This window comes from Streptomyces sp. NPDC102514 (assembly GCF_055584525.1).
Window position 1 is genome coordinate 1 of record NZ_JBVJLW010000022.1, and the last position, 57,671, is coordinate 57,671.

Genomic DNA, 57,671 nt, shown 5'->3' on the forward strand with positions numbered 1-57,671 from the left:
TTCGACTCGGCCAACGGCGGAGCGCTGCTGTGGCAACACCTCTTCTGGTTCTTCGGCCATCCAGAGGTGTACATCATCGCGCTGCCGTTCTTCGGCATCATCTCCGAGGTCATCCCGGTCTTCTCCCGCAAGCCGATGTTCGGCTACATGGGCCTGATCGGCGCGACCATCGCCATCGCGGGCCTGTCCGTGACGGTGTGGGCGCACCACATGTACGTCACCGGCGGTGTGCTGCTGCCGTTCTTCTCCTTCATGACGTTCCTCATCGCCGTACCGACCGGCGTGAAGTTCTTCAACTGGATCGGCACCATGTGGAAGGGGTCACTGAGTTTCGAGACCCCGATGCTGTGGGCCACCGGCTTCCTGATCACCTTCACCTTCGGTGGTCTGACCGGTGTCATCCTGGCGTCGCCGCCGATGGACTTCCACGTCTCGGACTCGTACTTCGTGGTGGCGCACTTCCACTACGTGGTGTTCGGCACGGTCGTGTTCGCGATGTTCTCCGGCTTCCACTTCTGGTGGCCGAAGTTCACCGGCAAGATGCTCGACGAACGCCTCGGCAAGATCACCTTCTGGACGCTGTTCATCGGCTTCCACGGGACGTTCCTCGTCCAGCACTGGCTGGGCACGAACGGAATGCAGCGCCGGATTCCCGACTATCTGGCCGTGGAAGGACTCACGTTCCTCAACACGGTCTCCACTGTCTTCTCCTTCGTCCTCGGGCTGTCACTGCTGCCGTTCTTCTACAACGTCTGGAAGACGGCGAAGTACGGCGAGAAGGTGGAGGTCGACGACCCGTGGGGGTACGGCCGCTCGCTGGAGTGGGCCACGTCCTGCCCGCCGCCGCGGCACAACTTCGTCGTGCTGCCGCGTATTCGTTCCGAGTCGCCGTCCTTCGATCTCCACCATCCCGGGATCGAGGGGGCTCTTCGGTGACCGCGATGGATGACCGGGCGGTCGATGCGGGGGCGCTGATCGCCGAGGTGGAGGGGCATCTGCTGGTCGAGGCGACGCTTGGTGACGGGCGGCTTGTGGCTGCGCGTTTCGCCCGGCAGTTCGGGTGGCTCACCGATGGGCAACGGGTGGAGGTGGAGGAGCGGTTCGTCGAGGAGTACGTGGGGCTTGCGCGGGCTTCCTGGAGGCGGACGGCTTTGCGTGGGGTGGAATTGCGGGGTGAGTACGAGGAGGTGTACGGCGGGTTGCGGCGGCGGCTGCTCCTGACGTTCGCGCTCGGAACGGCAGGCCTCGCCGCCGCTGCCGGCCTGCTCGTCCTCTCACTTGCGCGGTGACGGGGGCGCGCCCGTGCGCATCGTCGCCTGCGGGCGCGTAGTGGCTGGCCGCGCAGTTCCCCGCGCCCCTAAAAGACAAAGGACTGCGCCGTTCCCCGCGCCCCCAAAAACCAAAAGACTGCGCCGTTCCCCGCGCCCCTGAATGCGCAACCGGCGCCAACCAGGCGCCCCTTTGGGGGCGCGGGGAACTGCGCGAACGGCCCCCACCGGAGCCGCACGCGAAAACACACGCCCCATTCAGGGGCGCGGGGAACTGCGCGGCCAGCCCCCACCGGGGCCGCACCCGAAAACGCACCCGGACCCTCGGTCAAGCCACCGTGATGTGGACCGTCATCTCGTCGGCTCCGGGCGTGCCCGCCGTCTCGACCGTGACCCCCGTCCACTTGCCGTCGGGCAGATTGAGCGGCGGCTCCGTTTTTTCGCCGACCGTGTTCCTGTCCCCGAACGGGTAGAGGTCGTCGCTGTCGCCCCGGTTGCCCCGTCCGAACATCCGGGAGAGGTCGCCGCGGCCGTCGGCCTGGAGGAGTTCGATGGCGAGGTTCTGCTCGTCGTTGACGTTGTCGATCGACTCGTCGACGACGTACACGGCGATCCCCTCGTCGGGCAGGAACGCGTCCTGCCCTCGGCGGCGCCGGTACTCGACGAGGATGTACTGGCTGTCGGACATCGTCTCGGGGTTCTGGACGAACACCGCGCTCCCGTCCTCCGCGGCGGGCCGCATCCTGATGTCGCGGGTGGTCTTGTTGACCACCTGGGGTTCGATCCAGCCGTGGAACATCCGCAGCATGGCCGTCGGGAACACCGGGGTCAGTCCGCCGTTGCCCCAGGAACCGCCCGACATGAGGCAGTAGTTGCCGAGGCCGGCCGACCGGGTCAGCTGCTGCTGTCCGGTGTCGTAGTAGTCGGCCCAGCGTGCCGCGAGGTGGCCCCATTCATGGGCGCAGACTCCGATGGCGCAGTCCTCGGGCACGGTCAGGAACGTACGGACCGACAGGCCGGGCGCGACCTCGACCCCTTCGGGGATCGTCCACTTGAGGCTCCACAGGTCGCCGCGCTGGGTCGTCTGCTCGGCGCCGCGTCCGGCGTGGATGATGAACAGGGCGGTGACGGCACCTTCGTTGAGCGCGTCGAAGGAGCTGAAGTCGACCCCCGCTTCACGGGCCGCCAGTACGGCGTCACGCGCCAGCCCCTGTGTGTTGCGGGGAAAGTTGGCGTTCATGCCGGAGTTGCCGTCGGCGTAGAACGACAGGGGTTGCGGCATCCGGAACCAGCCGTGCACCGCGCCCTGGATGTCGATGCCGGTACTGGGCGAGGTGTCGAAGCCGCTGACCTGGCGGTAGAAGGAGCGCATGCTGCCGCTCGGGAACTCGTCGAGGCCGAACAGCATGCTGTCGTAGTGGCCGGGGCCGTGGTCGACCTCGTGCGGCTGGTCGGGGAAGTCGACGAGCAGCACGAGCGTCCGGACGGTGCCGCGGAGTTGGGCCGCCGGGCGGGTGATCAGCTGCTTGTCGGTGCTGGGGCCCGGGTCGATCGACCCGTCGTCGAGGCCGACGAGGTTCTCGCCCCGCCGGCCCGCACGCCATATGGCGTAGTACTCCTCGAAGGTCGTGTTCCTGGGCAGGCGGCGTTCTTTGGTCAGTTCGAGATAGCGGGCGTACAGCTGGGCCAGTGCTTGCGGCGACAGCGGTACGGGGCAGGCGGCGGCGCAGTCGTGGGCTGGCCGTACAGGGCTGAGCGTGTGACGCATCAGGCACCCCCTTCAGGGGACGAACCCCTCTTTGCCGGATACGGAGGATCCAGAGAAAACCGGCCCTGATGAGGCCTTAAGCCCTCTCATATCCGGGGGTGCCCCAGCTGTCAACGTCGCCCCGCCGTAGGGCCGTTGGGTCCCGTGAAGCGGAACTCCGCCGTCCTGGCCCCGGGGAAGAACACCCCTCCCCGGCCGGCCGTCAGCCCACCGTCGTCGCCGCCCAGTTCGCCAGCTCGGTCCGCGCGGCGTTGAGCAGTGTCGCGGACGGGGCCGTCGCGCCGTTGGTGACCAGGGCGTAGTGCAGGACGCCCGTGTCCGCGGCGGTCAGCAGGAGGCGGCGGCTGCCCGTGCCGCCCGCTTCGCGTGCTGCCGCGATCGGTGTGGTCCTGGTGTAGGCGGGCGGCGAGGCCGTCACTCCGAGGTCGGAGACGACCGTCGTGGAGGCGGTCGGGAAGGACGCGGGAAGGTGCAGTTCGGTGGGCTCGGCGCTGCCGTCCGAACGCCACACCTGGAGCGCGTACTGGCCGGAGCCGACCAGTTCGGCCACGCGCGGCAGGGAGCTGGGGACCGGGTTCCAGGTGAGGGTGGTGGAGCCGTCGCGCGAACGGTCCTCGTAGGTGAAGGCGACCGTCCTCCCCGCCGTCGCGCTCGGGTAGACGCGGTCGAGGAGCCGGGCGTCCTGGCGCAGCACGGCCGTCCCGGAGTCGTCGAGGCGTACGGCGGAGAGGTCTTCGTCGTTCCAGGCGTCACCGGTGGTGAGCACCTTGTCGGCGTTGCCGTTCATCAGCTCGTGGTGACGGCCGTTGTAGATGTCCCACTGCCACTGCGAGCCGGACAGGACGGGACCCGACTGGGTGGGGCTGGTCCACCAACTCCCGCCCTTCACACGGGAGTCGAGGGCCTGGTACATGGCCTTGAGGACGGTCGGCGCCTTGTCGGAGACGGTGCCGGAGAGGGGGTGGCCGAACTCGCTGACGACCGCGGCGGTGCCGGTGGCGGCGGCCCGGTCGCGCACGGTGCCGAAGTCGGTGGCGTACTGCCCGTTCTCCGCCTTGCCCCACATGAAGACGCCCGAGATCGCCTTCTGGTCGTAGAAGTGGGTGTTGAAGACATAGCGCGGGCCGAGCGTGCCCGAGTCGAGGAGGCCGCCCTCCTGCTTCTGGAAGTCGATGTTGGCGTTCCAGAAGAGGTTCGGTTCCACGAAGGCGGGTTTGTCCTGCCAGCCCGCCGCGTCCATCCGCGCCCGGAACTTCACGTAGAAGGGCCAGAGCACGTCCTTCTCCCACGCCCGGCTCGTCTGACCCGGGTCGTAGATGCCCGCGTGCGGCTCGTTGTACGGGTCGAAGCCGACGACACCGGCGAACTGGGCGTCGGTCAGGTGCTGTTCGACGTAGGCCATGGTGGTCTGCGCGGTGGTGAGGAAGGCGTCCTGGAGGCCGAAGGCGTTGTGCCAGAAGTCGTACGACGCCTCGGTGACGGCGGCGTTCGAGGTGATGTTCTGGCCCCAGAAGGGGCAGATGCCGCAGTACTCGTCCGGGTAGTCACCGGCGTCGACGGCCCACTTGGGGGCGCCGTCGCCCGTGTACCAGCTGTCGGGGTCGAAGAGGTGGCGTGAGTAGAGGTCCTGGTGGAAGTCGGGGTAGATCCGGATCCCGGCGTCCAGGAAGGCGCGCATCTGGTCGGTGGCGGCGGCCAGGTAGGCGGTGTTCACCTGGCCGCGCACCGGTTCGGCGTACGCCCAGGAGAGCAGGAAGCGCACGGAGTTGCCGCCGCCGAGGGCGCGCAGCGCGGTCGCGGACTTCTTGGCGTCGGCGACCGAGGCGAACGGCAGGCCGTTGTTCTCCGCCAGCTTCGTCTCGCCGGAGACGTTGTAGCCGCGCAGCACGACCTCGCGGCCGAGCCCGTCGGTGAAGCGGCCGTTCTGGACCGTGAGGGTCGCGGCGGCGGCCGGGTCGAACCACAGGTCGTCGGGGAGGGCGGCGGCGGACTGGGCTCCGGCGGTCGACAGGAGACCGGTCAGGAGAACGAGGACGCCGAGCAGATGCACACGCAACTTCGACATGTACACAACAGTCCCGTGTGCATCTTCAGCCCGTCAAGTCTCCTGACCTGAGAGTAAGTCACCTTTTTTGAAAGGTAGTTGTGGTATTCGGCCGTCGCCGGACCCGCTCTCCCGGTCCTCGAACGCCGGACGCTCCGAAGCCGCCCCAGGACGGATCAACGTTCAACAAAGGCCTGCCCAGGCCCTCGCTCCTCCCGGGGCGCGGTTCTAGAGTGACGCCCATCACGTCCGGTGGCTGAATTCCCACGCACCCTCGCACGGTTCCCTGGGAGGGCACATGACCCGAATCTCGGTGACGGTGGACGGCACGAAGTACGAGGACGAGGTCGAACCCCGTCTTCTGCTGGTCCACTACCTGCGTGACCGGCTGGGCCTGACCGGCACCCCCGTCGGCTGCGACACCTCCAACTGCGGGGCCTGCACGGTCGACCTGGACGGTGCGACCGCGAAGAGCTGCTCGGTGCTCGCCGTCCAGGCCGACGGGAGCGAAGTGACCACCGTCCAGGGGCTGGCGGTGAACGGGGAGTGGCATCCCCTCCAGAAGGCGTTCCACGAGCGGCACGCCCTGCAGTGCGGCTACTGCACCCCCGGCATGATCATGGCCGCGCGCGACCTCCTCAGGGAGAACCCGGCGCCGAGCGCCGACGACGTACGCCATGCCCTGGAGGGCAACCTCTGCCGTTGCACCGGCTACCAGAACATCGTGCGCGCGGTCCTCGACGCCGCCGGGGCCACCGAGCCCGCGGCCCAGGAGGTGGCCCCATGAGCGAGCGGACCGGCGAGCGCGAGGTCGGGCGGTCCCGCCCCCGCAAGGAGGACGCGCGGCTCGTCACCGGACAGACCAACTGGACCGACAACATCGGCGTCACCGGCCTGCTGCACCTGGCGATCCTGCGCAGCCCGATGGCACACGCCCGCATCGAGCGCATCGATGCCTCCCCCGCCCTCGAACGGCCCGGTGTCGTCGCCGCGTTCACCGGCCGCGACCTCGCCGAGGGCCTGGCCTCGCTGCCGTGCGCATGGCCGGTGACCGAGGACATCGTCCTGCCCGACCATCCGGCCGTGGCGGTGGACGAGGTCAGGTACGCGGGCGACCCGGTGGCGGTCGTCGTGGCCCGCGACCGGTACACGGCCGCCGACGCGCTCGAAGCGATCGAGGTCGACTACGAACCCCTGCCCCCGGTACTCGATTTGGAGGCCGCGCTCGCGGACGACGCCTCGCTGGTCCACGCGGACAAGGGGACCAACCGCTGCTACGTCTGGCCGCTGGCCACGGGTGAGAGCTACGAGGCGGTCAGGGAGCGCGCCGACGTCGTCCTGCACCGCCGCTACCACCAGCAGCGCCTCATCCCCAACGCCATGGAGCCGCGGTCGGTCGTCGTCACCCCGCTCGCCGCGTCCGGCGAGTACACCGTCCACTCGGCGACCCAGATCCCGCACGTCCTGCGCGTGATGCTCGCCATGGTCACCGGCATCCCCGAACACAAACTGCGCGTGGTCGCCCCCGACGTCGGCGGCGGCTTCGGCTCGAAACTGCAGGTGTACGGGGAAGAGGTCATCGCCCTCGACCTCGCCCGGCGTCTGGGCCGGCCGGTGAAGTGGACGGAGTCCCGCTCCGAGGGCTACCTCGCCACCCACCACGGGCGCGGCCAGATCCAGGACATCGAGGTCGCCGCGACCGGTGAGGGCAGACTGCTCGGCCTGAAGGTCGATCTGCTCGCCGACATGGGCGCCTATCTGATGCTCGTCACGCCGGGCATCCCGATCCTCGGCGCCTTCATGTATCCGGCGATCTACAAGATGGACGCGTACGCGTTCACGTGCACGGGTGTGTTCACGACCCGGACGCCCACGGACGCGTACCGGGGTGCCGGGCGCCCGGAGGCCACGTACGCCATCGAGCGGATCATGGACGAGCTGGCCGTCGAAGTGGGTCTGGATCCGGTGGAGTTGCGGCGCCGGAACTGGATCGGGCACGAGGAGTTCCCGTACACGTCGATCGCGGGGCTGACCTACGACAGCGGCAACTACGAGGCCGCCACCGACAAGGCGCTCGCGCTCTTCGGGTACGACGAGCTGCGGGCCGAACAGGCCAAGCGCAACGAGAGCGGTGACCCGGTGCGGCTGGGCATCGGTGTGTCCACGTACACCGAGATGTGCGGGCTCGCGCCGAGCCGGGTGCTGCGGGATCTGCGGTACGGGGCCGGTGGCTGGGAGGCGGCGAGCATCAGGATGCTGCCCACCGGCAAGGTCGAGGTGGTCACCGGGACCAGTCCGCACGGGCAGGGGCACGAGACCTGCTGGAGCCAGATCGCCGCCGACGCGCTGGGGGTGCCCTTCGAGGACGTGGAGGTCCTGCACGGCGACACCAGGTCGGCGCCGCAGGGCATGGACACGTACGGCTCGCGGTCGCTGGTCGTCGGCGGCGCGGCCGTGCACCACGCGGCGGAGAAGGTGGTCGAGAAGGCGCGGAAGGTGGCCGCGCATCTCCTGGAGGCCGACGAGCGCGACCTCGACTTCGCGGACGGCGTGTTCTCGGTGAAGGGGTCGCCCGAGGAGCGCAGGACGATCCAGGAGGTCGCCTTCGAGACGTTCTCCTCGCACGACCTGCCCGACGGCATGGAGCCGACCATCAACGCCGAGCACCTGCTCGACCCGGAGAACTTCTCCTACCCGCACGGCACCCACCTGTGCGCGGTCGAGGTCGACACGGAGACCGGCCGGACCTCGATCCGTTCGTACGTCTGCGTGGACGACGTCGGCAAGGTGGTCAACCCGGTGATCGTCGAGGGCCAGGTGCACGGCGGCCTCGCCCAGGGCATCGCGCAGGCGCTCTACGAGGAGGCCGTGTACGACGACGAGGGCAACCTCGTGTCGGGCACCATGGCCGACTATCCGGTGCCCGCCGCACCGGACCTGCCCGAGTTCACGACCGACCGCACGGAGACGCCCGCCACCTCGAACCCCCTGGGCGTCAAGGGAGTCGGGGAAGCCGGGACGATCGCCTCCACCCCGGCCGTCGTCAACGCGATCGTGGACGCGCTGCGGCCCCTGGGCGTCCACGACGTGCGGATGCCCTGCTCACCGGGGCGCGTCTGGGAGGCCCTGCGGTCCGCGCAGGCGGACCGGTCCGGCTGGGAAGGGGCTGAGCGGTCATGATTCCTCCGGCATTCGAGTACGTACGGCCCACGAGCGTCGACGACGCCGTCCGTACGCTCGCCGGGACCGGCGAGGACGCGAAGGTCCTCGCCGGCGGACAGAGCCTGCTGCCGCTGCTGAGGATGCGGCTCGCCTTTCCCGAACTGCTCGTCGACGTGGGCCGGATCCCCGGGCTGCGCGGGGTCCGCGAGGAGGGCGACGTGCTGGTCGTCGGCGCGCTGACCAGCCACCACGACGTCATCGCCGACCCGCTGGTACGCCGTCACGCGGGCCTCCTGGCCGCGGCGGCGGCCACGGTCGCCGACCCGGCCATCCGCCATCGCGGCACGCTCGGCGGCTCGCTCGCCCACGCCGATCCGGGCGGCGACCTGCCCGCGGTGGCGCTCGCGCTGGACGCGGAACTCATCGCGGCGGGTCCGGGCGGCCGACGGGCGATCCCCGCCCGGGAGTTCTTCGTCGACTTCCTCCAGACCGCCCTGCGGCCGGACGAGTTGCTGGTGGAGATACGGGTCCCGAAGACCGGCGAGTACGACGGCTGGGGCTTCCGCTACGAGAAGTTCAGCCGGGTGGCGCAGGCCTGGGCCATGGTCGGGGTGGCGGCGCTCGTGCGACGCGAGGACGGGCACATCGCGGAGGCCCGGATCGGCCTCACCAACATGGGGTCCACTCCCCTGCGGGCCTCCGCCGCCGAGGAGGCCCTGGCGGGCGTGGGGCCTGACGGGGTGGCACGGGCCGCGCAGGCGGCGGCCGAGGGGACACGGCCGGCCTCCGACCCGGCGGCCTCCGCCGAGTACCGGGCGCAGCTGGCGCGGGTGCTCACACGGCGCTCGGTGCTGGCCGCCGCGGGAATGGGGTGAGGCCGATCGCACGCGAGGAGCGGGAGGGCGGGGCGGGCGGCGGGGCCGGCGGCCGGTCCGGGTGGCCGGCCGGGCCCGACGACGTGCGGGTCCGGCTCGAACAGAGCGGGTATCTCGTCGACGACGGGCTGGCGGTCGCCTGTTTCCTCGCGCTCAGACTGAGGCGGCCGATCTTCTGCGAGGGCGACGCGGGCGTGGGCAAGACCGCGCTCGCGTCGGCCCTCGCCACCGCCCTGGACGCCCCGCTGATCCGCCTCCAGTGCTACGAGGGCATCGACGCCTCCCAGGCGCTGTACGACTGGGACTTCCCGCGCCAGCTGCTGCATCTGCGGGCGGCGGAGGCGGCCGGGCTCACCGACGCGGACCGGCTGGAGGACGAACTGTACGGGCGGCGGTTCCTGATCGCCCGGCCGCTGCTGCGGGCCCTGGAGACCCGGTCGTGCGTGCTGCTCGTCGACGAGATCGACCGCGCCGACGACGAGTTCGAGGCCTTCCTGCTGGAGCTGCTGTCCGAGTACACGGTGACGATCCCCGAACTCGGCACCCTGCGCGCGAAGTCACCGCCGGTCGTGGTGCTCACCTCCAACCGGACCCGCGAGGTGCACGACGCGCTGAAGCGGCGCTGCCTCTACCACTGGTTCGACCACCCGGGCTTCGCGCGCGAACTCGCCATCGTGCGGCGGCGGGTGCCGGCCGCCTCGGCGCGGCTCGCCGAGCAGGTGACCGCCCTCGTGCAGGCCCTGCGGGCACAGGAGCTGGTCAAGCCGCCGGGGGTCGCGGAGACCATCGACTGGGCGGAGGCGATGGCCGCGCTGGGCGCCACGGAGGCCGACGCGGAGCTGGCGGTGGCCACCCTGGGGTCGGTGCTGAAGTACCGGGAGGACCTGGAGCGGGCCCGGGGGCTCGACCTGACGGCGCTGCTCGCGGTGCGCGGGGCGTGAGCCGGGACATGGCGGGGGACATGAGCCGGGGCGTGAACGCGCGGGAGGCTGTCGACGGGCCCGCCGTGCTGGTGGGCTTCGCCCGTGCCCTGCGGGCCGCCGGGGTCGACGCGGGACCCGATCGCGTACAGGCGCTCATCGGCGCGCTCGATGTGCTGCGGCCGGGGACGCGGTCCGACGTGTACTGGTCGGGGCGGCTCACCCTGTGCGGGAGCCGGGACGATCTGGAGCGGTACGACCGGGTGTTCGCGGCCTGTTTCGGGGGCGCGGGGGCCAAGCGCAGGGCGGTGCGGGCCGCTCCCGCGACGCGGCTCAGGGTGGCCGTGCAGGATGCCGGGCCCGCTCCCCGTACCGGCGGGGAGGGCGAGCGGGACGGCGTACCGGCGGCGGTGCTCGCCAGTTCGGCCGAGGTGCTGCGGCACCGGGACTTCGCGGGGCTCACCGAGGCGGAGCGGGGTCAACTGCGGCGCCTGCTGGCCGCGTTCGCGCTGCGCGGGGAGCCCCGGCGTACCGCGCGGCTGCGGCCTGCCCGGCGCGGATCATTCGATCCCCGGCGGACCGTGCGGGAGATGCTGCGGCGGGGCGGTGAGCCCGCGCCGCCGCTGCGCAGGGCGCGGGCCGGGCGACCGCGGCGGGTGGTGCTGCTGGTGGACGTGAGCGGTTCGATGGCGGCGTACGCGGACGCGCTGCTGCGGTTCGCGCATGCCGCCGCGCACGGCGGCCGGGTGCGCACGGAGGTGTTCACGGTCGGTACGCGGCTCACACGGGTGACCCGTGAGCTGGCGCACCGCGACCCCGACACCGCGCTGGCCGCGGTCGCGGCGGCCGTACCCGACTGGCGCGGCGGCACCCGGCTCGGCGAGCTGCTGCGGGACTTCCTCGACCGGTGGGGGCAGCGCGGCATGGCACGCGGCGCGGTCGTCGTCGTGCTGTCGGACGGCTGGGAGCGTGGCGATCCGGAACCGCTCGCCGCCCAGATGCGACGCTTGCACCGGCTCGCGCACCGGGTGATCTGGGCCAATCCGCGCAAGGCCCGTCCCGGATACGCGCCCGTGGCCGCCGGAATGGCGGCGGCGCTGCCGAGCGTGGACGCGTTCGTCGAGGGCCACAGTCTGGCCGCGCTGGAACGTCTGGCCGCGGTGGTGAGAGGAGCGGACGATGCGTGAGATCCTCCCGGCGCTCGGCCGGTGGTACGCGGAGGGCTCCGCCTTCGGGCTCGCCACCGTCGTCGCCGTCAGCCGCAGCGCGCCCCGGGACCCCGGCGCCTCCATGGCCGTCGGGCCCGGCGACGAGGTGGTGGGCAGTGTGTCGGGCGGCTGCGTCGAGGGCGCGGTGTACGAGCTGGCGCAGGAGGTCGTCGGGTCGGGTGAGGCCCGCCTGGAGACCTTCGGGTACAGCGACGAGGACGCCTTCGCCGTCGGGCTGACCTGCGGCGGGGAGATCACCCTCCTCGTACGGCCCGTGACGGCCGCACTCGATCCGTCCTTCGGGGCGGTCGCGGAGTCGGTGGCCGCGGCCCGCCCGGTGACCGTGGCGACGGTCATCGACGGCCCCGCACGGCGCGGGGCGACCCTCGCCGTCTGGGCGGACGAGGTGTCCGGAACCCTCGGCACGACCGGCCTGGACGTGGCCGTGACCGCCGACGCGCGGGGCGAACTGGCCCTGGGCGCCACCGGCCGACGGCACTACGGACCGCACGGCGAGCGGCGCGAGGACGCGGTGACGGTCTTCCTGCACTCCTTCGCTCCCCCGCCGCGCATGCTGGTCTTCGGGGCGATCGACTACGCGGCGGCGGTCGCCCGGATCGGCGCGTTCCTCGGCTACCGGGTCACCGTGTGCGACGCGCGGCCCGTCTTCGCCACCCCGAAGCGCTTCCCGCAGGGTGTCGAGGTCGTCGTCGAGTGGCCGCACCGCTTCCTGCAGAAGACGGAGACCGACGAACGCACGGTGATCTGTGTCCTCACCCATGACCCCAAGTTCGACGTGCCGCTCCTGGAGGAGGCGCTGCGCCGCCCGGCCGCGTACATCGGGGCGATGGGCAGCCGGCGTACGCACGACGACCGGATGAAACGGCTGCGGGACGGCGGGCTGGACGAGGCCGAACTGGCCCGGCTGCGTTCGCCGGTGGGCCTCGACCTCGGGGCGCGTACGCCCGAGGAGGTGGCCGTGTCCGTCGCCGCGGAGATCGTCGCGCTGCGCTGGGGCGGCAGCGGCGCCCCGCTGGCCGCGACGAACGGGGAGATCCACCCGCGGCACCCCTGACGGCTAGGACCTGTCCGGTCGATCACGGCGAAGGAAAGCTGCGGTGCCTTGTGGGCGCCGGTGAGCGGGGTGTGGTGCGTGCAGCTGCAAGGCGGAGGAGGGCGTCGACGCGGAGCGTCGGCAACCGACGACAACGCCGCAGATGTGCGTGCCACACCCCGCGTCTTCGCCGTGATCGACCGGACAGGTCCTAGTTGCGCGGTGGCAGGCGGTGCAGTTCGACGGCGTCGAGCACGCCGTCCGTCACCGTCGCGGTCATGTACGTGCAGTGCGGCCGGCGTCTGCGGTCGGTGGGCGAGCCCGGGTTGAGCAGGCGCAGTCCGGTGGCGGCCGTGGTGTCCCAGGGGATGTGGCTGTGGCCGAAGACCAGGACGTCGAGGTCGGGGAAGCGTTCCGCGCACCGCCGTTCGCGGCCCTGGGCGGCGCCGGTCTCGTGGATGACCCCGAGGCGCAGGCCGTCGAGTTCGGCGTGGGCGATCTCGGGGAGGCGGGCCCTGAGATCGGGGCCGTCGTTGTTGCCGTACACGCCGATGAACCGCTGCGAACGGCTTTCGAGGAGGTCGAGGGTCGCGGTGTCCACCCAGTCGCCGGCGTGGATCACGACGTCGGCGCGCGGGAGTTCGGCGAGGAGTCGCGCGGGCAGTTCCTTGGCGCGCTTGGGGAGGTGGGTGTCGGACATGAGCAGGAGGCGCATGGGAGCAAGTCTCTCCGGTCAGTCGCCGACGGGCTCGATCAGCGGGAGTTCGGCCCAGACCTGTTTGCCGCCGCTGACCGGGACGGTCCCCCAGGTGGCGGAGAGCGCCTCGACCAGCAGTATGCCGCGGCCTCCGGTGGCCTCCCAGCCGATGCTCGTGGGCTTGATCGGCGAACGCGGTGAGGCGTCGACGACGGCGACGCGCATGCGGTTGCTGATGAGGGTGAGGTCGAGGCGGACCTGGCCCTCGGTGTGCACGAGGGCGTTGGTGACGAGTTCGGAGACGATCAGCAGGATGGCGTCGGGCTCGTCCCGGACGCCCCAGGCACGCAGGGCGCGCCGGGTGAAGCGGCGAGCGTGGCGGACGGCCTCGGGGACGCGCCACACCGTCCAGCTCTCCCGCAGCGGCCTCAGGTCCAGGCCGTCGTAGCGCATGAGGAGCAGGGCCACGTCGTCGCCGCGGTTGGCGTCCGCGAGGAGGGCGTCCGCGACGAGTCCGAGGTGGGCGGGGTCGGCGGCGGCCAGTTGGCCGGCGAGCCGGTTCAGGCCGTCGTCCATCTCCAGTTCGGAGGACTCGACCAGGCCGTCGGTGGTGAGGGCCACCACGGTGCCGGGCTGGAGCGGCAGCGGGCTCATCGGGAAGTCGGCCTGGGTGATGACGCCGAGGGGCGGCCCGCCCTCCGTGACGACGACGGCGGTCGTGCCGTCCGGGTGCCGCAGGACCGGCGGCAGATGCCCGGCCCGTACGCACCAGGCCGTGCCCTCCGCCATGTCCACGTCGACGTAGCAGCAGGTGGCGAAGAGGTCGGTCTCCATGCCCATGAGGAGCCGGTTGGCGTGCGAGACGACCACGTCCGGGGGGTGGCCCTCGACGGCGTACGCGCGCAGGGCGGTACGCATCTGGCCCATCAGGGTGGCGGCCTGGGCGTTGTGTCCCTGGACGTCGCCGATGACGAGGGCGACGTGGTTGTCGGGCAGCGGGATGACGTCGTACCAGTCGCCGCCGACCTCCAGGCCCGCCGTGGTGGGCAGATAGCGGGCGACGGCCTCGGCGCCGGGCAGCGGCGGCAGCCGGCGCGGGAGGAGGGTGCGCTGGAGCATGCCGACGAGTTCGTGTTCGGCGTCGAAGGCGTGGGCGCGCATCAGGGCCTGCCCCGCGAGACCGGCGGAGGCGGTGAGCAGGGCGCGCTCGTCGGGGCCGAAGTCGTGCGGGGTGTCCCAGCCGATGAGGCAGGCCCCGGCCATCCGGCCGCCGGCGGGCAGGGGCAGGACGGCGAGGCCGCCGGGGCCGACGTCGGCGAGCGCGGGCTCCAGCGGGGTGCCGGCGGGCCAGATCGCCGCGCGGCCCTCGCGCAGGGCGGCCTCCAGGGTCGGCATGGTGCGTACGGGGGCGTCGGGCCACTCCGAGCGCCACTCGGTGCGCCACACCTCTGGCCAGGCCTCCGGTTCCGGCGGGTCGAGGACGGTGACGACGAGGCGGTCGCCCTCCAGCTCGGCCAGGGCGATGCGGTCGGCGTGCAGGGGCCGGCGCAGGGCGGTGACGACCGCCTGGCCGACGTCGTGGACGGTGCCCGCGGTGGCGAGGGCGGCGGCGAGGCGCTGGACGCGGGCCACCTCGTTGCCGCCGGAGCGCAGCTTGGAGGCGTCGGCGACGGTGCCCACCAGCCGGGAGGGGCGCCCGTCGGCGGCGGGCAGCAGCCGGGCGCGCAGCCTCAGCCACCGCTGGTCGCCGGAGGGCTGGAGGATACGGAACTCCAGCTCGCGCTCGCCGATGGACATGTGGTCGGCCTCCACCACGGACATCAGCGTGGGCAGGTCCTCCGGCACGGTCATGCTCAGCAGGGTCTCGACCTTGCCGTCGAACTCGTCGGGCACGAGTCCGAACAGTTCCAGCATCTCGTCGTCGACCTCGACCCGGCCGGAGTCCATGGCGAGGCTGAACGAGCTGCTGGGCAGCGGCTCGGACTCGCCGGTGTCGGACGGGGGCGGGAAGGAGACCGCCTCGGCGAACAGCTCCAGGCACTTGCGGTCCTCGGTGTCGAAGCCGCCCGGGTTCTCGCTCACGGCCACCAGGCAGCCGCCGCCCCGCGGGTCGGGGGGCAGTGGCAGGGCCGCCAGCCAGTGGTCCCCCGCCGGTGCGGGCCGGGCGCCGGGCAGTACGGCGAGTTCCGCGGGGCCGAGCCACCGGGGCTGTCCGGCACGGTAGGCGTCGGCCGCGGGTGAGCCGCCCGAGAGCGGATAGCTGTCGCGTACGCCGTACAGGGCACGTGGGACGCCCGCGGACTCGATCAGGCACAGCTGGTCACCGCGGTCCCCCGGCGCGTACACGAGGGCGAGGGTCGCACCGCCGTAGACGAGTGCCTGTTCGAGCACGCTCCGCAGCCGTTCGGGGGAGCCGAGGTCCGTGCGGAGCGCCTTGAGGGCAAGTTCGGCACGCACCGTTCTCGTGCTGCGTCCCGCATCGCCCTCACTGACCACGTCCGTCATTACAGCGCTTCCGGGACGCGGGCGCAGCCCCTGTGACCGTCACGAAGTGGGGCGGCCCGTCGGCCGGACGTGCCCGGGGCCCCTCCCACGGGCCCTTCGGCGGCGTCACGGAGAGTTTCCGGGGCCTGCCGGGGATACCGCCGACAGGGGTCACGCTGCGTAGAACGGCGCACGGAACGGACAGTGGGGGCGCCCGGCGGAGGCGCGACGGCGCACCCGGGCACCCTCGCCGTGCGGGAACCGCTCCCACGGGGGAGCCTTGACCCCAAGGCTCCTCCATGTGGCCGAGGGAGGTGGTCGCTGTGTCCCACTGGCAGGCATCCGGGCATCCGCCCCGGCCCGCCCCCGCTCCGGTCGGCCGGCCGCTGCTCTCCCTGACCCTGGCCGCGCTCATGGACGAGGTGCACGCCCACTCGGGCGCGGTGTACCTGCTGACCCCGGGCGAGCCGGTGCTGGAGATGGCCGTGATGGCCGGGCTGCCCAGGGCGTTCGCGGCTCCCTGGGAGCGGCTGGGTCTGAGCGCGCCGATCCCGGTGGCGGAGGCCGCGCGCCACCGGCGGCTCGTGTGGGTGGGCGGCGAGCAGGACATGGCCCGGCGCTATCCGCGGATCTCGGTGGTCCTGCCCTACCCGTTCGCGCTGGCCGCGCTGCCGGTGGCGACCGACCGTGCCACGTACGGGGCGATCTTCGTGACCTGGCCCGGTGCGCATCCCCCGGAGCTGTCGGACTGGGAGCGGGACCATCTGACGGCCGCCTGCGACCGGCTCGCCATGCGGCTGGAGCGCGCCCACGAGGCGGGCCGGCAGATCCGGCCCGAACCCGATCTGCTCTCCCCCGCGCCCCTCGCGAGCGTGGCGGGGACACTCGGCACGGTCGAGGCGTCGCGGATGGTGGCGCGTCTGCCGTACGGGCTGTGCGCGCTGGATCTGCAGGGGCGGATCACCTTCGCCAACGCGGCGTCGGCCGAGCTGCTGGGGCTGCCGGTCAGCGCTCTGCTGGGCATGCAGCTGTGGGCGTCGGTGCCCTGGCTGAACGACCCGGTCTACGAGGACCGCTACCGTGCCGCACTGATCAGCCAGCAGGTGACGTCGTTCGTGGCGCTGCGCCCGCCCTCGGAGTGGCTGTCGTTCCGCCTCTATCCCAGTACGAACGGGCTGAGCGTGCGCATCACCCGCGCCCGGGCCGTGGCACGGGAGGGCCCCGCCGCCTTCCGGCACGGGGAGACCGGTACGCGTCTCGTCTCCATCTCGCAGGTACTGAGCCTGGCCGGGGCCCTCACGCAGGCGGTGGGTGTGCAGGACGTGGTCCAGCTGGTCGCCGACGAGATCGCCCCCGCCGTCGGCAGCCAGGGGCTGGTGATGCTCGGCTCGGAGGCGGGCCGGCTGCATGTCCTGGGACAGCGCGGCTACCCGGACCCGCGGGATCTGGAACGGTTCGACGGAATGCAGCTCAGTGATCCCTCGCCCGGCACGCACGCCCTGGTGAGCGGGGTGCCGGCCTTCTTCGCCTCCGGTCAGGAACTGGCACGGCTGTACCCGGACCAGCGGCCGGCCGGTGACATGGCGGCCTGGGCGTATCTGCCGCTCATCGCGTCCGGACGGCCGGTCGGCACCTGCGTCCTCGCGTACGCGGCGCCCCATCCCTTCCCGGCCGACGAGCGTGCCGTGCTGACCAGCCTCAGCGGGCTCGTCGCGCAGGCGCTCGACCGGGCCCGCCTGTACGACGCCAAGAACAAGCTGGCACACGGTCTGCAGGCCGCACTGTTGCCCCACTCTCTGCCGTCGCTGCCCGGCATCGAGGCGGCGGCCCGCTACCTGCCCGCCACCCAGGGCATGGAGATCGGCGGGGACTTCTACGACCTCGTCCCGACCGGCGCGGAGACCACGGCCGAGGCCGCCGCGGTCATCGGCGACGTGCAGGGACACAACGTCACCGCGGCCGGCCTGATGGGCCAGATCCGTACCGCCGTACGCGCCTACACCACCGTGGGGCAGTCGCCGGGGGAGGTCATGAGGAGCACCAACCGCCTGCTCATCGACCTGGGCACCGAACTGTTCGCGAGCTGTGTCTATCTGCGGCTGGATCCGGCGCACGGGCGGCTCGTGATGGCCCGCGCGGGGCATCCGCCGCCCCTTGTGCGCAGGCCCGACGGCAAGGTGCGCGTCCTCGACCTGGCGGGCGGTCCGCTGCTGGGCATCGACGCGGGCGCCGTCTACCCGACGACCGACGTGGCGCTGCCGCCCGGGTCGCTGCTCGCCCTCTACACCGACGGGCTGATCGAATCCCGCGGCGTCGACATCGAGGACGCGCTGGCGGGCCTCGCGGAACTCCTAGCCGAGATCGGCGACCGCCCCCTGGACGAGGTGGCCGACAGCCTCGTCCACCACAGCGGCACAGCAACCCAACGCCTGGACGACGTGGCCCTCCTCCTACTCCGGGCAACACCGGCCCCGTAAGGGGCGCGAGGAACTGCGCGGCCAGCCACGACGGACCCGCACCCATCAATCTCCGCACACCCCCACCCCCCAAGGGGCGCGGGGAACTGCGCGACCAGCCCCCACCGACCCGCACCAGACGAACCACCCGGCCGCCCCTACAAAAACGGTGCGGTCCGATCCTCCCGCCGGAGGACCGGACCGCACCGAACGGCACCGCTACTGACGCAAGGTCAGATCACTGGTCGTGACCCGAACCATCACCCGCAGCGTCACCGGCCTGGTCACCCGCCTGGTCACCGGCTTGGTCCCCCGCATCGCCGACCTGCTCCTCGCCACCGACAGCGTCACCACCGGCACCGGCTTCCTCACCAGCGCCCGCTTCCTCACCGGCCCCGGCCTCTTGACCAGCACCCGCTTCCTCACCGGCGCCAGCCTCTTCACCCGCACCCGCTTCCTCACCGGCCCCGGCCTCTTCACCCGCACCGAGCGTCGCGCCCACGGCGGTCAGCGCGGTGGTCACCGGCTGGAAGAAGGTCTCGCCACCGACGGTGCAGTCGCCGCTGCCGCCCGAGGTCAGGCCGATCGCGCTGCCCTCCGCGGTGAACAGCGAACCACCGCTGTCACCGGGCTCGGCACACACATCGGTCTGGATGAGGCCGGTGACCGTGCCCTCCGGATAGTTCACGGTGGCGTCGAGGCCGGTGACCTGACCGTCGTTGAGTCCGGTGGTGCTGCCCATCCGGATGACCGTCTCGCCGACCGTGGCATCCGCCGCGGCCAGGATCTCCACGGTCTGCTCGCCGGTGTTCACCGTGCTGGGCGCCACGGTCGCCGGGTCGTCGTACTTGACGAGGGCGAAGTCGCCGTCACCGGGGAACGTGGCCGTCTCGACCGTGCCGATCGGCGCGCCGTCCTGCGCGTCCGACCACTCCGCGGCGGCGACACCGCAGTGGCCCGCGGTCAGGAAGGCCGGGCTGCCGTCGTCGGCGACGACGTTGAACCCGAGCGAGCAGCGCGCGCCGCCACCGAAGATGGCGTCGCCGCCCTCGACGAACGTCTTGAACTCACCGGCGGACTTCTTGATGGTCGCCACGCCCGCGCCGAGCGTCTGGACGGTCGACTCCAGCTGGTCCCACTTCGCACCTGTGACGGTGCTGTCGGCGGTGACCTGGATCTTGTTCGTCCGGGGGTCGACGGCCCAGGAGGTGCCGGGGATGGTCGCGTCGGCCTTCAGCGTCTGCGACGCGGTCTTGAGCGCGGCGGTGCTGTTCTCGACCTGACGGACCACCGCGCCCTTCTTCTCCGCCAGGATGATGTTGTTGTTGTCGCCCACGACGTTGATGATGAGCTGCTGCTTGCCGGAGTCGTAATACCCGCCGGCATAGCTCTCACCGAGCAGTTCGGCCAGTTGAGAGGCGAGGTCAGACGCGTCCGCGGCCTTCAGCGTTCTGGGGGCGGCACCTTCCGTCGCATCGGTCTGGGACGCCATCGCGTTGGGCAGGATGAGGGCCGCCGCGCCGAGCGCGACCACGCCTCCTGCGGCTATGACGGCCTTGCGCTTCGGTATCCGCTTGTGACTCAACTTCATGACCTCCTGGGGACTGGGGGTCCGAGCCGCCGAATGACGGCTGACTGCGGGCGCCTGGATGGCTGTTGATACGCAGGCGGCGCGTGGGGCGTTCAACGTTGTTGCTCAACTTCCTTTGCGAAAGCGCGATTCGGCCGCGGCGGAGGGAGGGGCCGCGAGGGCGCGGACCGACGGCCCCATGACGCTGACCACCACGGATAGGGACCGGACCGCATGGACGGCGTCACCGCCTCGGTGCCGGAAGCCGTCGGCGGTGAGGGATGCGCACGATCGATGCCCCGGTCGACATCCCGATCGGCGCCTTGCCCGACGCGTTGTTCGAGGCCCGGATGGCGAAAGCGCGAAAGTGACTGGAATACGGCCACATGGCTCTTGGACCACGCCGGTTCATTCAGGCGTATTCGGGCCCATTCCCGTGACGTCACAGGAAATCCGGCGCCCCCGACGCATCCCCGTTGATCCCCCCATTGGTCCCCCATTGGAACTCTGTGTCCCATAGGCCTACCTTCGATACATGTCGAAGATTCTTTTCGTAGTGACCGGTGCCGATTTCTGGACTCTCGCGGACGGCACGAAGCACCCGACCGGATTCTGGGCGGAGGAGGCCGTCGCCCCGTACGAGGTCTTCAAGGCGGCCGGCCACGAGATCGTCGTGGCCACCCCGGGCGGTGTCACCCCGACCGTGGACAAGGGGAGCCTGGCCCCCGAGCTGAACGGCGGGCAGGAGGGCGCGGAGAAGGTCGCCGCCACCCTCGCCTCGTTCGACGAGCTGCGGCGCCCGATCCGTCTGGAGGACGTGGACCTCGACGCGTACGCGGCCGTCTACTACCCCGGCGGCCACGGACCCATGGAGGACCTCGCGGTCGACGCCGACTCGGGGCGCCTGCTCACCCGCGCCCTGGCGTCGGGAAAGCCGCTCGGTGTGGTCTGCCACGCCCCGTCCGCGCTGCTGGCCGCGACCACGGAGGACGGCGGCAACGCCTTCGCCGGCTACCGCCTGACGGGGTTCACCAACATCGAGGAGACCCAGGCGGGGTTCGCGGACAAGGCCAAGTGGCTGCTCCAGGACCGCCTGGTGGAGATCGGCGCCGATTTCCAGGAGGGCGAGCCGTGGGCCCCGTACGTGGTCGTCGACCGCAACCTCGTCACCGGCCAGAACCCCGCCTCCTCCGCGCCGCTCGCGGCCGAGCTCCTCAGGAAGCTCGGCTGACGGCCGGCCGGTCACCTTCAGCGATCGGGTGGTGACGGACAGCCCATCGGCCGGAGCGGAATCCTGGCTTCAGCAAATCTGCACATCGAATACGCAGTGGAGTCACGGCACGCGGCGAATCCGCACAGCGGATCGTCGCGTGCCGTGTCATTGGCGAGGTGTGCCCCATTCACCTTCCGCCGTGTGTTGCCGAGATGTGGACGACCCCCGGGGCCATGTGAAGAAGTCGCCACCACGCGGTGCACGGGCCTGCACGGTTGAACCGATCCGGCTCCCGAATACCCGGATCGCAAGGCCCGTTGATTGGATGCGCGACACGGCACCGTGCTTTGATCCATTGCATCGCGGGGGCCGTTCTTCGGATTTCGGTTTCGGGATCCGGGCGCTCGCGGTCGCGGCCGACCATCTGTCCCCAGAGGGGGCCGCTCCCCCCTTGTGAATATCAATAGGAAGGGAAGTTCATCATGAACTCCACCCCCCAGGTCCAGACCGCCGAGATCTCCGACGCCGACCTCGACAACGTCTCGGGCGGCCTCGCGCTGAACGCCCTCAGCACCGTCACCGGCGCTGTCGACGGCATCGCCCCGGTCTCCGGCCTGGTCGACACCGTCGTCGGCACGGTCGAGGGCGCGACCGGCCTGAACACCGCCCCGGTCACCGGCCTGGTCGCCGGTCTCTGATCACTTCTGTGGTCGTTTAGCGTGCCGTGAGTCCCGGAACCATTCCCCCGGTTCCGGGACTCACGGGTGCTCCTCCCCTTCTTTTGTTCTTCTGGCTCGGTTCGCCTTCGGGGCGTGCCATCAGTCACTCGCAGGTGAGAATTCCGTGCAGTTCCGCCAACAGGCCCTCGCCAAACTGCAGTCACCGGAGGAGCTCGACCTGCCGGTGCGCTTCGCCCGCCCGCAGGGCTGGCTCGTGCTGTGCGTGACGGTCGTCGTCATGGCGGCCGCGTCGGTCTGGGCCGTGACGGGTTCCGTGGCGTCCACGGTGAGCGCGCCCGCCATCCTCACGCACGGGCAGGGCAGTTACCTCCTGCAAAGCCCCGTCTCCGGTCAGGTGACCGCGGTCCTCACCGAGCAGGGCCGCCGTATCAAGGCGAACGCGCCCGTCCTCAAGGTCCGTACGGCCAAGGGTGAGACGGTCGTCCGCAGTGTCGCCGCCGGCCGGGTCTCCGGGCTCGCCGCGACGATCGGCGCGATCATCAGCACCGGCACGAACGTCGCCGCGGTGGAGAAGGTCGCCGCCTCCGACGACCCCCTGTACGCGACGGTGTACGTGCCCGCCGAGAACGCGGCCACGATCCCCGTGAACGCCGCCGTCGACCTGACCGTCCAGTCCGTGCCGACCCAGGAGTACGGGGTGCTGCGCGGCCATGTGAAGTCGGTGGACCGGGCCGCCCAGTCACCGCAGCAGATCGCCGCCTTCCTCGGTGACGGCCAACTGGGCGAGCAGTTCACCGAGAAGGGCAGGCCGGTGGCCGTCCTCGTCCGGCTCGACACCTCGTCCGGCACGAAGTCCGGCTACAAGTGGTCGTCCGTGGAGGGCCCGCCGTTCCGGCTCGACTCCATGACCATGGCCTCCGGCTCGATCCGCCTGGACGACCAGCGCCCGATCGATTGGCTGCTGCCGTGACCGCACCCCAGGACACCTCGTCCGCCACACACACCACCGCGACCGAACTGCCGCCGCCCGTACGGGGCCGCCGCCGCTCGGCGCCGCCCAGGCGCAAGGTCCCCAAGGGGCGGGGCAGACGTGTCCGTACGCCCACCGTCCTGCAGATGGAGGCCGTGGAGTGCGGCGCCGCCTCCCTCGCGATGGTCCTCGCCCACCACGGACGGCACATCCCGCTGGAGGAACTGCGTATCGCCTGCGGTGTCTCTCGCGACGGCTCGCGGGCCAGCAACCTGCTGAAGGCGGCCCGCAGTTACGGCCTGACGGCCAAGGGCATGCAGATGGACACGGCGGCGCTCGCCGAGGTGCAGGCCCCGGCGATCCTGTTCTGGGAGTTCAACCACTACGTCGTCTTCGACGGGATCGGGCGCCGTCTGGGCCGGCGCGGGGTGCACATCAACGACCCCGCCAAGGGTCGGCGTTTCATCTCCATGGAGGACTTCGACACCAGTTTCACGGGCGTCGTACTCGTCCTGGAGCCGGGCCCGGACTTCGAGAAGGGCGGCCGCAAGCCCGGTGTCATGGGCGCGATGCCCGCCCGGCTGCGCGGCACCTCGGGCACCATGCCCGCGGCCGTGCTCGCCAGTCTGCTGCTGGTGGCGGTCGGCGCCGCCGTGCCCGCGCTCAGCCGTACGTACATCGACATGTTCCTGATCGGCGGGCAGACCTCGCTGCTCGGGGTGCTGTTCGCGTCGATGGGCGCGAGTGTGCTGCTGACGGTGGTGCTGACCTGGCTGCAGCAGGCGAACCTGCTGCGCGGCCGGCTGATCTCCTCGACGCTCAGCAGCGCCAGGTTCCTGCGGCATCTGCTGCGGCTGCCGGTCACGTTCTTCTCCCAGCGCAGCCCGGCCGACCTCGTGCAGCGCCTCCAGTCCAACGACGCGGTGGCCGAGACACTGGCCCGCGACCTCGCGGCGGCGGGCGTGGACGCGATCGTCGTGGTCCTCTACGCCGTGCTGCTCTACACCTACGATCCGCAGCTCACGGCGGTGGGCGTCGGGGTGGCCCTGCTCAACGTGGTGGCGATGCGGGTCGTGATCAGGCTGCGGGCGACCCGTACGGCGAAGCTGCGGGCCGACAGCGCGCGGCTGACCAACACGGCGTACACGGGCCTGCAGTTGATCGAGACGATGAAGGCGACCGGCGGCGAGGACGGCTACTTCCGCAAGTGGGCGGGGCAGCACGCCACCACGCTGGAGGAACAGCAGCGCCTCGGGGTACCGAGCGCCTGGCTGGGTGTCGTCGCGCCGACCCTGGCGACGCTCAACAGCGCCCTGATCCTGTGGATCGGCGGGATGCGGGCCGTGGAGGGACACATCTCCGTCGGTCTGCTGGTCGCGTTCCAGGCGCTGGTGACCCGCTTCACCGCGCCGATCACCCGGCTCAACGGTGTCGCGGGCCGTATCCAGGACTTCGCGGCCGACGTGGCCCGGCTGAAGGACGTCGAGAACTTCGCCGCGGACCCGCTCTACTCGCGGCGCGGCGCGAACGACAGCACCCGCAGGCTGCAGGGCCATGTGGAGCTGGAGAACATCACCTTCGGCTACAGCCCGCTCGACAAGCCGCTGCTGTCCGGGTTCTCGCTGACGGTCGGCCCGGGCCGGCAGGTGGCGCTGGTCGGCGGTTCCGGCAGCGGCAAGTCGACGGTGTCCAGGCTGATCTCGGGCCTGTACACGCCGTGGGAGGGCGTGATCCGGATCGACGGGCAGTGGCTGGAGGACATCCCGCGCGGCGCGCTCGCGTCCTCCGTGTCCTTCGTCGACCAGGACGTGTTCCTCTTCGAGGGCACGGTCCGCGACAACATCGCCCTGTGGGACCCGTCGGTCCCGGACGAGGCGGTGGTCGAGGCGCTGCGGGACGCGGCGCTGTACGACGTGGTGATGCGCCGCCCGGGCGGCATCCAGAGCCGGGTCGAGCAGGACGGCCGCAACTTCTCCGGCGGGCAGCGCCAACGCCTGGAGATCGCACGGGCGTTGGTGCGCAGGCCCAGCATCCTGGTGCTGGACGAGGTGACGAGCGCGCTGGACGCCGAGACCGAGCAGCTCGTGATGGACAACCTGCGCAGGCGCGGCTGTGCCTGTGTGGTCATCGCGCACCGGCTGAGCACCGTGCGCGACAGCGACGAGATCGTGGTGCTCCAGCACGGCACGGTCGTGGAACGCGGGCGTCACGACGCCCTGGTGGCGGCCGGCGGCGCGTACGCCGAGCTGGTCAGGGAGCGATGAGATGACGTCCGCCTACCCACAGAACGAGTACCCGCAGCAGCCTCCGTATCAGCAACCCGTGACCGAGGGCGACTACGTGCTCGCCGCGCTCGGCGGCATGGGCGTCCCCGTCGACGGCTCCGGCCTGAACCGCCTGGACCTCGAAGGACCGCACGTCCTGTGGCTCGTCGCGGCCGGGGCCATGGACCTCTTCGCCGTGGACGCGGCCCAGCAGGGCCACTGGCACCACCTCGGCCGGCTCGAAACGGGCTCGCTGCTGCTCGGCCCGGTCGCCGGACCCCAGCACACGCTGGTCGGCAGGCCCCTGCGCGAGTGCGTCCTGCGCCGTATCGAGCTGCGTGAGCTGCACCGCCCGCCGCAGACCGAGACCTGGACGTACGACGCGTACGGCACCCCCCAGTACGTACCCCCGTCGACCAGCCCCCTGGAGTACACCCTGTCCCTCGGTGTCGGCCGGGGCCTCGCCATCCTCTTCGGGGCGCCGCTCGCCACCGAGCGGGGCGCGGCCCTCACCGACGACGACGTCCTGTGGACGCAGGTACCGCCGGGGAGTGTGCAGTACGGCTCCCTGTACGGCGCCGAGGCCGCGGCGGACCTGCTGGTCGACCCGGCGATGTGGCAGACGATGGTCGACCAGCAGTACCGGCTGCTGGCCACCCTCGACCGCTGGATCGAGCAGCTGGAGCGCACCCACGAGACCCGGACGGCCGCGGGCATCAAGGCGGGCGAGGCGGTCCGCGCGCAGGCCGACCGCACCCTGCTCGCCTCCATCTCCAAGCGCTCGGGCCAGGGTTCCGGCTCGGCCGACGCCGATGCCACGTACGCGGCGTGCAGGCTGGTCGCCCGCGCGGCAGGGATCACCCTCGCCGATCCCGCGAAGGGCGGCTCGGAGAGCGACCGTCTCGACCCGGTGGAGCGGATCGCGCTCGCGTCCCGGGTCCGGGCGCGTGCCGTCCGTCTCGACGGGCGCTGGTGGCGCGACAACGTGGGCCCTCTGGTCGGGCACCGGGTCGCCTCGGGTGCGCCGGCCGCTCTGCTGTGGCGGCGCGGCGGCTATGTGGCGGTGCATCCGTCGAGCGGCCGGGAGACACCGGTGGAGAAGGCGAACGCGGCGGAGTTCGAGCCGCGTGCGGTGATGTTCTACCGGCCGCTGCCCGACCGTGGGCTGACCCCGCTGCGGCTGCTGAGATTCAGCCTTCAGGGCACGGGCGGGGACATGCGCAATCTCGCGCTCAGCGGTCTGGTGACGGTGGCGCTCGGCGCGCTGGTGCCGGTCGCGACCGGCAAGGTGCTGGGCGAGTTCGTGCCGAGGGCCCAGGAGAGCCTGATCGTCCAGATCTGTCTGGCCATCATGATCGCCAGTGTGGTGTCGGCGGCGTTCATGCTGATGCAGAACCTCACCATGCTGCGGCTTGAGGGCCGGATCGAGGCCACGCTCCAGCCGGCCGTGTGGGACCGGCTGCTGCGGCTGCCCACGAAGTTCTTCACCTCGCGCTCCACCGGTGAACTGGCCAGTGCCGCCATGGGCATCAGCGCCATCCGCCGCATGATGGCGGGCCTCGGCCCGGTGGTGGTCCAGTCGGTGACGGTCGGCGCGATGAACCTCGCGCTGCTGTTCTGGTTCAGCGTGCCGATGGCGCTCGCCGCGATCGGCATGCTCGTGGTGATCGCCGGGGTGTTCCTCGGGCTCGGGCTGTGGCAGGTGCGCTGGCAGCGCCGGCTGATCGTGCTGAGCAACAAGCTCAACAACCAGGCCTTCCAGACCCTGCGCGGGCTGCCGAAGCTGCGGGTCGCGGCGGCGGAGAACTACGCGTACGCGGCCTGGGCGGGCGAGTTCGCCCGCAGCCGTGAGCTCCAGCAGCGGGTCGGCCGGATCAAGAACCTGACGACCGTGCTGGGCTCGGTGTATCTGCCGCTCTGCTCGCTCATCATGTTCATGCTGCTGGCGGGACCGGCCCGCGGAACGCTGTCGGCCGCCGCCTTCCTCACCTTCAACACCTCGATGACCATGCTGCTGACCTCGGTCACCCAGCTGACGGGTTCCTTCGTGTCGATGGTGGCCGCGCTGCCGATGTTCGAGGAGATCAAGCCGGTCCTCGACGCGGAGCCGGAGGTCCGGGTGGCGAGCACGCGGCCCGCCGAGCTGTCCGGGGCCATCGAGGCGAAGAAGCTGTCGTTCCGGTACACCGACGACGGGCCGCTGGTCCTCGACGACCTGTCCTTCGCGGTCCGGCCCGGCGAGTTCGTGGCGGTCGTCGGCCCGAGCGGCTGCGGCAAGTCCACGCTGCTGCGGCTGCTCATCGGCTTCGACAAGCCGGTCGCGGGCAGTGTGCTGTACGACGGCCAGGACCTGGCCGCGCTCGACCAGTCCGCCGTACGCCGTCAGTGCGGTGTCGTGCTCCAGCACGCGCAGCCGTTCACCGGCTCGATCCTGGACGTCATCTGCGGTACGGAGCCGTACACGCCCGAGGAGGCGATGGCCGCCGCGGAGATGGCGGGGCTCGCCGACGACATCAGGCGCATGCCGATGGGGCTGCACACGATCGTCTCGGGCAGCGGCGCGGTCTCCGGCGGCCAGCGTCAGCGGCTGATGATCGCCCAGGCGCTGATCCGACGTCCGCGCATCCTCTTCTTCGACGAGGCGACCAGCGCCCTCGACAACGAGACCCAGCGCACGGTCATCGAGAGCACCCGCGCGCTCAACGCGACCCGTGTGGTGATCGCGCACCGGCTGTCCACCGTGATGGACGCGGACCGCGTCATCGTGATGGAGGACGGCCGGATCGCCCAGCAGGGCACACCCGCGCAGCTCCTCGCGGACACGGGCGGCCGGCTGCACGAGCTGGTGCGGCGGCAGATGCAGTAGGTATCGGGGACGACGCTTCGGGACCGGACTTCAGGACCAGGCTCCGGGACCGGGCTTCCGGACCTTCGACCGGCCTTCAGGGTTGACCGCCGCGCGTGTGACGTCCGTCTCGCTAGCGAAACTTTGTCGTTTCGATGAAAGTGGTCTAGCCTCGAAGAGTACGAAACAGTTTCGTTTACGTACTCCCCGTGCCGAGCGAACTTTCCCTGGAGTCCTCCCATGTCCAAGACACAGACCCTGTCCGAGGACGCCCGCAAGGGCGCCCCGGACGCACCCGGCGCCGCGCGCCCGGCGAACCGGTGGTGGATCCTCGCGATCATCGGTATCGCCCAGCTGATGGTGGTGCTGGACGCGACCATCGTCAACATCGCGCTGCCCTCGGCCCAGGCCGACCTCGGGTTCACCGACGGCAACCGCCAGTGGATCGTCACGGCGTACGCGCTGGCCTTCGCCTCGCTGCTCCTGCTGGGCGGCCGGATCGCCGACCTCTTCGGGCGCAAGCCCGCCTTCCTCATCGGTGTCGCCGGATTCGCCGGAGCCTCCGTGCTCGGCGGCGCGGCCAACAGCTTCGGGATGCTGGTCGTCGCACGGGCCCTCCAGGGTGTCTTCGGCGCCCTGCTCGCACCCGCCGCGCTCTCCCTGCTGAACACGACGTTCACCGACGCCAAGGAACGCGCCAAGGCGTTCAGCGTGTACGGCGCGATCGCCGGTGCCGGTGGCGCACTCGGTCTGCTGCTCGGCGGCGTGCTGACCGACGCGCTGGACTGGCGCTGGACCCTGTACGTCAACGTCGTCTTCGCCGTCGCCGCCTTCGTGGGCGGCTGGATCCTCCTGAACAACCACCGTGACGCCGCGAACTCCAAGCTGGACCTGCCGGGCGCGCTGCTGGTCTCCGCCGGTCTCTTCTCCGTGGTGTACGGCTTCTCCAACGCCGAGACCCACGACTGGGGCTCCGCACTGACCTGGGGCTTCCTGGTCGCGGGCGGTGTACTCCTGGCGGTGTTCGGCTGGTGGCAGACCCGCTCCGCGCACCCGCTGCTGCCGATGCGCGTCCTGCTGGACCGCACCCGCGCTGCCTCGTTCATCGCCGTCCTGGTGACCGGTGCGGGCATGTTCGGTGTCTTCCTCTTCCTCACCTACTACCTGCAGCTGAACCTGGGCTTCAGCCCGACCAGGACCGGTGTGGCCTTCCTGCCGATGATGGCCGCCCTGATGGTCATGGCCCAGGTGTCCACGACGATCCTGGTGCCGCGCATCGGACCGAAGACCGTCATCCCGGCCGGCTTCGCGCTCGCCGCGGTCGCGATGGTCTGGCTGACCGCCATCGACGTCGACTCGGCCTTCTCGACCGCCGTGCTGCCGCCGCTGCTGCTGATGGGCGCCGGGCTCGGCATCGTGATGCCGCCCGCGATGGCGCTGGCCACGAGCGGGGTCGCCGCGGAGGACGCGGGTGTGGCCTCGGCCACGGTCAACACCATGCAGCAGGTGGGTGGTTCCATCGGTACCGCGCTGCTGAACACGCTCGCCGCGAGCGCCGCTGCCAGCTTCCTGGTCGGCAAGAACGCGGCGGACCCGCTGGTGCGGGCGCAGTCCTCGATCGAGAGCTACACCACCGCGTTCTGGTGGTCCGCCGGGTTCTTCGCGGCGGGTGCGCTGGTGACGTTCCTGCTGTTCCGTCCCGGGGTGCCGGAGCAGAATTCTGACGCCGCGCCTGTCGTTCACATGTGACACATGTGACGCGGTTGCGTCGTCGCTGGGCCGAGGGGTCGCCGTCTTCAGGGAGACGGTGGCCCCTCTTTGCGTTCCCCTCCCGGGGGTTGCGATGTCGTCTGCGGCGGTGTGGACGGCCTGTCGCGCAGTTCCCCGCGCCCCTCAAGGACGGGGCTGCGCCCCAGTCCTTGCCGGAGGAGGGTGGGGCAGTAGTGCTGTCGCCGCCGCCGGGACCAATGCCAGGAGCAACCAGGGGACTGCCGGGGGGAGGTTCGTGTCCAGGAGGGTGCCTGTGGTGGCGCTGCCCAGGAGGACCATGAAGCCGGAGATCGAGGAGAGGGCGCCTGTGTAGAGGCCCAGTCTGTCGGTCTCGGCCAGGTCGGGGACCCAGGCCCGGGCCGCGGGGGCGACCAGCATCTGGCCCAGGGTCAGCAGGACCACGTAACCGGCCACGGGCAGGAGCCCCACCGTTCCCGTCCAGGCGGCCGGGCGGGCCGCGGCCACCACCGCGAACCCCGCCGAGATCAGCAACAGCCCCGTCACCATGGACCGGCGCAGGTCCAGGCGGTTGCCCGCCCAGCGTGTGACGGGCAGCTGGGTCGTCACGACCAGCAGCGAGGAGAGCGCGAACAGCCAGGCCAGCGGCGCCTGAGAGCCCGCCGCCCGCTCCACCTCGACGGGCAGCAGCTGGTACAGCTGGTTGTACGCGAGCAGATAGGCGCCGTACGCGCAGCACAGGGCCAGGAAGCGGCGGTTGCGTACCAGGCGGCGGAGTCCCCCACCCGTACGGATCTGCGCTCGGCCAGGAATGCGTTGCGGCAGCAGCCACGCGTGGCCCGCCAGGACGAGCACGAAGACCGCCGCCCCGGCGAGGCAGACCGTGCGGAAGTCCACGCCCAGCAGCAGCGCCCCGATGAACGGGCCGACGAACGCGCCCGCCTGCCCCGCCACGGTGAACAGCGCCAGTACATGGGTCCGCGGGCCCTCCCCCGCCTCCTCCCGGCACACCGCCTGCCGGGCCACCTCCGACTCGACCGCGGGTGAGAAGAGCGCCGCGGCGAAACCGATCAGGAGGACCGCCCCGATGACCGCCCAGGTGGCTTCCGCGTATCCGAGCCAGGCGAAGCCCGCGATCCGCAGGACGCAGCCGGCGAGCACCACCGGACGCACCCCGTACCGGTCCGCCAGCGCGCCGCCCACCACGAACAGGCCCTGCTGGCTGAAGGTCCGCAGCCCGAGGACCAGCCCGACCAGCCAGCCCGCCATGCCGATCGCCGTGCCCAGGTGTTCGGCGAGGAAGGGCAGGACCGCGAAGAAGCCGATGTTGAAGGCGAGCTGGGTGAGGACGAGCAGGCGCAGCAGCGGGGAGAGGGAGGTGAAGGTGCGGAGGGTGGTGAGGGGTCTCGCAGCCCTGGAGCGCGTTTTGGGTTCAGGCATGTCGTCGCCGGGCGCGTGCGCGTGGCGAGCGGGGCCGGCTGACGCCACCGGCCGTGACCGCGACGGCTCCCAGCAGGGCCAGCGCGGCGGCCGGTGCCAGTGACGCCCACGGCGCCCGTTCCGCGTACGGCTGGTTCTCGGACAGCAGCAGCCCCCACTCCGGGGACGGTGGCTGCGCGCCCAGACCGAGGAAGCCGAGGGCCGCGAGGGACAGGGCGATCCCGGGCAGGCGGAGCAGGGCGTGGCGCAGGACCGGGGGCAGGACGGCGGGGAGGAGTTCGTGGCGCAGGAGTTGGAGCGGGGTCGCGCCGAGGCCGCGGGTCGCCGCGAGGTGGGTGGTGGCCTTCTCCTGGCGGAGCAGGGCCGAGGTGTGGGCGGCCAGGGGCGCCCAGGCGACCGCGGTCACCGCGAGGGCCGGGGTGGCGGACCCGCTGCCCGCGACCGCGGTGACCAGGAGGGCCGCCAGGACCGGCGGGATCGCGTTGACCGTGTCGGCGAGCGGCCCGGAGAAGCGCGGCAGCAGCCCGAGGAGAACGCCCAGGAGCAGCGCGGCGGCGCTGACGGCGGCGGCCAGGGCGAGGGTGTCCAGTGCTCCGTGGCCGACCCGGGCCAGGACGTCGCGTCCCAGTGCGTCCGTGCCGAACGGGTGCGTCCAGGACGGGGGCCGGAGCCGGGCCGTGGTGTCCAGCTCAAGGGGGTCGCGGGTCAGGCCGAGCGCCACGACGGCGAGCAGCAGGCCCCCGTACAGCAGGGGCGGTGTGGTGGGGCGTGACGGTGTCGGGCGGTGCAGTGAGGGCAGTGCGCCGTCGCGCAGGGCCGGGCCGATCAGGAGGCGCGCGCCGAGGCGGGCGAGGCCGCCGACGGCCGCCGCCAGCACGACGAGGGCCAGGGTGCCGGCCTGGAGGACGGGCAGGTCCTGGGCCACCGCGGCCTGGAGGGAGAGCCGGCCGAGCCCCGGGATGTCGAAGATCTGTTCCACGGCCACCGCGCCGCCGGTCAGGCCGACGACGAAGAGTCCCAGGTTCGGCAGCAGGCCGGGGACGCAACGGCGCAGGGCCTGCCGTGCGACGGTACGGCCGTGGACTCCGCGCGCGGCGGCGGCCAGCGCCCATGGTTCGGCGAACGCGCCCGGCAGCAGGTCGTCGAGCATCCGTCCGAGCAGCGCGCCCGCGGGCAGGCCGAGCGCGAGGGCGGGCAGCACCATCCACCGGGGTCCGTACCAGCCGAGGGCGGGCAGCCAGCCGAGCTGTACGCCGACGACGGAGGCGAGCACCGAGGCGGTCAGGAAGTCGGGCAGGGTGGCCAGGAACGCCGAGCCGGTGCCCGCGGAGCGTCGTTCGTCGAGCCGTCGGCCGGCTCCGAGCCGCAGGGTCCGCGCGCACACCCCGGCCGCCGTGACCGCGGCGACGATCAGCGCCCCGCCCATCAGCAGCAGCGACACGCCGAGCGCCTGGAGGACGGACGGCATGACCTCCGCGCCGGAGATCCACGACCGGCCCGCGTCGCCGTGCAGCAGTCCGCCGAGCCAGTCGCCGAGCAGCCGCACCGGCCCGGCGTCCAGGCCGAGCTGCGCGCGGATCGCGTCCAGTACCTCGGGGGTCGCGGTGCGCTCGGCGGACCGCGCCCTGAGCACGGTGAGCGCCGGGTCCGTGCGCGAGAGCCATGGCAGCAGCCCTACGCCGCACAGCAGGACGGCGACGAGGACGGCGCGCCAGAGCAGCACGGGCGCCCCGCCCCGGAAGGTGTACCTGAGCGCGCGGGCCGCCTCGTTCACGTGCGCTTCCGCCCGTCAGCGTCGGGTGCCGACGCCGACGAGGCCGCGCTCGTACGGGTCGAGGAGCACGCCGCTGACGTCGGCGCCGACACCGGTGATGATCCGCTGGTGGACCAGCGGTACGACGGCGTCCGTGGCGAGGACCGCCGCCTCGGCGGTCATGGCGGCGTCCTGCCGCTCGGCGGTGTCGCCGACCGACTCGGCGTCGGAGACGGCTTTGTCGACCTTCTTGTCGCACAGGAGGGCCAGGTTGTAGCTGCCCTCGCAGGTGTGGTCGCTGGCGAGGATGGAGACCGGGTCGCCGGTGTCGAGCATGGTGTTGCGGGCGGACACGAACGCGTCGAACTTCCCGGCCAGCGCGTCGCTCTCCAGCCGCGAGTACTCGCGCACCTCCAGCTTCACCGTGAAGCCCGCCTTCTCCAGCTGCTGCTTGAGCACCTGGGCGACCTCGGGCAGCTCGGGCCGGTTGTCGTACGTGGCCACGGTGAGCGTCTTCCCGGCGGTGGAGCCCGCCGAGGCCCGGCCGGCCGGCTCGACGCGCTTGTCGGCCGCCCAGGTGAGGGCGGGCCCGTAGATGCCGGTTCCGGCGTCGGCGTACCCCTCGTAGACGCCCTTGGCGAGGGCGGAGGTGTCGATCGCCTCACGGGCGGCGGCCCGCGTCCTCGCGTCCTTGAACGCACCCGAGCTGGTGTTGAGCAGCAGGCTGGTCGTGCGGGTGGTGGCCGTCTCGCGACGGGTCGCCTTGTCCAGGGAGGCCGCCTGCGAGACGGGCACGGCCTCGGCGATGTCGGCCTCGCCGGTGCGCAGCGCATTGGTCCGGGCGGTGCCGTCGGCTATGAACTTCGCGTCGACGCCCGAGGCCTGGGCACGGCCGCCCCAGTAGTCGTCGAAGCGGTCGAGGGTGGCCGCGGTGGTGCCGGTCGTCCGGGTGAGTTCGAAGGGGCCCGTGGCGGTGCCGACGGGGCTGACGGTGTCCTTCTTCGCGTACGCCTTCGCCGAGAGGATCACCAGGCCGGGGCTGGACAGCCGCAGCGGCAGTGCCGGGTCGGGGTCGGCGGTGGTGACGCGCACCCGGCCGTCGTCCGCGGCCTCGGCGGTCAGTTCGACACCGGAGAGGGCGGCGGTCACGGGGTCGGCGTCCGCGGCGCGGGTGAGGGCCGCGGCGACGGCCTTCGGGGTGACCTCGGTGCCGTCCTGGAAGGCGGCGTCCCGCAGGGTGAACAGCCAGCCGCGGTCGTTCTCGCGGGTCCACGACTCGGCGAGCGCGGGAGCGGCGGCGCCGTTGGCGTCGAGTCGGGTCAGGCCCTCGGTGACGCCGAGCCTGCTGAGGAGGGTGGCGTCGGCGCCGTACGGGGAGAAGTTCTCGGCGGGCGGGAAGGCGAGCGCGACCTTCAGCCGGGCGCCCTCCGCGCCGCTGCCGGAGGACTCGTCGCCGCCGCCGGAGGCGAAGCAGCCGGTGAGCAGGGGCGCGAGGAGCAGTCCGGCGGCGAACCTGCGACGGCGTGGCAGAGGGAGCATGGTCACTTTCGTTCGGTGCGGGGTGCCTGATGCGAGCGGGCCGCGTCGTCGGGGCAGTCGTTTCGGGGCGGCCGTCAGGGCAGGGGGACTTCGAAGTGGATGATTCCCTGGCCGCCGCCCGGTTCCTCGCGCTCGTCGTGGACCGCCTTGCCCAGCGAACGCCAGAACGCCTCGGCGCCGGGCACCGACGGGTCGGTGTGCAGATAGGCGGCGCGATAACCGCCGTCGGCCGCCGCGAAGTCGAGCAGTCCCGCGACGAGCCGGCGGGCCAGACCCTGTCTGCGGTCCTCGGGGCGGACGTACACCCGGCGCAGCTGGGCGGTCTCGCCGGAGGGGTAGCGCTCGGCCACGTGGCGCGGGTTCGGCGGGTGGGCCGGGCCGCGGGCGTCGAGGGCGGCGGTCGCGGCCACCGTGCCGTCCCGCCGGTCGACCGCGACCAGCAGGGTGTGGCGGACGGGCGCGACGTAGGCACCGTGGAGGTCGATGATGTCCCGGTGCCAGCGAGGCACGTAGCCCGTGCCGAAGTCCCGGTACACGGTGTCGAGCATCACGGAGCGGGCGCCGTCGACGTCGTCGGGGGTCGCCGTTCTTATGCAGTAGTCGCGCACTTGCGCATCATATGCATTAAGGCGGTACGGGGATTGTCCGGGGCCGGTGGATCAGGACTGCACGGGGCCGCCCCGGGTCAGGCCGGTCCGCCGCCACGGCGCCTTCCACACGACCCAGACATGCCCGTCGGGGCCGTGGTGCACGTTCAGTCCGTCGACGACGGCGAGCAGCGGCAGGTTCTTGGCACCGGCCTGGTCACCGGCGTCCAGCGGGACCGCCACGTCGTCGGTGGCCGCGACGGTGATGCCCGAGGGGTCCGCCGTGAGGACGATCCGGCAGGTGTCGGCGGCGCTGCGCGCCAGCAGGCATCTGCTCGCGGAGCAGCCGGCGTCGAGGACCGGCGAGACGAACGACAGCGGGGCGTCGATGACCTGCGTCACCGCCACAGCGGCCGCCTGGGCCGCGAACTCCCCGTCCTGGCGCGCGAAATGGGCCGTGAACTCCATCTCCCGGACAGGCTCCATGAGCCCGTGCTCGGTGAGCAGCGCGGGCCCGTCCGAGGAAGCGCGTACCGGCGTTCCCACCACCAACCCTCCTTGGCCAGACAGTCGTACGAAGTGCGTGGTGCGGCCAGGGACTGGGGCAGCACGGTGACTGTACGTCGACAACACACCCATGAATAGGGCACGTTGAGCAAACACAAAGACCAAAAGTCAACGATTACAGCCGAAGTTCACTAGGTCGAGTGAACTAGATCTTGCGTTGAGCGCGGTATGGATGGTTCCGGCGCACTACGGGTAACAACCGAGATCGAATACGCCTGTCCCTGTACGAGGTGGAGCCGACATGCCACCCCAACCCCATGATCATGCCGCCGGACCAGCCGAGGGCTGTACCGAGCAACCCGGGCTCGCGGACGCGGCGGAGCCCGGGTCCGGGAGCGCGGCGAGGTTCCGCCCGCCCCCGGCGAATCCGTATGCGCACAGTTACCCGGGCCCCGGGTTCACCGTGGTCGAGGTGCTGGGCGAGATCGACATGGCGACGGCCGGCGCCCTGGGCGAGCATCTGGACGCCCTGACCTCGGACGGAGTTCCCCAGGTCGTGGTGGACCTCCGGGCGGTCGAGTTCTTCGACTGCTCGGGGCTGCGGGTGCTGTGCCGGGCCGAGCGCCGGGCCAGAGAGCACGGCGGCAGCCTCCGCCTGGTCTCCGACCAGGCCCGCATCCACCGCCTGTTACGCGCCTGCGGCCTCCTGGGCCGCTTCCCGCCCCTGGCGGAACTGCCTCCCGCGCCTCCTCCCGCCCCCGGGGACTGAGGAGATCTACCGGACCGTCCTCCCGAGCCGTTCGAGATAGGCGTCGAGCGCGGCCGAGCCCCGCAGCCGGGTCAGGCTCCGGCGGTGCAACTCCCGCTCGTGTCCGGCCAGTTCGGCCCGTACCCGCTCGGGGCTTCCACCGGTGCGCAGCTCGGCCAAGACCGGCGCGATGGCGGAGAAGGGGTGCTCGCCGCGCCTCAGGAGGGCGACGATCCTGGCCAGCCGGGCCTCGGACGCCGAGTAGGTGCGGTAACCGGTGGACCTCTCGCGGGTGGGCCGCAGCAGACCGCGGGCCTCCCACAGACGCAGCACGGGGGTCCGTACGCCGATGACGTCGGCCACCTCACCGATCCGCAGCCCGCCGCGGTCCGCCGCCGGGGTGTCGAGCGTGACCAGCGCGTCCAGGACACCCAGGACCTCGGCCAGTTCGCCCCGTTCCCGGTGGAGTTCGGCGTGGCTGGCGTCGAGTACGGCGAGGGCGGTCTCCAGGTCGTCGCCGTGCACCGCGCGCATGACGGCCCCGGCCGTCGGCCAGCCGTGCCCGGCGGCGAGCGCGCGGGCGGCCGTGAGCGCGTCGGCGTGCACGGCCGTGAACACGCGGTAGCCGCTGTCCGTGCGTTCCACGGGCGGCAGCAGGCCCGTCTCCACGTAGTTGCGCACCTGCTGGGTCGAGATGCCGGCCGCCCGTGCCAGATCGACGGCCCGGAGTCTGTCACCCACCCCGGCTCCTCACACTCGCTCCGCCACCACCGGTTGAGGGTTTCAGAGTACGACGCCCTTTGGAACAGGCCGTTCGCCGGCCCAAGTCTCACAAAGCAATTCAATGGAACGATTGAAGGCAGATCGACAGCGGATCGAAGACAACGGTTGAAGACAACAGTTGAAGGCCCAGGCAATCCCGAAGAGGAGAGCGCCCGAATGAAGTTCACTCTCGAAGTCGACATGGCAGCCACCGGTTGGGAGGGGAACGCGGTCCAGGAACTGGAGCGGATCCTGCGCTACTGGGGCGGGAACCTCCGGCACTACGAGCTGAAACCCGGTGACGGGTCGGCCCTCCACGACTCCGGACATCGCGAGGTCGGAACCTGGAGCGTCACCGCCCCGCGGTGACACCGGACACGCCAGAACCGGCGGAGAGACGGCCCCACTCCGTCTCTCCGCCGGCCCCTGTTGCGAGGTCACGCGGTACTCCGCGACGGGACTCGCACTCCCCATCCGCTTACGCGGGCCTCCGTCGACGCACTCGGAGAACCACGCGACCCCGGCCCTTTCAGTACGTGAAGACGGTCGTCCCGTAGGAGTTCTTCACGCACTCGTTGGAGAAGGTGCGCTCGTACGAGATCCGCTTGCCCTGCCAGACGCCGTCGACCGTGACGACGACGGGGTCGTACTCACGGGTGCACAGGACGTCGGATCTGGTCGGCAGGGCGTTGAGGTCCCCGCCCGCCGAACGCAGTTCGGCGCAGGCGGAGAACGCGGCCGGGTGGGTTCCCGAGGCCGTCGGCGCACAGTTCAGGGTGACCGCGCGTTCAGGTGTGGCTTCGGCCGCGATCTCCCCGTGGCCCGTGGTGAACACCAGGGACGAGGGGGCGTAGAGCGCGGTCGGCGATGAGGCGGCGAGGGCGGTCCCGGCCAGGGGACCGCAGACGGCGGTGGCCGTCAGGGTGATCGTCGCTGCCCAGCGCGCGGTGTTCGGCATTGTGTGCATCCTTCCGCTCGGTCGAACGCCGCACCGGCTCGGTGTTGCCGGTGCGGCGAGCGCGAGTCTGCCGATTCCGCGGCGGAAACACACCTCGACCCCACGCGTTTCAGTAACCTTGCGTATTGAATCAGTGGCGTGAAGTGACGGAAATCGAACACGCCCCCCTTGGAACTGAGCGGCGCCAGGTCGCTGCGGAGACCCGCTGGCCGGATATCCCCTGCTCAGCAATAGGCCTGAAACATTCCGCTTCGAGCTGGGCGCACACCTCTTGCGTCTCACTGTGAGGCGAGTAATCGTCATTACATGATTACAGCCGAACAGCACGAGAAATTGCGCGGCTGGTTCGCCGGCCGCCTGCCCGACGACCTCTTCGAGAGCCTCGGCGAGGTCACCGCCGACCGCGAGGAGATCACCGTCGTCGGCCGCATCCCCGAACCCCGGCTCGCAGAGGGCGCCTCGGACGCCGAACGGGAGGCCGCGATCGGCTCCCGGATCCAGGAGTTCCGCGAGCGCACCCGTGACGCCCGCGTGGCCGTCGCCCGGGACGCCGAGCACCGATTCCAGAAGAAGGTCTCGTGGGGCGTCGAGTGCGGGAGCGAGCGCGCCCTGTTCACGCATGTCGCGGCGCCCGTCATGACCCGGCTGCGCCAGCCGCAGCGCCAGGTGCTCGACACGCTGATCGCCGCCGGGGTCGCCCGCAGCCGCAGCGACGCCCTCGCCTGGTGCGTACGCCTCGTCGAGCGCCACACGGACGACTGGCTCAGCGAGCTGCGGGACTCCCTGGAGCAGGTGCAGCGGGTCCGCGCGCAGGGCCCCGACGGACCGGCACCGGAGGACAAGCCGACCGCCACCGCCACGGACGACGACAGCTGACCCGGACCGCGGCCGGCGGCCAGCGGCCAGCGACCAGCGACCAGCGACCAGCGACCAGCGACCAGCGACCAGCGAGGGTACGCGGGATACGCCGAGGGCGGATGGAGCATTCCTCCACCCCGGGCCGTAAAGATGGACGGTTCATCCACTGGTGCGGCCCTCGGTGTGCCCCATAGCTTCGGCAGACCACCGCACCAGGGGACGGCTTCCCCGCGCCGCGCGCACCCCCGCGCGGCGACACGCCGTCCCGTCAGCCGCGTCACCACGCGCTCCCCCGCCCAGCCCGCCAGGGCCGGTCCTTCGCTGGAGCCCCTCCTTGTCCCAGAACTCCCCGCTCGCCCCGGCCTCCCCCGTCACGCCGCCGCCGTCGCTCACCGAGGTCGAGCCGTACGGTGTCGAGCGGATCCCCGACGCGGACCGCAGTGCGAGCCCGCTCGACCTCTTCCGGCTCGCCTTCGGCGGGGCCAACACCTTCTCCACCTGCGTCCTCGGCGCGTTCCCCATCCTCTTCGGGCTCTCCTTCTGGCAGGGACTCGCGGCGACGCTCCTCGGAGTGCTGGCGGGCGCGCTGATCCTCTGCCCGATGGCGGTGTTCGGACCGGTCAACGGCACGAACAACGCCGTCTCCTCCTCGGCCCACCTCGGTGTGCACGGCCGGGTCGTCGGCTCGTTCCTGTCGCTGCTCACGGCGATCGCGTTCTTCTCGATCTCGGTGTGGAGCTCCGGGGACGCCCTGGTCGGCGGCGCGCACCGGCTCTTCGGCCTGGAGCGCAGCAACGTGTCGTACGTCGTCGCGTACGCGCTGTTCGCCGTACTGGTCCTCGCGGTGTGCGTGTACGGGTTCCGCTTCATGCTGTTCGTCAACAAGGTCGCGGTGGCCTCGGCGACCGTGCTGTTCCTGCTCGGCCTCGCGGCCTTCGCCGGGGACTTCGACCCGTCGTACGCGGGCATCTTCACGGCGTCGGCGGACGCGGCGACGCAGGATCTGTTCTGGCCTTCGTTCATCGGCTCCGCGCTGATCGTGCTGTCGAACCCGGTGTCCTTCGGGGCGTTCCTCGGCGACTGGTCGCGCTACATCCCGGCGAGCACCCCGCGCCGCCGGGTGGTCGGGGCCGCGTTCCTGTCGCAGATCGCGACCCTGCTGCCGTTCGTCTTCGGCCTCGCGACGGCGAGCATCATCGCGGCCAAGGCTCCGGAGTACGTCGATCCGGCGACCCCGAACTTCGTCGGTGGGCTGCTGGCCATCTCGCCGAGCTGGTTCTTCCTGCCGGTGTGCCTGCTCGCGCTGATCGGCGGCATGGCGACGGGCACGACCGCGCTGTACGGCACCGGGCTCGACTTCTCCTCCGTGTTCCCGCGGCTGTCGCGGGTGCAGGCGACGGTGCTGGTGGGTGTGCTGTCGATCGCGTTCATCTTCGTGGGCAGGTTCGGCTTCGACCTCGTCCAGAGCATCTCGACATTCGCGACGATGATCATCACGTGTACGACGCCGTGGATGGTCGTGATGATGCTGGGCTTCCTCACCCGTCGCGGCTGGTACGACCCGGACGCGCTCCAGGTCTTCAACCGGCGCCAGCGCGGCGGCCGTTACTGGTTCACGCACGGCTGGAACTGGCGCGGCATGACAGCCTGGTGGGTCTCCGCGCTGCTCGGTGTCCTCTTCACGAACATCCCCGGCCAGTTCGTGGGACCGCTCGGTGATCTGGCCGGCGGGGTCGACATCGGACTGCCGATCTCCCTGGCCGTCGCGGCGGTCCTGTTCCTGGGCCTGCTGTGGTTCTTCCCCGAGCCGAGGGCGGCGTACGGTCCGCAGGGCGCGCGGCTGGTCCGCACGGTGGACGTGCCGGTGCCGCCGATCACGGGACCGGGCACGGAGGACGGAGCCGGGCCAGGTCACGGCGCCACAGCCACGGCGGACCGTGGTCCGGTGGCGACCGACGGCTGACGGCTTGCGGCTGACGACTCCTGGAGCCGGGCCCGCGCGGCTCCCGAGCGCCCCGTACCCCGTCGCCCCGTACCCCTGACAGCGAAATCCGGACAGCTCCTGCGTCAGGGGGGCTGCCCGGGAACGCGGTCTTCGTAGACTGCCCCGCCATGGGAGAGATCTACGGACTGGGCGAGATCACCTGTCCGTCCGGTCAGTTGGTGATCGTCGACGGCGGTCATCTGGGCATGTGGAGCGGAGAGGGTTCACCGGCGCTGGTGGACCCGGGAGCGTTCGGCGTCCAGGAACCGGCGGTCGCCGCCGATGTGGGCGCGGCGACCGACTTCCTGATCACCGGGCCCGACGCCGACACCGCGGCCCACTCCTTCGGCAGGCAGCCCGGCCTGACGCTCCACGACATCCCGGCGTCCGGGGCCGCGCACCTGGTCGAGCTCTTCGGCGCGCACTGCCGGGAGCAGGGCCTCGACGCCGCGCTCGAAGCCCGCGCCGAACGGGTGCCGCACCGGGAGCGGGTACGCCGGTGCGCGGAGCGCGGCGGAGGCTGCTTCCTGATGAACGGCGTACCGGTCGTGGCCCTCGGCGGATTACCCGGGGACCGCCCGCTGCCGGTCCTCGCGACGGACAGCGGCATCGTGATCCCCGTGGACCCCTCCCCCGCCGTCGCCGCCGTCAAGTCCCTGGAACTCGGGGAGATCCGCGTCGACTGGGCCCGGCTGTTCTTCGGCGACGCCGACGCGCTGAGCGCCTGGCGGCACGACGATCCCGTCGACGGGCTGGCCGATGTCGCGTTCTGGGGTGCCGCCGAGGCCGACGCCGCCGACGAGTTCGCCGCTCCCGATCTGGGCGGGCCCGGCGAGAAGGGTGTGAAGGGCTGGACGGGACTGCCGGTGCCGGACGCGATGCGGCTGGCCACCGCGCTCTTCGACTGGAAGGACGCGGACCCGCGCAGGCGCCTGGTGGTGGACTTCCGCCCGCACTCCCACCACTGGCAGATCATGCGAGCCGTCCGCGCCTCCCCACTGGACTCGGGCACCGTACAGGTCGGCGGCGCGCAGATGCTGTGCGCGATGACGGGCCAGGGCGACGGCTGGTTCCCGGTCACGGCGGACCTGTCCCCGACGGGCCACCTGGTGTCGATACGGGTGTCGTTCCCGGCGTGAGCGTGCCGTCCCCGTGCTGGACGGATCTTGTTCCGCTCGTCAGGATCGTTGCGGGGTGCGGGACCGGACCGTACGGGGCCGGGTATCGGATGCAGGGTGAGAGGCGGAGTGTGCGGATGACGAAGCACTGGGCGGACTTCCAGTACGAGATCTATCTCAACGGGATGACGGGGGCGGTGCCCCGGCTGCCCACCGATCTGACCCGGCTGGAGGAGCTGACCGAGCAGCGGCTGGGGCCCGGTCCGGTGGGCTATGTGGCGGGCAGCGCGGGCAACGGCAGTACGGCACGGGCGAACCGGGCCGCGCTGGAGCGCCGCCGGATCGTGCCGCGCATGCTGCGGGACGTCCACGAACGCGATCTGTCCGTCGAGGTGCTGGGCCGCCCGCTGCCCGCGCCCCTCGCCCTCGCACCGGTCGGTGTCCTGTCGATCATGCATCCGGACGCCGAGTCGGCGGCGGCACGGGCCGCCGCCGCACAGGGCGTTCCGTTCATCCTGTCGTCCGCCTCCAGCACGCCGATGGAGCAGGTCGCGGAGGCGATGGGCGACGGGGAACGCTGGTTCCAGCTGTACTGGGCGAAGGACCGCGAGGTCACGAGGAGTTTCCTGGACCGGGCGAAGGCCTCCGGGTTCACCGCGCTGTTCGTCACGCTGGACACGCCCCTGCTGGCCTGGCGGCCCCGCGACCTGGACCAGGCGTATCTGCCGTTCCTGCACGGCGTGGGCACCGCCAACTACTTCTCCGATCCCGCGTTCCAGGCAGGTCTGGCCAAGCCCGTGCACGAGGACCCGAACGCGGCCGTCATGCACTTCGTCGGGATGTTCGCGGATCCCGCGAAGACCTGGCCCGACCTGGAGTTCCTGCGGGAGAACTGGGACGGCCCCATCGTCCTGAAGGGCGTCCTGCACCCCGACGACGCCCGGCGGGCCGTCAACGCCGGGATGGACGGCGTGGTCGTCTCCAACCACGGCGGACGTCAGGTGGCCGGTGCCGTCGCCGCCGCCGACGCGCTGCCCAGGGTGGTCGAAGCCGCCGGGGACCGGCTGACCGTCTTCTTCGACAGCGGCATCCGCACGGGCGACGACATCTTCAAGGCACTGGCGCTGGGCGCCGAGGCGGTGCTCGTCGGGCGTCCGTACGCCTACGGGCTCGGCCTCGACGGCCAGGCCGGCGTCGAGCATGTCATCCGCTGTCTGCTGGCCGAACTCGACCTCACGCTCGCCCTGTCGGGACACGCCGGGCCGGGTGACCTCGGCCCCGACGACCTGGAGGAGGAGACCGCCTGACCCGGGCCAGGGCCACGAAGCCGTCCGCCGCCCCGCGGAACCCGCCGGTCACAGACCGAGGACGGTGACCGACCTCGCCAGCAGGAGGGGCAGCGGTCCGGCGGGAGGCGGGCCGGAGTCGTCGACCGTGGTGGCCCGGCGCTCCGCGTAGGGACTCGCCGCGGAGGGGGTCGGCTCCGCCCCCTCGGCCGACCGGTCCGGTCCGTCCGCTTCCGACGTACCCGGCTCGGCGTCGCACCTCGCCTCGGCGCACTCGGACCCCGAGCCGTCCCCGGCCCCGGAGTCGGAGCCGATCCGCGTGTCCGTGGCGGACCGGTCGGCGGTCGGCTCGCCGGACGGCGCGTCCGTTCCCGCTATCGACAGCGACTCGGGTGTCGCCCTGGTGTTGTCGGTGAGCCAGCGCTGGTCGTCGCTGCGGTCGCGGATCTTCACCACCACCTCCGCCTCGACCTCGTCCGCGGCGGGCGCGACGGCCAGCTGCGCCTGCCAGCGGGGCAGCAACTCGCCCCGCACGGTGAGGTCGTAGCGCACGTCGTCGCCCCTCTTGGCGGACGCGGCGACGCAGTTGCCCAGCACGACCACGCCGGCGTCCACATGGGAGTCCAGGCACAGGTCGGGGTCGGCGACGCTGCGCAGGAGGCCGTCCTTCTCGTACGACCACTTCTGCGTCGCGACGGCCGAGCACGTGTCCAGTTCGGCGCCCGCGCCGGCCTTCGCCCTGCCGCCCTTGATGTCGAGGCAGAGGTCGGCGGCGAGGTTGCGCAGCCGGGTCCTGATGGGCCCGGTGGGGAGGCCCGCCGAGTCGGGCGGGGAGGACGACCTGGCGGGCGGTGCCTGTCCGCCGGGGGAGAGACTGGCGGACGCGCCGGCGGTGGCCGACGGGTCGGCGCCGTCGTCGTCCTGCGACCACAGGCTCGTGACCAGCACGGTCGTGAGGACGGCCACCGAGACCAGGCCCGCTCCGGCGAGGAGTGCCTTCGAGTGCCGCGGGCCCGGGGAGGAGTGCCGCCCCTGCCGGGCGGAGCGCTGGGACCGCGGACGGGGACGGCCGCCGCCGCCCGCGCGTCTGCCGGTGTGCCGGACGGCCCGGACCGCCGAACGACCGCCGCTCGGCCGCGATTCGAGATATCGGCGGGCGCCCCAGCCGAGCACGCCTTCGGCGAGCAGTCCGCCGAGACCGCCCTCGAAATGGCTCAGTTGCTCGGCCGCGTAACGGCAGAAACGGCATGCCAGCAGATGCTGCTGCACATCGGGGAGCAAGGCGCCGCCCCGCCGAATCGGAACGTCCAGGAGACGGTTGTAGTAGCGGCAATCCTTGTTCGGCGCGAGTTCACGATGGGCCCGTACACAGCCTTCGCGGAATTTCTCGCGAGCCTGCTCAAGCGCCGCCGACGCGTTGTCGACATCCATGCCCAGCAGACCGGCCGGTACGGATATGTGCTCGGCCTCGACCTCGGTGTGCCAGAGCACGCACTGGGCGAGTCCCGGGAGAGCCTGGAAAGAACGTTCCGCGAGCTTGCGGTTTTCCGGCGTCATGGACTTCGTCACGCGCATACCGCGACCGCCGGCCGGTTTCCCGAGATCCGGAAGGGCCTCGGATATACGGTCCTCCGCGGACCACACCTTGATGATGTCCCGTACGGCCACCAGGAGCTGGGGGCGCAGGGCCGCGGCGGACCCGGCGCGCCGGAGGCGTTCCAGCACCTGCTGGAAGGCGGCGGCGGTGACCATCGAGGCGACGTCCGCCGAGGAGGCGAGGCAGATGACCGCGTAGTCGTGCGTCGACTGCCAGTGCCGCGCGAGCAGGAGCGCGACGGGGTGGGACAGTTCGCCCTCCGGCTGTGCCCTGAGGAGGGCCGCGAGGCTCTCGTCGGATTCTCCGGGGGCGGCACCGGAGACGGGCGGATACGGCGGACGAGGCGGGTGGGGGGTGTGCACTGAGCGGTTTCCTTCCAAGGCACAAGGTCGCACACAGGAGTTCTGACCGCCGAAAAGGAGCTCCTGTTGGTGCGTACCTTTCGGGCTTGGCGCACGGAAAGCGGCCGGGACGTCTTCCACCCGGCATCCGCCGACCGCGAGCCTTTCGGGCCCGGCGGCACGTTGAAATCCCGAACGGTGAATCAGACCTGGCCATTGGCCATGGGCGAGGAAGTTCACCCTTGCACATGTCGCTCACGCCCAACAAGGCGCGTGAGCGACTTCAGCAACATCCGCCCATTGAAGGAAAGTCAGTATCCATCCCGGTCAAGTCGTCCGGCCCTTCTCAGCAACTCGTTCCGGCCCGTCCCGGTCAACTCATGACGGGCGGAACGGTTCGGCCGCGTATGGGCCGCCGAGCACCCCGAACGAGCGCCCGGCAGGGCGCCCGGCCGAGCGCCCCGTGTGAAGCGGGTACCCGCGCCCGCGGCCCGCGCACACTCCCGGCGCGAGGAGGCCGGTGGTCCACTGGGACCCGGCCCTGCTCGGAAGGCCCCGCGCGGGACGGCGGCTCTCCCACGCGAAACGGGCCGTCGACCCCGATCTCCCGCCCTCGGTCGGCGGCCCCGAGGGCGGGTCGGCCCGCGCCCCTCCTCGCAGGGCGCCCCGTGCCGCACACCTCTGAGACCTGTGTCACATTCCACCGTGCCCTGTCACATTCCGGCCCTCCGAAGCCCTCGCAGTAGTGAGCGCGCTACGGGAGGCACAGGCATGTCCGACAGTCCGGCACCTCAGACCCATGAGCAACCGACCTCGCCGACACGGCAGTTCATGCGGCACCGCGAGCTGCTGTTCGCGATCGTCTACAACATGCTCGGCGTCGTCGCCGACACCGAGGACGTACTCCAGGACACCTGGCTGTCCTGGTCCGGCAGCCGCGAACGGTCGCCGGAGCGGAACATCGAGAATCCGCGCGCCTACCTGGTGCGCGTCGCGGTCAACCACGCGCTGACCCGACGGGCCGCGATCAGCCGACGGCGTGAGACGTACGTCGGTCCGTGGCTGCCCGAGCCGCTGGTGGCCGCGGCCGGCGAGGAGGCACCGGCGGACGCGGCCGACCGCACCCTGCGCACCGAGTCCGTCTCCATGGCGATGCTCGTCGTCCTGGAGACACTGACCCCGCTGGAACGGGCGGTGTTCGTCCTCAACGAGGTGTTCGGGTACGCCCACACGGAGATCGCGGAGATCATCGACCGCAGCCCCGCGGCGGTACGCCAGCTCGCGCACCGCGCCCGCCGGCACGTCCACGCCCGCCGTCCGCTGTACGAGGCACATCCACGGGTGCGCAGGGAGGCGACCGAGCGGTTCGTCGAGGCCACGCTCGGCGGGGACATCGGCGCGCTGATGGAGATCCTCGCGCCGGACGTGACGGTGTGGACCGACGGCGGCGGCAAGCGGCGGCCGGCGGGGCTGCGGCCGGTGCACGGCCGGGACAAGGCCATCCGCCTCCTGACCGCCGGTGCCTCGCGGGGCGCCGGACAGCATCTGGACCTGCGCTACCGGCGGGTCAACGGCGACGACGCCGCGGTGCTGTTCGCGGGCGCCGCCCCCTACGCGGTGATCGTCCTGGACCTCACCCCGGAGGGCGACCGGGTGTCCGGGGTCTACGTCGTCACCAACCCCGACAAGCTCACCCACGTGGAACCCGCGGAGCCCGCCGAGCCCACGGAGCCCTCGGAGCCCTCGGAGAAGAGGGCGGACGCGTGACCGCCGGCGAACGGCCGGCCGCCGGGTCGAGAGGTCCCGGCGCGTCCTCCGGCCGGCGGGTCGCCGACTGGTTCGACGGCCGCCTCGGCACCCACACCCTCGGCAGGAAGTATCTGCGCAAGGTCTTCCCTGACCACTGGTCGTTCCTGCTCGGGGAGATCTGCCTCTACAGCTTCGTCGTCCTGATCCTGACCGGCGTCTATCTGACCCTGTTCTTCCACCCGTCGATGAACGAGGTGACGTACAAAGGCAGTTACGTCCCGCTGAACGGCATCCGGATGTCGGAGGCGTACGCGTCCACGCTGGACATCAGCTTCGATGTGCGGGGCGGTCTGCTGATCCGGCAGATCCACCACTGGGCGGCGCTGATCTTCGTCGCCGGGATGCTCATGCACATGATGCGGCACTTCTTCACGGGCTCGTTCCGCAGGCCCCGTGAGGTCAACTGGCTGTTCGGCTGGACGCTGTTGCTCCTCGGGCTCTTCGAGGGGCTGTTCGGCTACTCGCTCCCCGACGATCTGCTGTCCGGCACCGGGATGCGGTTCGTGGACGGCGCCATCCTGTCGGTGCCGATCGTGGGGACCTACCTGTCGTTCTTCCTGTTCGGCGGCGAGTACCCCGGGCACGACATCATCGCGCGCTTCTACTCGCTGCACATCCTGGTGATTCCCGGGATCATGGCGGCCCTGGTGGTCGCGCACCTGATCCTCGTCGTGTACCACAAGCACACCCAGTTCCCCGGTCCGGGAAAGACCGAACGGAACGTGGTGGGCTCGCCGTTCATGCCGGTCTACGTGGCCAAGGCGGGCGGCTTCTTCTTCCTGGTGTTCGGGGTGATCGCCCTCATCTCGGCGATCGCGTCGATCAACCCGGTCTGGGCGTACGGCCCCTACCGCGTCGACCAGGTGTCCACGGGGGCGCAGCCGGACTGGTACCTGGGCTTCGCCGAGGGGCTGGTGCGCGTCATGCCGGGGTGGGAGATCACCGTGGCCGGGCACACGCTGGTCCTGGGTGTACTGATCCCGATCGTCGTCTTCCCCCTCCTGCTGGTCTTCATCGGCGCCTATCCGTTCCTGGAGTCCTGGGTCACCGGCGACAATCGGGAACACCATCTCCTGGACCGGCCGCGCAACCGTCCGGTCCGCACGTCCATCGGCGCCGCGTGGATCAGCCTCTATCTGATCCTGCTGGCGGGCGGCGGCAACGACATCGTGGCCACCTGGCTGCATCTGTCGATCAACATGGTGACCTGGGCCGTGCGGATCGCCGTGTTCGCCGTCCCGGTGCTCACCTTCGTCGCGACCCGGCGCATCTGTCTCGGCCTGCAACGCCGGGACAGGGAACTGGTGTTGCACGGCCGCGAGACCGGCGTGATCAAACGGCTCCCGCACGGGGAGTACGTCGAACTGCACCGGCCCCTCTCCCCCGCCGAACTGCACACCCTCACCCGGCACGAGCAGCCCCGGCCGCTCGACTCCGGCCCGGCGGAGGACGCGAACGGTGTGCCGGGGCCGAACGGGCGGGCGTCGAACCTGCGGACCCGGCTCTCCCGCGCGCTGTACGGCGAGGGCAGCCAGGTGGCGAAGCCGACGGCCGAGGAGCACCGGGCGGCCCATGGAACCCGCGTGGACAGGGCCGGCGAGCGGGAGGTCAGCGAGGCGGGACCTCCAGGCGGCTGATCCGCAGGCCGCCCCGGGCCTCACCGGGGTGGCCGCTCGTCATGGTGATGCGGAGCCGGCTGCCGCGTACCGCGTCGAAGGTGATCGCTGTCGGCGCGTCGGACGCGGTGGCCCAGTCGATGCCGGCGCCCCGCACGGGCCGGTAGCGGTGGCCGTCCCAGAAGGCGACGTCCAGTCGGGCGGGCAGGGAGTGCGTGGCGTCGACCGTGAAGGAGAGCTCGATCCGGTCGGCGGTCCGGGTGCGGCCCCATTCGACGGTCACCCAGTCCTCCGCGCGGGCGCCGTCGAAGGCGGGCAGCAGGGCCGTGGCCGCCTTGAAGAACGCGTTGGACCAGCCGGTGGCCGGGTCGCCGTCGAGCATCGCGGCGGGCAGGGTGTCCGGGCGGCCCGAGTAACTCGCGTCCGCCAGAGGGTAGTTGGGGGCGGCCGGTCCCGGGTCCGGTGCGAAGTCGGGTGCGGGGGTGAGGACCTGGGGCCGGGCGGCGGTGGCGCGCACGGTCACGGTCGCCGTCCGCAGCCCCGCCGAGCGTGCCCGCAGTCGGAGCCTTCCCTCCTCGGTCCCGGCGCGGACGATCGCCAGCGCCTTGCCGTGGAAGGCCGTTCGGGTGCTCGCCTGGTAGCGCTCGGCGCTCTCCTCGCGGCCGTTGTCGACGCCGGCCAGCGAGCCGCCGTCGACGTCGAAGGCGATGGAGTGGCCGGCGCCGGGCACCACCACACCACGGGCGTCGACCACCTCCGCGGTCACGAAGCACAGCGAACGGCCGTCCGCGGCAACGGACGTGCGGTCGGACGTGACCCGCAGCGCGTGCGGCTCGCCCGCGGTACGCAGCACGTCCGTGGCCACGGTCCGGCCGTCGCGCCGGGCCACCGCCTTCAGCTCCCCGGGAGCGAACGGCACCCGCCAGGTGAGGTGCAGTTTGCCGGCGCTGCCGGTCGGGCTGGTGTAACTCCCGGGCCAGGGACCGCCGGTGACGGTCTTGTCGTCGCCCGTCGCCTCGGTGGTCTCCAGATAGGTACGCCCGTCGGCGGTCTTCTTCTCGTCGAACTTCCTTGTGCCCAGCGACTTTCCGTTGAGGAAGAGCTCGACCGTGTCGACGTTCGAGTAGGCCCAGACCTCCACGGTGTCACCCGCGCGATGGTCCGTCCAGTCCATGGGGAGCAGATGGACCATGGGCTCGTCGGTCCACTGGCTCCTGAAGAGGTGGTACATGTCCTTCGGGAAGCCGGCCGTGTCCACCGCACCGAAGAAGGACGCCTTCACCGGGAACACGTCGTACGGCGTGGGCTCCCCGATGTAGTCGATGCCCGACCACAGGAACTCCCCCGTGAACCACTTCCGGTCCCGGTCCTTCTTCAGCCCGTACTCGCCGCTCATCGTCCAGGAGGCGAGGTTGTTGTCGTACGAGGAGGTGTCACGGCGGCCGGGGGTGTGGTTCTCACCCGTGTTGAGGTGCTCGGGCTCCTGGTAGGCGCCCCGGGTGGAGGTCTCGGAGGAGGACTCCGACTCGAAGAGGAACAGGTGCGGATAGCGGGCGTGCAGGGCGTCGACCGACGCGGCGGTGTTGTAGTTGAGGCCGAGTCCGTCGATCTTGGCGAGCATCAGATCGGCGGGTGAGCCGACGGCGGGCAGGCTCCGGTACTTGTCGGAGCCGATCACGATCGGCCGGGTCGGATCGAGTCGCCGCACGTCGTCGATGAGCCGGTCGGCCATGGCGAGGCCGGCGGTCGAGGTCGAGTCGGGGATCTCGTTACCGATGGACCACAGGACGACGGCGGGCGAGTTGCGGGCGGCCAGGACCATCTCCGCGATGTCCCGGTCGGACCACTCGTCGAAGAAGCGGCCGTAGTCGTAGCGGTTCTTGCCGCGCCGCCAGCAGTCGAAGGCCTCGACCATCATCACGATGCCGAGCCGTTCGCAGGCGTCGATCACCTCGGGCGCCGGTGGGTTGTGCGAGGTGCGCAGGGCGTTGACGCCCATGCCGCGCATGATCCTCAGCTGGCGTTCCACGGCGTCCGCGCCGACGGCGCTGCCGAGTGCGCCGAGGTCGTGGTGGAGGTTGACGCCACGGAGTTTGACGTGGATGCCGTTCAGGGTCATGCCGTCGTCGGCGTCGAAGACGACGTGCCGGATGCCGAACGGCGTGCGGTAGGTGTCGGTGGTCCGGCCGTCGACCCGGAGTTCGGTGTGCAGGGTGTAGCGGCGCGGATGCTCGTACGACCACAACTCCGGCTTGCGCACGCTCAGTTCATGGTCCGCGGTGCCCGTGTCCCCGACGTCGACAGTGCTCGTCCGCCGGGCCACCGTGCGGCCGTCCGGGTCGACGACCGCGGATCTGACCTCGACCCGTCCCCCGGTGCCCGACGCGTTCACCACACTCGTCCGTACGTGTACGAGCGCGTGGTCGTCGTCGATCTCCGGGGTCGTCACGTAGGTGCCCCAGCGCCGGACGTGCACGGGCTCGGTGACGATCAGGCGTGCCTCGCGGTAGATGCCGCTTCCCGAGTACCAGCGGCTGCTGGGGAGTTGGTTCCTGACCTGGACCGCGAGGACGTTGGCGGTGCTGCCGTCCGTGTGCAGCAGGTCGGTCAGGTCGAGTGCGAACCCCGTGTAGCCGTAAGGGTGTTGGCCGACGAGTTCACCGTTGCAGTACACCGAGGAGTCCATGTGGACGCCGTCGAACTCTACGGAGATCCGCTTTCCGTCGTACGCGGGCGGCAGGGTGAAGGCGAGCCGGTACCAGCCGAGGCCGCCCGGCAGGAAGCCGGTGCCGCTGCTCGTGCCGTGGTCGGTGGTGGGGGTGAGCTCGATGCTCCAGTCGTGCGGTACGGAGATCCGCCGCCACCGCGAGTCGTCGTAGCCGGGTTCGGCGGCCCGGGCGTACTCCCCGGTCGGGTCGGTGACGCCGGACGGGTCGGCGAGCGCGAAACGCCATCCGTCCCGGAGCGGGATCGACCGGCCTCCCGTCCCGGTCCCGGCCCTGGGTACGGCCCCCTCGGCGGCCCAGGAGTCCGAGGCCCCGGCGAGGGCCACCGGAGTGGCTGTGCCTGCGATCAGTAGAGACCTGCGCGTGACCGTCACCGGGTTTCCCTTTCCTCAAGGGTCCACATGTGCTCACCACTACCTGCCCACCACCTGCTCACAACTACGCGTGACCGAACAGATTCTGACAGCGCGACACATACGCCCGTCAAGGCCCCGGTAAGCGCATTCTGTCCGTCCCGGCACATCGGCCCGAATCCCCCGCCGACGGACGGGGACCGCCGGGGAGGCCGGTGCACGAGGGGCGGGAACCGCCGCGCCGGGTGCGGAGGGGCCGGACGCACTACCCTGGAACACAAGTGATGCACCTGTTCACCGTGAGTGTGTGCGCAATGGAGTGGCGGCGATGTGAGGAGCCACAGCGAGACATCGGGCGACGGCCCGGGCTATCCGTTCGACGAGACCTCCACGGCAAGAGCCGTCATCGACGGTGACGGCATCGTCGTCGAGTGGAACGAAGGCGCCCGGCGTCTGCTCGGGCATGCTCCGGCCGACGTCGTGGGCCGGCCCGCCGCGAAGCTGCTCGCGCCGGACGCCGGTGAGCTGCGGCGTCCGTCGGCCGACAACCGCTGGATCGGCACGCTCGCGCTGCGCCACGAGGACGGCCGCACCCTGCGCGTCTGGCTGCTCGCGCACCGGCGGCGCCCCGAGCTGGGCCGTCGCAGCGACTGGCTCGTCGTGACCCCGCTGGAGAACGGCACCCTGCCTGCGCGGGACCGGTCCCTCACCTCCACCTTCCTGGACGAGTCGCCCTGCGCGACCGCGATCTTCGACGAGCGGCTGAGGCTGCGCAGGGTCAACACGGTGATGGCCGAGTCGATGGGCCTCCCGGAGGAGCACATCCGCGGTCTGCGGATCTCGGAGATCGGCGGCCGGCCGCAGAACGAGGAGCTGGAGGGGCACATGCTCCGGGTGCTCCTGACCGGCAGACGCGAGGATGTGCAGACGTATCTGGGCACCGCCCCCGAGGGCCGCGCCCAGGCCTGGCTGGCGCGGATGGCGCCGCTGACCGACGCCGAGGGCCGGGTGCGCGGCATCTGCCTGTCCGCCCACGACTTCACCGAGCAGTACCTCGCCCGGGAGCGCCTGCAGCTCGTGAACGAGGCGAGCATCCGGATCGGCTCCACCCTCGACGTCACCCGTACGGCGCAGGAACTGGCGGATGTCTGTGTGCCCGCGCTCGCCGACTTCGTCAGCATCGACCTGGTCGACCCTCCCGACCGCGGCGGCGAACCGTACATCGGGCCGGTCTTCGCCCCCGTGAGCCTGCGCCGCGCCGCCCACCGGTCGGTGCATCCCGGCGATCCGGAGTCGGTGGTCAAGCTGGGCGAGGTGGACACCTATCCCGCCGGTTCGCCGCAGGCCGACTCCCTGGTGGCCGGCCGGCCCATCGTGGCCGCCGACGCCGCGACCACGCTCTCGGAATGGCTCGCCTGGGACCCCGTACGCGCCGACCGGGTCAGGGAGCACGGCATCCACTCGACGATGTCCGTGCCCGTCCAGGCCCGCGGCGCGACCCTGGGCGTCGCGGTCTTCACCCGGTTCCGGCGGCCCGACCCGTTCACCGCCGACGACGTACTGCTGGCCGAGGAGGTCACGGCCAGGGCCGCCGTCTGCATCGACAACGCCCGCCGGTTCTCCCGCGAACGCGAGACCGCGATCGCCCTGCAGCGCAGCCTGCTGCCCCGGTCGCTGCCGCGTACGGCCGCCGTCGAGGCGGCCTCGCGCTATCTTCCCGCGGCGCGGGCCGGGGTGGGCGGCGACTGGTTCGACGTGATCCCGCTGTCGGGGATGCGGGTCGCCATGGTCGTCGGGGACGTCGTCGGCCACGGGCTGCAGGCGTCCGCCACCATGGGCCGGCTGCGGACCGCCGTGCGCACCCTCGCCGACATCGACCTGGCACCGGACGAACTGCTCACCCATCTCGACGACCTGGTCGTACGGCTCTCCGCGGAGGCGGGCAGCGACGGCACCACCGGGGAGGTCGGGGCCACCTGCCTGTACGCGGTCTACGACCCGGTCACCCGGTGCTGCACCCTCGCCCGCGCCGGTCATCCGCCGCCGGTGATGCTTCCGCCCGGCGGGCCGCCCGAGGAGATCGACGTACCGTCGGGGCCGCCGCTGGGCCTGGGCGGGCTGCCGTTCGAGTCGACCGAGCTGCGGCTTCCCGAGGGCACCGTCCTCGCCCTCTACACCGACGGTCTGATCGAGAGCCGCGAGCGCGACCTCGACGCGAGCCGTGTGCTGCTGTCCGGGGCGCTGGCGCGGACCTCGGGTTCCCTGGACGAGACCTGCCACGACATCCTGCAGTCGCTGCTGCCGCCCACCGGCGCCTCGGACGACGTGGCCCTGCTGCTCGCCCGGACGAAGGGCCTGCCGTCCTCCCAGGTGGCGACCTGGGAGGTTCCGGCCGATCCCGCGCTCGTCGCACCCGTCCGCAAGCAGGTCGTCCGGCAGCTGGAGACCTGGGGCGTGAGCGAGGCGGCGTTCACAACCGAGCTGGTGGTCAGCGAACTGGTCACCAACGCGATCCGCTACGGCGAACGCCCGATCCGGCTGCGGCTCATCCACAACGCCTCCACGCTGATCGTGGAGGTGTCGGACTCCAGCCACACCGCGCCGCATCTGCGCCGCGCCAGGACGTTCGACGAGGGTGGCCGCGGGCTGCTCCTGGTCGCCCAGCTCACCCAGCGCTGGGGCAGCCGCCACACCACCGAGGGCAAGACGATCTGGGCGGAGCTGGTGTTCGGCGAGGACTGCGGGGACAACGGGAACGGCGAGGGCTGAGAAGGCCGGTGGGGACACCCGCGTCCCGAGACGGGTAACGGGTGCCAGGTCCCGAGGTGTGCGGCGTCACGGCGTGGGATCGATCAGTCCGGGATCGGCGCGCCCTTCGACGACCTCACGTGCCACGTCGTGCACCGGCCTTCGGTGTGAGCGCGCGTGGCCGCGCAGCATGGCGAAGGCGTCGTCCATGGTCAGGGACAGTCGGGTCGCCAGGACGCCCTTGGCCTGTTCGATGACGAGGCGAGTGGTCAGGGCCAGTTCAAGCTGTGCGGTCAGGGTCCGGCTGCGGTCGGCCTCGTCGGCCCGTTCCAGAACGGTGGCGGTGAAGTCGGCCATCGACTGGCCGAGCGCCAGCACGTCCGGGAGAAACGCGCTTCGCCGGGGGGACAACAGGATCAGCGCGCCGTTGATCCGGGCGAAGCCCCGCAGCGGGAGGGCCGCCACCCGCGTGTAGCCCAGCTCCAGTGCCCGAGGGGTGTACTGGGGCCAGCGCTGCCTGGCCGGGTGGCCGTCGAGAGCGGCCTGCACAGCGGGCAGGCCGCCGCGGTGGCAGTCATGGCCGGGCCCTTCGCGGCGGCCGGACGCGTGAAGTTCCATACGTGACACCTCCGGGTCGGAGCCCGCGACCTGGAGTTCCGTGTGCTCGTCGAGGGCGAACACCACACCCGCGGCGTGGGCGCCGAGTAAGGACGGGCTACGGCTGGCGAGGACCGCGAGGGTGCACGGAACGTCCTGGGGGCCGTCCCTCATGCCACCGGCCAGAGCAACGAACGCGTCGGCCAGCCGCTGTTGCGGTGTCATGACACTTCTTCCCTCAGTTGAATGTCGAGTTTCCGTGTACGATCCGCCGGGCGATCACCTCGGTGGAGACATCCTCCGTGAACGCCCGGGCCTTGATGAGGGCCAGGGCGTCACCGACGGGGCAGTCGTCCCGGACGGAGAGCACTCCCGCCGCCTGGTGCACCAGATCCCGGTGATCGGTTCCGCCGTAGAGCTCCGGGTCGGCGTCCGGGCCCAGCACGATCCGGGTAAGGGCCTCGGCGACAACGGTGAGGTCGCCGGAACTCACGAGGTCGGGGCGTGGGCCGAACACCGTCAGCGCCCCGATGCAGCCGCTCTCCGCGGCCAGGGGAACCGCGGCCACCGAGTCGACGCTCAGACGGGTCAGGGCATGACCGTAGGCGGGCCAGCGCGTCCTGATCACCGATCCCGACACGAGGATTGGACGGCCGTCCGACACGGCGTCCCGGGCCGGGCCCTCGCCGAGCACGTACTCCAGCTCCTGGGCGGTGTGGGACCGCTCGTCCGACACGGCGACCGCGAGCTGGTCGAGGCCGGCGTCGACGAGGGTGAGCGCGGCGCTGCCTGTCCCGCATGTCTCCGCGACGCCGGTCATGAAGCGGGGCGGCGCGCCCTGCGCCTCGGTCCACTCCGCCGAACGGCGGGCGAACGCGCACTGGAGCCGGGCCGAGGAACGGTGGCACACGGCCGACCTGCGGTGTGTCGCCGCGATGTGAGAGTAGTACTCGCGGCCGGGTTGCGCGGCCAGCAGTTCGTACCGATCGGCGGCCGCATCCGCCCGTTCCGCCCGTTCCAGTGCCCGGTCGGCGCGGCTGCGTGCGAGCGCTGCCAGGCCGAGGGCGTCTTCGCGCCTCTGCGGGTTCATGCTCGAAAGCCTACTCCGTGGCGGGTCACTCGGAGTCGTCGTTGCGGCTTTCCTCCATCAGCAGGACGACACCTCCGTTGTGTCCGTCGAACGGGGAGCAGAACACGTCGCAGGTGAGGGGCCGTCCGATGCGGCTCAGGGCCTCGACACCGATCGGCCCCGAGCGCTTGCGGGTCTTCAGGCACTTCCGCACCACGGGTTGCAGCACCTCGGTGGGGAGGCCGAAGTCCAGGTCGAAGAACTGCTTGTCGAGCACCTCGTCCGCCCGCAGGCCCCACATGTCGATGGCACCCCGGTTCCAGCTCCGGACCTTCAGGTCACTGTCCAGGACCACCACACCGGCCGCGATGCTGGTCAGCACGGCCTGCAGGAACGCCTTGGCCTCATCCAATTCCTCACCACGGATGCGCAGCTCGTCGTTCATGGTCTCCAGTTCCTCGTTGCCGGACTGGAGTTCCTCGTTCGTGGTCTCCAGCTCCTCATTGGTCGACTGGAGTTCCTCGTTGGTGGTCTCCAACTCCTCGATGCTGGACTGGAGTTCCTCGTTCGTGGTCTCCAGCTCCTCATTGGTCGACTGGAGTTCCTCGTACGCCGTCTCCAGGTCCTCGCGGACCCGTTTGACCTCGGCCTGCAGTTGCGTGGGCACGGTGACGTCGGTGAAGGAGATGAGGGTGGCGACATGCAGGCCGCTGGGCGCAGCGAGCGGCTGGAGGAGGATGTCGTAGTACTGGATGTCGTCGATCGACCTGCGCTCGGCCCTGTTCACCCGGAGGGTCCGGCGTTCGTGCGTGGCCTGGTCGATCAGCGAGCGGAGTTCGACCGGCCGGTAGGAGATCTCCAGGTCCTGGAAGGGGCGCCCGATGTCCGTGGCGGTCAGGCCGAACTGGATCCTCGCCTGACTGTTGATCACCACGACGGTTCCGTCGCCGTCGACGGCGATCGTCGGGGTGGGGCCGGAGTCCAGGGCCAGGTCACGCAGCTGCCGGGTACGTGCGACCGAGTGCAGTTCGATGCCCGGACCTGTTCTGACCTTCACGGGAGCGGGGTGGTAAGGCAGCCCGGCATCACCCGCGCGGCGTCGGAAGATCCGCTGTCGCATGCTCAGCACTTCGAAGCGGTCGGCGTCGTTCAGCAGCATCTCGGCCTTGCCGAGGAAGAGAAAGGCACCCTTGCGCAGGGCGAAGTGGAAGCGGTCGACGATCTGGGTCTGGGCCTCGACGTTGAAGTACATCAGCGTGTTGCGGCAAACCAGCAGGTCGAGCCGGGAGATCGGGGCGTCCTGGGTGATGTCGTGCCGTCCGAAGATCACCCGGCGTCGCAGGTCGGCGCGGAAGCCGAACTGCGCGCCGTTCTGCCCGCTCTGCTCGAAGTACTTGTCGCGCAGCTCGGGGGAGAGCGGTTCCAGGGACTTCGCCGAGTACAGCCCCGACCTTGCCTGGCGCAGGGCTTCCTCGTCGATGTCCGTGGCGTAGATCTTGACGCGCCGCAGGCACTCCTCGGTACCGAGCGCCTCCGCGAACATGATGGCCAGCGAGTACGCCTCCTCGCCGCTGGAGCAGCCCGCGCTCCACACCCTGATCTCTTGGTCCGGCGCGAGGTCCGCGAGCAGGTCGGGAACGACCTCCCGCTGGAGGAGGGCCCAGGCGTCCGGGTCGCGGAAGAGGGACGTGACATTGATCAGGATCGTGTTGAAGAGGGCGCCGAACTCGTCGGCACTGGTCTCCAGGAGGTCCCTGTAGTCCACGTAGGAGCGCACGCCGACGTCGGCCATGCGTTTGTGGATGCGCCGACCGAGGGTGGAGCGCTTGTACCCCGTGAAGTCGAAACCGCGGGAATCCCTCAGGAAGAGCAGCAGTTCCTCCAGTGCCTGCTCGGGTACGGCGTTCTGCGATTCGCCCATCACTGCCTCTTGGTTTCGACCAGTCCCTGTATGACCCCGGGGATCTCCTCAAGGGGTAGCACGAAGTCGACGGTTCCCGTGTCCACCGCCGCCTGCGGCATCCCTCTGAACTGCGCCGTCAGTGGGTCCTCGGCGAGTACGGTTCCTC

General features: G+C 71.4%; 42 protein-coding genes (1 of these 42 running past the window's edge). 24 read left to right on the forward strand and 18 right to left on the reverse strand.

Annotated elements, in window-relative coordinates; genetic code table 11:
* Positions 1-936 (forward strand): cytochrome c oxidase subunit I (locus ACZ60E_RS39130; protein ID WP_469446814.1); only part of this gene is annotated, 936 nt, incomplete at its 5' end.
* The gene (locus ACZ60E_RS39135; protein ID WP_469446816.1) at positions 933-1,289 is read left to right on the forward strand and encodes a hypothetical protein; all 357 of its coding nucleotides are present in this window, start codon (positions 933-935) and stop codon (positions 1,287-1,289) included. The genes ACZ60E_RS39130 and ACZ60E_RS39135, both read left to right, overlap by 4 nt.
* A 307-nt stretch (positions 1,290-1,596) precedes the next feature.
* Here ACZ60E_RS39135 and ACZ60E_RS39140 read toward each other — a convergent pair whose 3' ends face one another.
* Entirely contained in the window at positions 1,597-3,036 is a 1,440-nt protein-coding gene (locus ACZ60E_RS39140; RefSeq protein ID WP_469446818.1) for a M6 family metalloprotease domain-containing protein, read from the reverse strand.
* A 202-nt stretch (positions 3,037-3,238) separates the two neighbouring features.
* Complete coding sequence (locus ACZ60E_RS39145; RefSeq protein WP_469446820.1) at positions 3,239-5,101, reverse strand: endoglycosylceramidase; 1,863 nt, start codon at positions 5,099-5,101, stop codon at positions 3,239-3,241.
* A gap of 277 nt (positions 5,102-5,378) precedes the next feature.
* Here ACZ60E_RS39145 and ACZ60E_RS39150 point away from each other — a divergent pair, with 277 nt between their 5' ends.
* Genes ACZ60E_RS39150 through ACZ60E_RS39175 form a run of 6 tightly spaced genes read left to right on the forward strand, consistent with a single transcriptional unit; the run spans position 5,379 to position 12,320 of the window.
* Positions 5,379-5,867, forward strand: a complete 489-nt coding sequence (locus ACZ60E_RS39150; protein ID WP_403730088.1) for a (2Fe-2S)-binding protein — start codon at positions 5,379-5,381, stop codon at positions 5,865-5,867.
* Positions 5,864-8,260: a xanthine dehydrogenase family protein molybdopterin-binding subunit gene (locus ACZ60E_RS39155; protein ID WP_469446822.1), complete on the forward strand. Its 2,397-nt coding sequence runs from the start codon at positions 5,864-5,866 to the stop codon at positions 8,258-8,260. The genes ACZ60E_RS39150 and ACZ60E_RS39155 overlap by 4 nt, the downstream gene beginning before the upstream one ends.
* A complete protein-coding gene (locus ACZ60E_RS39160) occupies positions 8,257-9,117 on the forward strand; it encodes an FAD binding domain-containing protein (RefSeq protein WP_469446824.1) in 861 nt (286 codons plus the stop codon). The genes ACZ60E_RS39155 and ACZ60E_RS39160 overlap by 4 nt, the downstream gene beginning before the upstream one ends.
* A gap of 5 nt (positions 9,118-9,122) precedes the next feature.
* On the forward strand, positions 9,123-10,058 hold the full coding sequence (locus ACZ60E_RS39165; protein WP_469446963.1) for an AAA family ATPase: 936 nt from the start codon (positions 9,123-9,125) through the stop codon (positions 10,056-10,058).
* Between the two features lie 20 nt (positions 10,059-10,078).
* The gene (locus ACZ60E_RS39170) at positions 10,079-11,224 is read left to right on the forward strand and encodes a vWA domain-containing protein (RefSeq protein WP_469446965.1); all 1,146 of its coding nucleotides are present in this window, start codon (positions 10,079-10,081) and stop codon (positions 11,222-11,224) included.
* Positions 11,217-12,320 carry an XdhC family protein gene (locus tag ACZ60E_RS39175; protein WP_384801826.1) on the forward strand — a complete coding sequence of 368 codons (1,104 nt, stop codon included), beginning with the start codon at positions 11,217-11,219 and terminating at the stop codon, positions 12,318-12,320. Before ACZ60E_RS39170 ends, ACZ60E_RS39175 begins: the two co-directional genes overlap by 8 nt.
* A 190-nt stretch (positions 12,321-12,510) precedes the next feature.
* On the opposite strand, the gene ACZ60E_RS39180 is transcribed toward ACZ60E_RS39175, so the two are convergent.
* Positions 12,511-13,014, reverse strand: coding sequence for a metallophosphoesterase family protein (locus ACZ60E_RS39180; protein WP_385834535.1), 504 nt, complete (start codon positions 13,012-13,014; stop codon positions 12,511-12,513).
* A gap of 18 nt (positions 13,015-13,032) precedes the next feature.
* Positions 13,033-15,501, reverse strand: a complete 2,469-nt coding sequence (locus ACZ60E_RS39185; RefSeq protein ID WP_469446829.1) for a SpoIIE family protein phosphatase — start codon at positions 15,499-15,501, stop codon at positions 13,033-13,035.
* A gap of 278 nt (positions 15,502-15,779) precedes the next feature.
* Here ACZ60E_RS39185 and ACZ60E_RS39190 point away from each other — a divergent pair, with 278 nt between their 5' ends.
* Positions 15,780-17,957 (forward strand): SpoIIE family protein phosphatase, encoded by a 2,178-nt coding sequence (locus tag ACZ60E_RS39190; protein WP_469446831.1) that lies wholly within the window; start codon positions 15,780-15,782, stop codon positions 17,955-17,957.
* Between the two features lie 217 nt (positions 17,958-18,174).
* On the opposite strand, the gene ACZ60E_RS39195 is transcribed toward ACZ60E_RS39190, so the two are convergent.
* Positions 18,175-19,521 carry a S1 family peptidase gene (locus ACZ60E_RS39195; protein WP_384802172.1) on the reverse strand — a complete coding sequence of 449 codons (1,347 nt, stop codon included), beginning with the start codon at positions 19,519-19,521 and terminating at the stop codon, positions 18,175-18,177.
* A gap of 520 nt (positions 19,522-20,041) precedes the next feature.
* Between ACZ60E_RS39195 and ACZ60E_RS39200 the strand changes: the two genes are divergently transcribed.
* From ACZ60E_RS39200 to ACZ60E_RS39225, 6 genes are all read left to right on the forward strand, one after another.
* Complete coding sequence (locus ACZ60E_RS39200) at positions 20,042-20,737, forward strand: type 1 glutamine amidotransferase domain-containing protein (RefSeq protein WP_469446833.1); 696 nt, start codon at positions 20,042-20,044, stop codon at positions 20,735-20,737.
* A gap of 464 nt (positions 20,738-21,201) precedes the next feature.
* On the forward strand, positions 21,202-21,417 hold the full coding sequence (locus ACZ60E_RS39205) for a type A2 lantipeptide (protein ID WP_210886663.1): 216 nt from the start codon (positions 21,202-21,204) through the stop codon (positions 21,415-21,417).
* Positions 21,418-21,562: 145 nt separating this feature from the next.
* On the forward strand, positions 21,563-22,369 hold the full coding sequence (locus tag ACZ60E_RS39210; protein WP_384801843.1) for a biotin/lipoyl-containing protein: 807 nt from the start codon (positions 21,563-21,565) through the stop codon (positions 22,367-22,369).
* Between the two features lie 47 nt (positions 22,370-22,416).
* Positions 22,417-24,633: an NHLP family bacteriocin export ABC transporter peptidase/permease/ATPase subunit gene (locus ACZ60E_RS39215; protein WP_453794305.1), complete on the forward strand. Its 2,217-nt coding sequence runs from the start codon at positions 22,417-22,419 to the stop codon at positions 24,631-24,633.
* A 97-nt stretch (positions 24,634-24,730) separates the two neighbouring features.
* The gene (locus ACZ60E_RS39220; protein ID WP_469446967.1) at positions 24,731-27,499 is read left to right on the forward strand and encodes an NHLP bacteriocin export ABC transporter permease/ATPase subunit; all 2,769 of its coding nucleotides are present in this window, start codon (positions 24,731-24,733) and stop codon (positions 27,497-27,499) included.
* Between the two features lie 219 nt (positions 27,500-27,718).
* On the forward strand, positions 27,719-29,227 hold the full coding sequence (locus ACZ60E_RS39225) for an MFS transporter (RefSeq protein ID WP_469446836.1): 1,509 nt from the start codon (positions 27,719-27,721) through the stop codon (positions 29,225-29,227).
* 144 nt (positions 29,228-29,371) lie between these two features.
* Here ACZ60E_RS39225 and ACZ60E_RS39230 read toward each other — a convergent pair whose 3' ends face one another.
* The 5 genes from ACZ60E_RS39230 to ACZ60E_RS39250 all read right to left on the reverse strand — a co-directional run bounded on the left by ACZ60E_RS39230 (position 29,372) and on the right by ACZ60E_RS39250 (position 35,074).
* Positions 29,372-30,646 carry an MDR family MFS transporter gene (locus tag ACZ60E_RS39230; protein WP_469446838.1) on the reverse strand — a complete coding sequence of 425 codons (1,275 nt, stop codon included), beginning with the start codon at positions 30,644-30,646 and terminating at the stop codon, positions 29,372-29,374.
* Positions 30,639-32,369 carry an ABC transporter permease subunit gene (locus ACZ60E_RS39235; protein ID WP_469446969.1) on the reverse strand — a complete coding sequence of 577 codons (1,731 nt, stop codon included), beginning with the start codon at positions 32,367-32,369 and terminating at the stop codon, positions 30,639-30,641. Before ACZ60E_RS39235 ends, ACZ60E_RS39230 begins: the two co-directional genes overlap by 8 nt.
* Before the next feature lie 66 nt (positions 32,370-32,435).
* Positions 32,436-33,938, reverse strand: a complete 1,503-nt coding sequence (locus ACZ60E_RS39240; RefSeq protein WP_469446840.1) for an ABC transporter substrate-binding protein — start codon at positions 33,936-33,938, stop codon at positions 32,436-32,438.
* A 74-nt stretch (positions 33,939-34,012) separates the two neighbouring features.
* Positions 34,013-34,546: a GNAT family N-acetyltransferase gene (locus ACZ60E_RS39245; RefSeq protein WP_384801855.1), complete on the reverse strand. Its 534-nt coding sequence runs from the start codon at positions 34,544-34,546 to the stop codon at positions 34,013-34,015.
* A 51-nt stretch (positions 34,547-34,597) separates the two neighbouring features.
* Positions 34,598-35,074, reverse strand: a complete 477-nt coding sequence (locus ACZ60E_RS39250) for a hypothetical protein (RefSeq protein WP_469446843.1) — start codon at positions 35,072-35,074, stop codon at positions 34,598-34,600.
* Positions 35,075-35,333: 259 nt separating this feature from the next.
* Here ACZ60E_RS39250 and ACZ60E_RS39255 point away from each other — a divergent pair, with 259 nt between their 5' ends.
* The gene (locus ACZ60E_RS39255) at positions 35,334-35,801 is read left to right on the forward strand and encodes an STAS domain-containing protein (RefSeq protein WP_469446846.1); all 468 of its coding nucleotides are present in this window, start codon (positions 35,334-35,336) and stop codon (positions 35,799-35,801) included.
* Positions 35,802-35,807: 6 nt separating this feature from the next.
* On the opposite strand, the gene ACZ60E_RS39260 is transcribed toward ACZ60E_RS39255, so the two are convergent.
* Positions 35,808-36,521: a MerR family transcriptional regulator gene (locus tag ACZ60E_RS39260; RefSeq protein ID WP_469446848.1), complete on the reverse strand. Its 714-nt coding sequence runs from the start codon at positions 36,519-36,521 to the stop codon at positions 35,808-35,810.
* A gap of 198 nt (positions 36,522-36,719) precedes the next feature.
* Here ACZ60E_RS39260 and ACZ60E_RS39265 point away from each other — a divergent pair, with 198 nt between their 5' ends.
* Positions 36,720-36,911 (forward strand): hypothetical protein, encoded by a 192-nt coding sequence (locus ACZ60E_RS39265; protein WP_469446850.1) that lies wholly within the window; start codon positions 36,720-36,722, stop codon positions 36,909-36,911.
* 160 nt (positions 36,912-37,071) lie between these two features.
* Here ACZ60E_RS39265 and ACZ60E_RS39270 read toward each other — a convergent pair whose 3' ends face one another.
* Positions 37,072-37,500 (reverse strand): protease inhibitor, encoded by a 429-nt coding sequence (locus ACZ60E_RS39270; RefSeq protein WP_384801870.1) that lies wholly within the window; start codon positions 37,498-37,500, stop codon positions 37,072-37,074.
* 306 nt (positions 37,501-37,806) lie between these two features.
* Between ACZ60E_RS39270 and ACZ60E_RS39275 the strand changes: the two genes are divergently transcribed.
* The 4 genes from ACZ60E_RS39275 to ACZ60E_RS39290 all read left to right on the forward strand — a co-directional run bounded on the left by ACZ60E_RS39275 (position 37,807) and on the right by ACZ60E_RS39290 (position 42,767).
* Positions 37,807-38,376, forward strand: coding sequence for a hypothetical protein (locus tag ACZ60E_RS39275; RefSeq protein ID WP_469446852.1), 570 nt, complete (start codon positions 37,807-37,809; stop codon positions 38,374-38,376).
* A 316-nt stretch (positions 38,377-38,692) separates the two neighbouring features.
* A complete protein-coding gene (locus ACZ60E_RS39280; protein ID WP_469446854.1) occupies positions 38,693-40,321 on the forward strand; it encodes a purine-cytosine permease family protein in 1,629 nt (542 codons plus the stop codon).
* A 149-nt stretch (positions 40,322-40,470) separates the two neighbouring features.
* A complete protein-coding gene (locus ACZ60E_RS39285) occupies positions 40,471-41,481 on the forward strand; it encodes a hypothetical protein (protein WP_469446856.1) in 1,011 nt (336 codons plus the stop codon).
* Positions 41,482-41,597: 116 nt separating this feature from the next.
* Positions 41,598-42,767: a lactate 2-monooxygenase gene (locus ACZ60E_RS39290; RefSeq protein WP_469446857.1), complete on the forward strand. Its 1,170-nt coding sequence runs from the start codon at positions 41,598-41,600 to the stop codon at positions 42,765-42,767.
* Between the two features lie 48 nt (positions 42,768-42,815).
* Here ACZ60E_RS39290 and ACZ60E_RS39295 read toward each other — a convergent pair whose 3' ends face one another.
* Positions 42,816-44,705: an RICIN domain-containing protein gene (locus tag ACZ60E_RS39295; RefSeq protein ID WP_469446859.1), complete on the reverse strand. Its 1,890-nt coding sequence runs from the start codon at positions 44,703-44,705 to the stop codon at positions 42,816-42,818.
* A gap of 750 nt (positions 44,706-45,455) precedes the next feature.
* Here ACZ60E_RS39295 and sigJ point away from each other — a divergent pair.
* A complete protein-coding gene (gene sigJ / locus ACZ60E_RS39300; protein WP_469446861.1) occupies positions 45,456-46,451 on the forward strand; it encodes an RNA polymerase sigma factor SigJ in 996 nt (331 codons plus the stop codon).
* Positions 46,448-48,130 (forward strand): cytochrome bc1 complex cytochrome b subunit, encoded by a 1,683-nt coding sequence (gene qcrB / locus ACZ60E_RS39305; protein WP_469446862.1) that lies wholly within the window; start codon positions 46,448-46,450, stop codon positions 48,128-48,130. Before sigJ ends, qcrB begins: the two co-directional genes overlap by 4 nt.
* Here the strand turns inward: qcrB and ACZ60E_RS39310 are convergent.
* Positions 48,102-51,209 (reverse strand): glycoside hydrolase family 2 TIM barrel-domain containing protein, encoded by a 3,108-nt coding sequence (locus tag ACZ60E_RS39310; protein ID WP_469446864.1) that lies wholly within the window; start codon positions 51,207-51,209, stop codon positions 48,102-48,104. The genes qcrB and ACZ60E_RS39310 overlap by 29 nt on opposite strands.
* Before the next feature lie 309 nt (positions 51,210-51,518).
* Here ACZ60E_RS39310 and ACZ60E_RS39315 point away from each other — a divergent pair, with 309 nt between their 5' ends.
* Positions 51,519-53,957 (forward strand): SpoIIE family protein phosphatase, encoded by a 2,439-nt coding sequence (locus ACZ60E_RS39315; protein WP_469446866.1) that lies wholly within the window; start codon positions 51,519-51,521, stop codon positions 53,955-53,957.
* 66 nt (positions 53,958-54,023) lie between these two features.
* Here ACZ60E_RS39315 and ACZ60E_RS39320 read toward each other — a convergent pair whose 3' ends face one another.
* The 4 genes in view from ACZ60E_RS39320 to ACZ60E_RS39335 are tightly spaced (at most 25 nt apart) and all read right to left on the reverse strand, a layout consistent with a single transcriptional unit that may run on beyond the window.
* On the reverse strand, positions 54,024-54,758 hold the full coding sequence (locus tag ACZ60E_RS39320; protein ID WP_469446868.1) for a GAF and ANTAR domain-containing protein: 735 nt from the start codon (positions 54,756-54,758) through the stop codon (positions 54,024-54,026).
* 13 nt (positions 54,759-54,771) lie between these two features.
* Positions 54,772-55,623 (reverse strand): GAF and ANTAR domain-containing protein, encoded by an 852-nt coding sequence (locus ACZ60E_RS39325; protein ID WP_469446870.1) that lies wholly within the window; start codon positions 55,621-55,623, stop codon positions 54,772-54,774.
* A 25-nt stretch (positions 55,624-55,648) separates the two neighbouring features.
* The gene (locus ACZ60E_RS39330; RefSeq protein WP_469446872.1) at positions 55,649-57,523 is read right to left on the reverse strand and encodes a CheR family methyltransferase; all 1,875 of its coding nucleotides are present in this window, start codon (positions 57,521-57,523) and stop codon (positions 55,649-55,651) included.
* On the reverse strand, positions 57,523-57,671 hold the end of the coding sequence (locus tag ACZ60E_RS39335; protein WP_469446874.1) for a chemotaxis protein CheB. It continues 451 nt past the right edge of the window; the window shows 149 of its 600 coding nt (coding positions 452-600); the start codon falls outside the window, past its right edge; its stop codon occupies positions 57,523-57,525. Before ACZ60E_RS39335 ends, ACZ60E_RS39330 begins: the two co-directional genes overlap by 1 nt.

Coding starts and splice junctions, on each gene's coding strand:
- ACZ60E_RS39185 (WP_469446829.1), bottom strand. CDS start 15,501: ATGACGGACGTGGTCAGTGAGGGCGATGCGGGACGCAGCACGAGAACG.
- ACZ60E_RS39265 (WP_469446850.1), top strand. CDS start 36,720: ATGAAGTTCACTCTCGAAGTCGACATGGCAGCCACCGGTTGGGAGGGG.
- ACZ60E_RS39320 (WP_469446868.1), bottom strand. CDS start 54,758: ATGACACCGCAACAGCGGCTGGCCGACGCGTTCGTTGCTCTGGCCGGT.
- ACZ60E_RS39285 (WP_469446856.1), top strand. CDS start 40,471: ATGGGAGAGATCTACGGACTGGGCGAGATCACCTGTCCGTCCGGTCAG.
- ACZ60E_RS39330 (WP_469446872.1), bottom strand. CDS start 57,523: ATGGGCGAATCGCAGAACGCCGTACCCGAGCAGGCACTGGAGGAACTG.
- ACZ60E_RS39275 (WP_469446852.1), top strand. CDS start 37,807: ATGATTACAGCCGAACAGCACGAGAAATTGCGCGGCTGGTTCGCCGGC.
- ACZ60E_RS39175 (WP_384801826.1), top strand. CDS start 11,217: ATGCGTGAGATCCTCCCGGCGCTCGGCCGGTGGTACGCGGAGGGCTCC.
- sigJ (WP_469446861.1), top strand. CDS start 45,456: ATGTCCGACAGTCCGGCACCTCAGACCCATGAGCAACCGACCTCGCCG.
- ACZ60E_RS39220 (WP_469446967.1), top strand. CDS start 24,731: ATGGGCGTCCCCGTCGACGGCTCCGGCCTGAACCGCCTGGACCTCGAA.
- ACZ60E_RS39225 (WP_469446836.1), top strand. CDS start 27,719: ATGTCCAAGACACAGACCCTGTCCGAGGACGCCCGCAAGGGCGCCCCG.
- ACZ60E_RS39190 (WP_469446831.1), top strand. CDS start 15,780: ATGTGGCCGAGGGAGGTGGTCGCTGTGTCCCACTGGCAGGCATCCGGG.
- ACZ60E_RS39160 (WP_469446824.1), top strand. CDS start 8,257: ATGATTCCTCCGGCATTCGAGTACGTACGGCCCACGAGCGTCGACGAC.
- ACZ60E_RS39180 (WP_385834535.1), bottom strand. CDS start 13,014: ATGCGCCTCCTGCTCATGTCCGACACCCACCTCCCCAAGCGCGCCAAG.
- ACZ60E_RS39240 (WP_469446840.1), bottom strand. CDS start 33,938: ATGCTCCCTCTGCCACGCCGTCGCAGGTTCGCCGCCGGACTGCTCCTC.
- ACZ60E_RS39155 (WP_469446822.1), top strand. CDS start 5,864: ATGAGCGAGCGGACCGGCGAGCGCGAGGTCGGGCGGTCCCGCCCCCGC.
- ACZ60E_RS39170 (WP_469446965.1), top strand. CDS start 10,079: ATGAGCCGGGGCGTGAACGCGCGGGAGGCTGTCGACGGGCCCGCCGTG.
- ACZ60E_RS39230 (WP_469446838.1), bottom strand. CDS start 30,646: ATGCCTGAACCCAAAACGCGCTCCAGGGCTGCGAGACCCCTCACCACC.
- ACZ60E_RS39150 (WP_403730088.1), top strand. CDS start 5,379: ATGACCCGAATCTCGGTGACGGTGGACGGCACGAAGTACGAGGACGAG.
- ACZ60E_RS39145 (WP_469446820.1), bottom strand. CDS start 5,101: ATGTCGAAGTTGCGTGTGCATCTGCTCGGCGTCCTCGTTCTCCTGACC.
- ACZ60E_RS39325 (WP_469446870.1), bottom strand. CDS start 55,623: ATGAACCCGCAGAGGCGCGAAGACGCCCTCGGCCTGGCAGCGCTCGCA.
- ACZ60E_RS39200 (WP_469446833.1), top strand. CDS start 20,042: ATGTCGAAGATTCTTTTCGTAGTGACCGGTGCCGATTTCTGGACTCTC.
- ACZ60E_RS39140 (WP_469446818.1), bottom strand. CDS start 3,036: ATGCGTCACACGCTCAGCCCTGTACGGCCAGCCCACGACTGCGCCGCC.
- ACZ60E_RS39290 (WP_469446857.1), top strand. CDS start 41,598: ATGACGAAGCACTGGGCGGACTTCCAGTACGAGATCTATCTCAACGGG.
- ACZ60E_RS39270 (WP_384801870.1), bottom strand. CDS start 37,500: ATGCCGAACACCGCGCGCTGGGCAGCGACGATCACCCTGACGGCCACC.
- ACZ60E_RS39255 (WP_469446846.1), top strand. CDS start 35,334: ATGCCACCCCAACCCCATGATCATGCCGCCGGACCAGCCGAGGGCTGT.
- ACZ60E_RS39205 (WP_210886663.1), top strand. CDS start 21,202: ATGAACTCCACCCCCCAGGTCCAGACCGCCGAGATCTCCGACGCCGAC.